At 72.9% G+C, this 54,490-nt stretch carries 55 protein-coding genes and 1 pseudogene (1 of these 56 cut by a window edge); 24 read left to right on the forward strand and 32 right to left on the reverse strand.

The genetic code is table 11. The features are described 5' to 3' along the window. The 11 genes and pseudogenes from AB0K34_RS09130 to AB0K34_RS09180 all read right to left on the reverse strand — a co-directional run. Positions 1-830 (reverse strand): annotated as a pseudogene (locus AB0K34_RS09130) (ABC transporter permease); the annotation flags it as partial. Then, positions 827-1,735, reverse strand: a complete 909-nt coding sequence (locus AB0K34_RS09135) for an ABC transporter ATP-binding protein (protein ID WP_301175006.1) — start codon at positions 1,733-1,735, stop codon at positions 827-829. The pseudogene AB0K34_RS09130 and the gene AB0K34_RS09135, both read right to left, overlap by 4 nt. Continuing rightward, the gene (locus AB0K34_RS09140; protein ID WP_138639666.1) at positions 1,732-2,397 is read right to left on the reverse strand and encodes a TetR/AcrR family transcriptional regulator; all 666 of its coding nucleotides are present in this window, start codon (positions 2,395-2,397) and stop codon (positions 1,732-1,734) included. The genes AB0K34_RS09135 and AB0K34_RS09140 overlap by 4 nt, the downstream gene beginning before the upstream one ends. Before the next feature lie 90 nt (positions 2,398-2,487). Beyond that, entirely contained in the window at positions 2,488-3,564 is a 1,077-nt protein-coding gene (locus tag AB0K34_RS09145) for a trypsin-like peptidase domain-containing protein (protein ID WP_301175007.1), read from the reverse strand. 56 nt (positions 3,565-3,620) lie between these two features. Then, on the reverse strand, positions 3,621-6,785 hold the full coding sequence (locus AB0K34_RS09150) for an FAD-linked oxidase C-terminal domain-containing protein (RefSeq protein ID WP_364546842.1): 3,165 nt from the start codon (positions 6,783-6,785) through the stop codon (positions 3,621-3,623). A gap of 44 nt (positions 6,786-6,829) precedes the next feature. After that, entirely contained in the window at positions 6,830-7,969 is a 1,140-nt protein-coding gene (locus AB0K34_RS09155) for an enolase C-terminal domain-like protein (protein ID WP_364546845.1), read from the reverse strand. Between the two features lie 56 nt (positions 7,970-8,025). Then, positions 8,026-8,397 carry a peptidoglycan-binding protein gene (locus AB0K34_RS09160; protein ID WP_364546848.1) on the reverse strand — a complete coding sequence of 124 codons (372 nt, stop codon included), beginning with the start codon at positions 8,395-8,397 and terminating at the stop codon, positions 8,026-8,028. Between the two features lie 35 nt (positions 8,398-8,432). Next, positions 8,433-8,660 carry a hypothetical protein gene (locus AB0K34_RS09165; RefSeq protein ID WP_138639663.1) on the reverse strand — a complete coding sequence of 76 codons (228 nt, stop codon included), beginning with the start codon at positions 8,658-8,660 and terminating at the stop codon, positions 8,433-8,435. Positions 8,661-8,925: 265 nt separating this feature from the next. Next, complete coding sequence (locus tag AB0K34_RS09170) at positions 8,926-9,279, reverse strand: hypothetical protein (protein WP_364546851.1); 354 nt, start codon at positions 9,277-9,279, stop codon at positions 8,926-8,928. Between the two features lie 9 nt (positions 9,280-9,288). Further along, entirely contained in the window at positions 9,289-10,119 is an 831-nt protein-coding gene (locus tag AB0K34_RS09175) for a hypothetical protein (protein ID WP_364546854.1), read from the reverse strand. Positions 10,120-10,251: 132 nt separating this feature from the next. Then, entirely contained in the window at positions 10,252-10,491 is a 240-nt protein-coding gene (locus AB0K34_RS09180) for a helix-turn-helix domain-containing protein (protein ID WP_179271444.1), read from the reverse strand. A gap of 207 nt (positions 10,492-10,698) precedes the next feature. Between AB0K34_RS09180 and AB0K34_RS09185 the strand changes: the two genes are divergently transcribed. Together AB0K34_RS09185 and AB0K34_RS09190 are read left to right on the forward strand one after the other, a co-directional pair. Then, positions 10,699-11,214, forward strand: coding sequence for a helix-turn-helix transcriptional regulator (locus AB0K34_RS09185; protein ID WP_301175014.1), 516 nt, complete (start codon positions 10,699-10,701; stop codon positions 11,212-11,214). Positions 11,215-11,320: 106 nt separating this feature from the next. Then, positions 11,321-12,043 (forward strand): hypothetical protein, encoded by a 723-nt coding sequence (locus tag AB0K34_RS09190; RefSeq protein WP_364546858.1) that lies wholly within the window; start codon positions 11,321-11,323, stop codon positions 12,041-12,043. An 82-nt stretch (positions 12,044-12,125) separates the two neighbouring features. On the opposite strand, the gene AB0K34_RS09195 is transcribed toward AB0K34_RS09190, so the two are convergent. The 4 genes from AB0K34_RS09195 to dapE all read right to left on the reverse strand — a co-directional run bounded on the left by AB0K34_RS09195 (position 12,126) and on the right by dapE (position 14,769). Then, positions 12,126-12,305, reverse strand: a complete 180-nt coding sequence (locus tag AB0K34_RS09195; RefSeq protein WP_301175016.1) for a hypothetical protein — start codon at positions 12,303-12,305, stop codon at positions 12,126-12,128. A gap of 100 nt (positions 12,306-12,405) precedes the next feature. Beyond that, positions 12,406-12,846 (reverse strand): DUF6098 family protein, encoded by a 441-nt coding sequence (locus AB0K34_RS09200; protein ID WP_301175017.1) that lies wholly within the window; start codon positions 12,844-12,846, stop codon positions 12,406-12,408. A gap of 49 nt (positions 12,847-12,895) precedes the next feature. Next, positions 12,896-13,651 carry a TIGR00730 family Rossman fold protein gene (locus AB0K34_RS09205; RefSeq protein WP_364546862.1) on the reverse strand — a complete coding sequence of 252 codons (756 nt, stop codon included), beginning with the start codon at positions 13,649-13,651 and terminating at the stop codon, positions 12,896-12,898. A gap of 41 nt (positions 13,652-13,692) precedes the next feature. Then, positions 13,693-14,769, reverse strand: coding sequence for a succinyl-diaminopimelate desuccinylase (gene dapE, locus AB0K34_RS09210; protein WP_364546865.1), 1,077 nt, complete (start codon positions 14,767-14,769; stop codon positions 13,693-13,695). Between the two features lie 29 nt (positions 14,770-14,798). On the opposite strand from dapE, the gene AB0K34_RS09215 reads away from it, so the two are divergent. Then, entirely contained in the window at positions 14,799-15,473 is a 675-nt protein-coding gene (locus AB0K34_RS09215) for a 4'-phosphopantetheinyl transferase superfamily protein (protein ID WP_301175032.1), read from the forward strand. A 12-nt stretch (positions 15,474-15,485) separates the two neighbouring features. On the opposite strand, the gene AB0K34_RS09220 is transcribed toward AB0K34_RS09215, so the two are convergent. Further along, positions 15,486-16,322: a 2,3,4,5-tetrahydropyridine-2,6-dicarboxylate N-succinyltransferase gene (locus tag AB0K34_RS09220; RefSeq protein ID WP_176195425.1), complete on the reverse strand. Its 837-nt coding sequence runs from the start codon at positions 16,320-16,322 to the stop codon at positions 15,486-15,488. Positions 16,323-16,366: 44 nt separating this feature from the next. Between AB0K34_RS09220 and AB0K34_RS09225 the strand changes: the two genes are divergently transcribed. Genes AB0K34_RS09225 through AB0K34_RS09235 form a run of 3 tightly spaced genes read left to right on the forward strand, consistent with a single transcriptional unit; the run spans position 16,367 to position 19,765 of the window. Next, positions 16,367-17,284, forward strand: coding sequence for a hypothetical protein (locus tag AB0K34_RS09225; RefSeq protein ID WP_301175020.1), 918 nt, complete (start codon positions 16,367-16,369; stop codon positions 17,282-17,284). Positions 17,285-17,336: 52 nt separating this feature from the next. Beyond that, entirely contained in the window at positions 17,337-18,515 is a 1,179-nt protein-coding gene (locus tag AB0K34_RS09230; RefSeq protein ID WP_364546869.1) for a glycosyltransferase family 4 protein, read from the forward strand. Then, the gene (locus AB0K34_RS09235; RefSeq protein WP_364546872.1) at positions 18,494-19,765 is read left to right on the forward strand and encodes an MFS transporter; all 1,272 of its coding nucleotides are present in this window, start codon (positions 18,494-18,496) and stop codon (positions 19,763-19,765) included. Before AB0K34_RS09230 ends, AB0K34_RS09235 begins: the two co-directional genes overlap by 22 nt. A 42-nt stretch (positions 19,766-19,807) precedes the next feature. Here the strand turns inward: AB0K34_RS09235 and AB0K34_RS09240 are convergent, their stop codons facing one another. From AB0K34_RS09240 to AB0K34_RS09250, 3 genes are read right to left on the reverse strand one after another with little or no spacing between them, the layout of a single operon-like run. Next, positions 19,808-20,653: an ABC transporter permease gene (locus AB0K34_RS09240; RefSeq protein ID WP_138640225.1), complete on the reverse strand. Its 846-nt coding sequence runs from the start codon at positions 20,651-20,653 to the stop codon at positions 19,808-19,810. After that, positions 20,646-21,476: an ABC transporter ATP-binding protein gene (locus AB0K34_RS09245; RefSeq protein WP_364546876.1), complete on the reverse strand. Its 831-nt coding sequence runs from the start codon at positions 21,474-21,476 to the stop codon at positions 20,646-20,648. The genes AB0K34_RS09240 and AB0K34_RS09245 overlap by 8 nt, the downstream gene beginning before the upstream one ends. Next, positions 21,473-22,531 (reverse strand): ABC transporter substrate-binding protein, encoded by a 1,059-nt coding sequence (locus AB0K34_RS09250; protein WP_301175023.1) that lies wholly within the window; start codon positions 22,529-22,531, stop codon positions 21,473-21,475. The genes AB0K34_RS09245 and AB0K34_RS09250 overlap by 4 nt, the downstream gene beginning before the upstream one ends. A gap of 169 nt (positions 22,532-22,700) precedes the next feature. Here AB0K34_RS09250 and AB0K34_RS09255 point away from each other — a divergent pair, with 169 nt between their 5' ends. Next, complete coding sequence (locus AB0K34_RS09255; RefSeq protein ID WP_138640228.1) at positions 22,701-23,603, forward strand: TauD/TfdA family dioxygenase; 903 nt, start codon at positions 22,701-22,703, stop codon at positions 23,601-23,603. Positions 23,604-23,660: 57 nt separating this feature from the next. Here AB0K34_RS09255 and AB0K34_RS09260 read toward each other — a convergent pair whose 3' ends face one another. Together AB0K34_RS09260 and AB0K34_RS09265 are read right to left on the reverse strand one after the other, a co-directional pair. Then, positions 23,661-24,140: a carboxymuconolactone decarboxylase family protein gene (locus AB0K34_RS09260; RefSeq protein ID WP_364546881.1), complete on the reverse strand. Its 480-nt coding sequence runs from the start codon at positions 24,138-24,140 to the stop codon at positions 23,661-23,663. Beyond that, on the reverse strand, positions 24,137-25,216 hold the full coding sequence (locus tag AB0K34_RS09265) for a dihydrodipicolinate reductase (RefSeq protein WP_364546884.1): 1,080 nt from the start codon (positions 25,214-25,216) through the stop codon (positions 24,137-24,139). Before AB0K34_RS09265 ends, AB0K34_RS09260 begins: the two co-directional genes overlap by 4 nt. Positions 25,217-25,389: 173 nt before the next feature. On the opposite strand from AB0K34_RS09265, the gene AB0K34_RS09270 reads away from it, so the two are divergent. The 3 genes from AB0K34_RS09270 to AB0K34_RS09280 all read left to right on the forward strand — a co-directional run bounded on the left by AB0K34_RS09270 (position 25,390) and on the right by AB0K34_RS09280 (position 29,174). Beyond that, positions 25,390-27,021, forward strand: a complete 1,632-nt coding sequence (locus tag AB0K34_RS09270) for a GMC oxidoreductase (RefSeq protein WP_364546887.1) — start codon at positions 25,390-25,392, stop codon at positions 27,019-27,021. 393 nt (positions 27,022-27,414) lie between these two features. Beyond that, positions 27,415-28,308, forward strand: a complete 894-nt coding sequence (locus AB0K34_RS09275; protein ID WP_138640232.1) for a DMT family transporter — start codon at positions 27,415-27,417, stop codon at positions 28,306-28,308. Then, on the forward strand, positions 28,305-29,174 hold the full coding sequence (locus tag AB0K34_RS09280) for a DMT family transporter (protein WP_138640233.1): 870 nt from the start codon (positions 28,305-28,307) through the stop codon (positions 29,172-29,174). The genes AB0K34_RS09275 and AB0K34_RS09280 overlap by 4 nt, the downstream gene beginning before the upstream one ends. Here AB0K34_RS09280 and AB0K34_RS09285 read toward each other — a convergent pair. Then, complete coding sequence (locus AB0K34_RS09285; protein ID WP_364546891.1) at positions 29,152-30,183, reverse strand: hypothetical protein; 1,032 nt, start codon at positions 30,181-30,183, stop codon at positions 29,152-29,154. The genes AB0K34_RS09280 and AB0K34_RS09285 overlap by 23 nt on opposite strands. A 64-nt stretch (positions 30,184-30,247) precedes the next feature. On the opposite strand from AB0K34_RS09285, the gene AB0K34_RS09290 reads away from it, so the two are divergent. Next, positions 30,248-30,958: a polysaccharide deacetylase family protein gene (locus tag AB0K34_RS09290; RefSeq protein ID WP_364546893.1), complete on the forward strand. Its 711-nt coding sequence runs from the start codon at positions 30,248-30,250 to the stop codon at positions 30,956-30,958. Between the two features lie 117 nt (positions 30,959-31,075). Here AB0K34_RS09290 and AB0K34_RS09295 read toward each other — a convergent pair whose 3' ends face one another. Beyond that, on the reverse strand, positions 31,076-31,489 hold the full coding sequence (locus tag AB0K34_RS09295; protein ID WP_364546896.1) for a hypothetical protein: 414 nt from the start codon (positions 31,487-31,489) through the stop codon (positions 31,076-31,078). 461 nt (positions 31,490-31,950) lie between these two features. Continuing rightward, positions 31,951-32,175: a hypothetical protein gene (locus AB0K34_RS09300; RefSeq protein WP_138642277.1), complete on the reverse strand. Its 225-nt coding sequence runs from the start codon at positions 32,173-32,175 to the stop codon at positions 31,951-31,953. A gap of 146 nt (positions 32,176-32,321) precedes the next feature. Between AB0K34_RS09300 and AB0K34_RS09305 the strand changes: the two genes are divergently transcribed. The 5 genes from AB0K34_RS09305 to AB0K34_RS09325 all read left to right on the forward strand — a co-directional run bounded on the left by AB0K34_RS09305 (position 32,322) and on the right by AB0K34_RS09325 (position 36,005). Next, positions 32,322-32,660: a TraR/DksA C4-type zinc finger protein gene (locus tag AB0K34_RS09305; RefSeq protein WP_364546899.1), complete on the forward strand. Its 339-nt coding sequence runs from the start codon at positions 32,322-32,324 to the stop codon at positions 32,658-32,660. Positions 32,661-32,781: 121 nt separating this feature from the next. After that, a complete protein-coding gene (locus AB0K34_RS09310) occupies positions 32,782-33,114 on the forward strand; it encodes a metalloregulator ArsR/SmtB family transcription factor (RefSeq protein ID WP_364546902.1) in 333 nt (110 codons plus the stop codon). Beyond that, a complete protein-coding gene (locus AB0K34_RS09315) occupies positions 33,111-33,575 on the forward strand; it encodes an SRPBCC domain-containing protein (protein WP_364546904.1) in 465 nt (154 codons plus the stop codon). The genes AB0K34_RS09310 and AB0K34_RS09315 overlap by 4 nt, the downstream gene beginning before the upstream one ends. Beyond that, positions 33,572-33,898: a dihydrofolate reductase family protein gene (locus AB0K34_RS09320; protein ID WP_364546907.1), complete on the forward strand. Its 327-nt coding sequence runs from the start codon at positions 33,572-33,574 to the stop codon at positions 33,896-33,898. The genes AB0K34_RS09315 and AB0K34_RS09320 overlap by 4 nt, the downstream gene beginning before the upstream one ends. A gap of 316 nt (positions 33,899-34,214) precedes the next feature. Then, positions 34,215-36,005 (forward strand): hypothetical protein, encoded by a 1,791-nt coding sequence (locus AB0K34_RS09325; protein ID WP_364546909.1) that lies wholly within the window; start codon positions 34,215-34,217, stop codon positions 36,003-36,005. A gap of 21 nt (positions 36,006-36,026) precedes the next feature. Here the strand turns inward: AB0K34_RS09325 and AB0K34_RS09330 are convergent, their stop codons facing one another. Beyond that, a complete protein-coding gene (locus AB0K34_RS09330; RefSeq protein ID WP_364546911.1) occupies positions 36,027-36,989 on the reverse strand; it encodes a helix-turn-helix domain-containing protein in 963 nt (320 codons plus the stop codon). A gap of 103 nt (positions 36,990-37,092) precedes the next feature. Here AB0K34_RS09330 and AB0K34_RS09335 point away from each other — a divergent pair, with 103 nt between their 5' ends. Beyond that, positions 37,093-38,121 carry a saccharopine dehydrogenase NADP-binding domain-containing protein gene (locus tag AB0K34_RS09335; RefSeq protein ID WP_364546914.1) on the forward strand — a complete coding sequence of 343 codons (1,029 nt, stop codon included), beginning with the start codon at positions 37,093-37,095 and terminating at the stop codon, positions 38,119-38,121. On the opposite strand, the gene AB0K34_RS09340 is transcribed toward AB0K34_RS09335, so the two are convergent. Continuing rightward, positions 38,115-38,576 (reverse strand): GNAT family N-acetyltransferase, encoded by a 462-nt coding sequence (locus tag AB0K34_RS09340; protein ID WP_364546917.1) that lies wholly within the window; start codon positions 38,574-38,576, stop codon positions 38,115-38,117. The two genes, AB0K34_RS09335 and AB0K34_RS09340, sit on opposite strands and share 7 nt — an antisense overlap. Positions 38,577-38,628: 52 nt before the next feature. Then, positions 38,629-39,516: a LysR family transcriptional regulator gene (locus AB0K34_RS09345; RefSeq protein ID WP_364546920.1), complete on the reverse strand. Its 888-nt coding sequence runs from the start codon at positions 39,514-39,516 to the stop codon at positions 38,629-38,631. 119 nt (positions 39,517-39,635) lie between these two features. Between AB0K34_RS09345 and AB0K34_RS09350 the strand changes: the two genes are divergently transcribed. The 4 genes from AB0K34_RS09350 to AB0K34_RS09365 all read left to right on the forward strand — a co-directional run bounded on the left by AB0K34_RS09350 (position 39,636) and on the right by AB0K34_RS09365 (position 43,949). Then, positions 39,636-40,142, forward strand: coding sequence for a nuclear transport factor 2 family protein (locus AB0K34_RS09350; RefSeq protein ID WP_364546922.1), 507 nt, complete (start codon positions 39,636-39,638; stop codon positions 40,140-40,142). Between the two features lie 83 nt (positions 40,143-40,225). Next, a complete protein-coding gene (gene htpG, locus AB0K34_RS09355; RefSeq protein WP_364546925.1) occupies positions 40,226-42,106 on the forward strand; it encodes a molecular chaperone HtpG in 1,881 nt (626 codons plus the stop codon). Positions 42,107-42,183: 77 nt separating this feature from the next. Then, positions 42,184-42,846, forward strand: coding sequence for a response regulator transcription factor (locus AB0K34_RS09360; protein ID WP_364546928.1), 663 nt, complete (start codon positions 42,184-42,186; stop codon positions 42,844-42,846). Beyond that, positions 42,843-43,949 (forward strand): ATP-binding protein, encoded by a 1,107-nt coding sequence (locus tag AB0K34_RS09365; protein WP_364546931.1) that lies wholly within the window; start codon positions 42,843-42,845, stop codon positions 43,947-43,949. Before AB0K34_RS09360 ends, AB0K34_RS09365 begins: the two co-directional genes overlap by 4 nt. A 22-nt stretch (positions 43,950-43,971) precedes the next feature. Here AB0K34_RS09365 and AB0K34_RS09370 read toward each other — a convergent pair whose 3' ends face one another. Both AB0K34_RS09370 and AB0K34_RS09375 read right to left on the reverse strand, forming a co-directional pair. After that, on the reverse strand, positions 43,972-46,284 hold the full coding sequence (locus tag AB0K34_RS09370; protein WP_364546934.1) for an ABC transporter permease: 2,313 nt from the start codon (positions 46,282-46,284) through the stop codon (positions 43,972-43,974). After that, positions 46,269-46,982, reverse strand: coding sequence for an ABC transporter ATP-binding protein (locus AB0K34_RS09375; RefSeq protein ID WP_364546936.1), 714 nt, complete (start codon positions 46,980-46,982; stop codon positions 46,269-46,271). The genes AB0K34_RS09370 and AB0K34_RS09375 overlap by 16 nt, the downstream gene beginning before the upstream one ends. Before the next feature lie 69 nt (positions 46,983-47,051). On the opposite strand from AB0K34_RS09375, the gene AB0K34_RS09380 reads away from it, so the two are divergent. Beyond that, a complete protein-coding gene (locus tag AB0K34_RS09380; protein WP_364546939.1) occupies positions 47,052-48,425 on the forward strand; it encodes an FAD-binding oxidoreductase in 1,374 nt (457 codons plus the stop codon). Between the two features lie 16 nt (positions 48,426-48,441). Then, positions 48,442-49,992 carry an acetolactate synthase large subunit gene (locus tag AB0K34_RS09385; RefSeq protein ID WP_364546942.1) on the forward strand — a complete coding sequence of 517 codons (1,551 nt, stop codon included), beginning with the start codon at positions 48,442-48,444 and terminating at the stop codon, positions 49,990-49,992. A 17-nt stretch (positions 49,993-50,009) separates the two neighbouring features. Here AB0K34_RS09385 and AB0K34_RS09390 read toward each other — a convergent pair whose 3' ends face one another. Continuing rightward, positions 50,010-51,152, reverse strand: coding sequence for an acyl-CoA dehydrogenase family protein (locus AB0K34_RS09390; protein WP_364546945.1), 1,143 nt, complete (start codon positions 51,150-51,152; stop codon positions 50,010-50,012). 78 nt (positions 51,153-51,230) lie between these two features. Between AB0K34_RS09390 and AB0K34_RS09395 the strand changes: the two genes are divergently transcribed. Beyond that, positions 51,231-51,932, forward strand: coding sequence for a MerR family transcriptional regulator (locus tag AB0K34_RS09395; RefSeq protein ID WP_364546948.1), 702 nt, complete (start codon positions 51,231-51,233; stop codon positions 51,930-51,932). Positions 51,933-52,010: 78 nt separating this feature from the next. Here AB0K34_RS09395 and AB0K34_RS09400 read toward each other — a convergent pair whose 3' ends face one another. Both AB0K34_RS09400 and AB0K34_RS09405 read right to left on the reverse strand, forming a co-directional pair. Beyond that, positions 52,011-52,961 carry a DUF1259 domain-containing protein gene (locus tag AB0K34_RS09400; RefSeq protein ID WP_364546951.1) on the reverse strand — a complete coding sequence of 317 codons (951 nt, stop codon included), beginning with the start codon at positions 52,959-52,961 and terminating at the stop codon, positions 52,011-52,013. Between the two features lie 135 nt (positions 52,962-53,096). Then, positions 53,097-54,490, reverse strand: partial view of a polyamine aminopropyltransferase gene (locus AB0K34_RS09405; protein ID WP_364546953.1) — the 3' portion only. The gene runs 106 nt beyond the window's last position; 1,394 of the gene's 1,500 nt are visible here — the last part of the coding sequence; its start codon lies off the right edge, out of view — the gene reads right to left on this strand; it ends in the stop codon at positions 53,097-53,099.

Below are 54,490 nucleotides of genomic sequence, written 5' to 3' on the forward strand. Positions count from 1 at the left end.
GGTGAACGGAAGTGGAACTCATCAGCCGGGAGTATGAGCATCCATGAGCCCCTGGGGTGATGCCTCTGGGGCGGGTGTGGCGCGCCGGCGAGCGCGACGGCGAGCGCGAGCGTCCACCAGCGCTCCTCGCCGTAGGCGCGGACGCGGTTGATCCAGCCGAGCGGGGACAGCCAGCCGAGCCAGGTCAGGGAGTTGCCCGCGCCGCCGACGTCGGCGGCCATCCGGACCGCGAACGCGCCGCCGAGCGCGGCGAGCGCCGTCCCGCGGGCGGCGCCCGCGCTCTCGCTGAGCTGCGCGGTGACGCCCGCGACGGCCGCGAAGACGCAGCCGGCGGCGGCCATCTGCAGGCCGAAGGCCAGCGACCCGGCGGCGGGCAGGCCCTGCGCGGTGAGCCCGGCGGCGAGCAGGGCGCCGAGGACGAGGTTCGCCGCCATCGTCACCAGCAGCGCGGCGGCCAGCCCGGCGCCGCGCCCGGTGACGGTGGCGCCGAGCAGCTCGCGGCGGCCCGCCTCCTCCTCGGTGCGGGTGTGCCGGACGACGGTGAGCGCGCTGATCAGTCCGATCATCACCGGGATGAACCCGGACCGCTGCGCGATGATGCTGCCGAGGTCGGTGCCGTACATCGGCCCGTACAGGGCGAGGAACGTCGGGTTGGTCCCGGTGGTGTGCGCGTACTGGAGCCGGTCGGCGGCCTCCGGGTAGAGGGCGTCGGTGGCCCCGACGAAGCCGAGCGGGATGACGGCGATCCAGAGCACCCAGGCGGGCAGCAGGAACCGGTCGCGGCGCAGGATGAGCCGCATCAGCCCCCAGGTCCCGGTCAGCGCGGTCACAGCCCCGCCTCCTGCAACTCGTCCTTGTAGTGCCGCAGGAACAGCTCCTCCAGCGTCGGCGGGCGGCTGACCAGGCTGCGGACGCCGATCTCGGTGAGCGCGCGGAGCGCGGCGTCGAGCTGCGGGGTGTCCACCTCGAACTTGATCATGTTGCCGTCGGCCTGGAGGTCGTGGGCGCCGGGCAGCGGCTGGCCGTCCAGCGGCGCGGCCAGCTCCGCGTGGATCGAGGTGCGGGTCAGGTGCCGCAGCTCGTCCAGGGTGCCGGTCTCCACCGCGGTGCCGTTCCGGATGATCGTCACGCGGTCGCAGAGCGCCTCGACCTCGGACAGGATGTGGCTGGACAGCAGGACGGTCCGCCCGGCGCGCCGCTCCTCGCGGACGCACTCCTGGAAGACCTCCTCCATGAGGGGGTCGAGGCCGGAGGTCGGCTCGTCCAGCAGCAGCAGCTCGGCGTCGGACGCGAGCGCCGCGACGAGGCCGACCTTCTGCCGGTTGCCCTTGGAGTAGGCGCGGCCCTTCTTGCGCGGGTCCAGCTCGAACCGGTCGAGCAGTTCGGCCTTGCGGCGCGGGTCGGTGCCGCCGCGCATCCGGCCGAGCAGGTCGATGACCTCGCCGCCGGACAGGTTCGGCCACAGCGTCACGTCGCCGGGCACGTAGGCGAGACGTCGGTGCAGCTGCGTCGCGTCCCGCCACGGGTCGCCGCCGAGCAGCCGGACGGTGCCGGCGTCGGCGCGCAGCAGGCCGAGCAGGACCCTGATCGTGGTCGACTTCCCCGCGCCGTTCGGACCGAGGAAGCCGTGCACCTCGCCGGGCCGGACGGTCAGGTCGAGACCGTCCAGCGCGCGCGTCCGGCCGAAGCTCTTGACCAGGCCGGATACGGCAATCGGGGGCGTGTTCGCGGTCACCGGTTCTCCTTGTCGGGAGGCTGCCCGCCGGCGGCGAGCATGGATTTCAGGGAGACGCGCGCCTGCTCGACCAGCTCCGGCTCCAGCAGCCGGTCGTCGAAGAGGTCCATCATGGCGAGCGCCATCCGGGGGTAGCCCTCGGCCGTGAGCGTGTTGCCGCCGAGGCTCCGGGAGATGTGTTCGTGCAGGACCATCAGGCCGAACGTCATCGTCGTCATGACGGCGGCGTAGGCGTGCAGGTCGTCGGTCTTGGGCACGGCCAGCCCCGGCCTGCCCTGCGCGAGGACCTCCTCGGTGTAGGCGACGGTGTCGTCGTACAGCGCGACCGCGGCCGGCGATCCGTCGGTCAGGGCCCGGGCGAAGTAGCGCTGGATGGGCAGGGCCGTGCGCATGGCGAGCATCAGGAAGCCGGGGTCGCCGATCCCCCCGCGCAGCGCCTCCTCCTTGATCTCGCGGACGGCCGCGAGCGCGTACTCGTCGCACTCCCGGCGCAGCGCCTCCTTCGTCCCGAAGTGGTGCTGCACCAGGGCCGGCGAGACGCCGGCGGCCTTGGCGATGCCGCGGATCGTCGCGCCCTTCGTGCCGTGCTCGGCGAACTCCAGCAGCGCGGCGTCCCGGATGCGGGCGCGTCCGGTCAGGTCGTCGGCTCGCTCGGCCGTCATCCCCACCCCCTGTACAAATGTTCAGTGGCCTGTACGGATGTACACTGTACTCCCGTACAGGCCACCGTCAAGGGGGCGGCCGCCGGGGGATCACCCGCCGCCGGGCAGCTCTCCGAGCGTCACCTGGACGGTCCTCTTCGACCCGTCCGCCTGCTGGATCTCGACCTTGGCCGTGTCGCCCGGCTTGAGGTTCGCGAGCACCGACGACAGCGCCGTCTGGTCGGGCGTCGCGGTGCCGTTCACCGACAGGATCAGATCGCCGGGCTTGATGCCCGCCTTCGCCGCGCCGCCGCCGCGCTGGACGTCCACCACGGCGACCGCCGTCCGCTCTCCGCTCTGCGGGTCGACGATCGTGCGGACGGTCACGCCGAGCGCGGCCCGCCCCGAGTTCGACACCTTCCCGCTCTGGATCAGCTGCGGGACGATCCGCTTCACCGTGTCGCTCGGCGTCGCGAAGCCGATCCCGGCCGCCGCCGCGCCCACCGACGGGTCCGTCGCGGCGGCCGTGGGGACGCCGATGACCTGCCCGCTCAGCGTGACCAGCGCGCCGCCGCTGTTGCCCGGGTTGATCGCCGCACTGGTCTGGATCGCGTCGGCGATCGTCGAGCCCTGGAAGGCGCCCTCCCCCTTGGTGGACACCGTCCGGTGCAGCGCGGACACGATCCCGTTCGTCACGCTCCCGGCGAGGCCCAGCGGGTTCCCCATGGCGAGGACGATCTGCCCGACCCGCGCCTTGCCCGACTCGCCCCACGACGCCGGCTTGAGGCTCCCGCCCTTGGCCCTGACGACGGCCAGGTCGTCCGCCGCGAACGCGCCGACGAGGTCGGCGTCCAGCGTCGCGCCGCCGCTGGCGGCCGTCACCTGGATCTTCTTCGCCCCGGCGACCACGTGCGCGTTCGTGACGATGTGGCCCTGCCCGTCGTAGACGACGCCGGAGCCCTCCCCCTGATCGGTCTGGATCTTCACCACGGACGGCAGCACCGCGTCCACGACCCGCTCGTACTGCTGCTCCAGCCCCGTCGCCGAATCGGCGACCGGCGCCGACGTCTGCGCCGCCGGCGTGGCGGCGTTGCCGTCGCCGCCGCCGTCCCCTCCGCTGCAGCCGCCGAGCGCCAGCGTCCCCGCCATGGCCAGCGCGCAGGCCCCGGCCTTCACGTTCCTGTCCACGCTCCACCTCCTGAGGGGACACTTCCCGCGCTCCGGAAATCAGCCGCCGGGCAAGGTCACGTTTTCGCCGGGCGTTCGCATCCCGTCCGCAGTGCCAGGCCGATCCCGGCGGCCGTCGCCGCTCCCGCCGCGACGACGGCAGCGGTGCGGGCGAGGCGACGGGACGCGGGCGGAGCCGGTCTGCGCGCGCGCCGCGCCTTCTCCGGCTTGCCGCTGATCGGGGCGTCGCTCTCCCTGGCGAGCTGCATGAGCTGCGCGACGTGCAGCGCGCGCCGCCCGGTCTTGGCGTGCTCGATCTGGGTCTTGCAGGAGAAGCCGTCGGCGACGATGCAGGTGGTGTCGTCCGCGTCGCGGACGGCGGGCAGGAGCGCCTGCTTTCCGCAGTCCATCGAGATGTCGTACTTGCCCTTCTCGAACCCCCACGAGCCGGCGAGGCCGCAGCAGCCGCCCTTGAGGCTCTCGGTCTCCAGCCCCATCTGTTCGAGCAGCGCCTTCTCCGGCTCCACGCCGCCGGTGGCGCGGTGGTGGCAGTGCCCCCACAGCAGCGCCTTGCCGCCGCCGCGCAGCCGCGGCGGGCGGATGTCGTACGCCTGGAAGAACTCCGCGAAGTGGTGGGCGTTCGCCGCCAGCCGCGCCGCGTCGTCGTCGTGCAGGAGGAGCTTGGTCAGCTCGTCCTTGAAGACGGCGAGGCAGCTCGGCTCCATGCCGACGACGGGCGTCCCCGCCCGGACGTACGGGCGCAGGACGTCCAGCACGTTGTGCAGGTAGCGCTCGGCCATGTCGAGGAAGCCGTAGTCGTAGAGCGGCCGGCCGCAGCACACGTGCGTCTCCGGCATGACGACCTTCCAGCCCGCGGCCTCGATCGCCTCGACGCAGGCGACGCCGACGTCGGTGTGGAAGTGGTTGGTGAACGTGTCGGGGAACAGCACGACCGGGCGCCCGTGCGGGTTGGCCGTGCCGCCGCGCTCGCGGAACCACCGCTGGAGCGTCATCGGCGCGAACGTCGGCAGCGGCCTCCTGCGGTCGATGCCCGCGGCGAGCTTCGCGAGCCGGGCCAGGCCGGGGGTGTGCGTGACGGCGTTCACGGCCTCCGGCATCCGGGACGCGAGCCGCGCCGCCTGGTCGATGAACCCGAACGCGTACGCGTACCGCGGGCGCCACCGCCGCGCCGACTTGTAGTGGTGGTACAGGAACTCGGACTTGTAGGTCGGGATGTCGACGTTGACCGGGCAGTCGTTGGTGCAGCCCTTGCAGGCCAGGCACAGGTCGAGCGACTCGGCGACCTCCTTGGACTGCCAGCCGTCCGTGATGACCTCGCCCTGCAGCATCTCGAACAGCAGCCGGGCCCGGCCGCGCGTGGTGTGCTTCTCCTCGCGGGTCACCTGGTAGCTCGGGCACATGGTGTTCTCGGCGCGCGGGACGCGGCACTCGCCGACCCCGATGCAGCGCAGCGCGGCGTGCGCGAAGTCGCCGCCGTCCTGCTCGTAGGCGAACCTCACCTCGGGGCGCGGCGGGTTGTAGCCGGTGCCGAGCCGCAGGTCCTCGTCGAGCCGGTAGGCGTCGACGACCTTGCCGGGGTTCATCTTGCCGTCCGGGTCCCAGATGCGCTTGAACTCCCGCATCGCGCGCATCAGCTCCGGGCCGTACTGGCGTTCGAGCAGTTCGCCGCGCTGCTGGCCGTCCCCGTGCTCGCCGGACAGCGACCCGCCGAACGACACGACGAGGTCGGCGGCGTCCTCCATGAACCGGCGGTAGCGGGCGATGCCCTCGGCGCTGCGCAGGTCGAAGCTCATCCGGGAGTGGATGCAGCCCTGCGCGAAGTGCCCGTACATCGCGCCGTCGATGCCGTGCCTGGCCATCACCCGGCGCAGCGCGCGCACGTACTCCCCCGTCCGGGGCGGCGGGACGGCCGAGTCCTCCCAGCCGGGCCAGTGGTCCTTGCCCGGCGGGAACGCGGTCGAGCCGAGCCCGGCCTCGCGGATCGCCCACAGCTTCCCGCTCGTCCCGCCCTCCTGCCTGCTCCTGGACGTGACGATCCGCCGCGGGTCGCAGCCCTTCTCCCCGGTCAGCCAGTCGGTGAGCCGCCGCGCCTGCGCGACCGACTCCTCCTCGGTGTCGGCGCCGAGCTGGACCAGCAGCCACGCGCCGCCGTCCTTGAGGGGCAGCTCGTCGATGTCGGCGAGGTTCTTGCCCTGGAGCCGCTGGTCTTCGATGAGCTGGTCGTCGAGCGCCTCCAGCCCGATCGGCCGGAACCTCTCGACGATCTCCTGGGTGTGCTCGGCGGCGTCGGCGATGTCGCCGTACTCGACCACGACGAGCGTCCGCTTGAGCAGGGCCGGGGTGAGCAGCAGGACCGCCTGGAGCGCGGTCGCGCAGGTGCCCTCGGTGCCGCACAGGGCGCGGGCGACGTTGAACCCCTTCTCCGGCAGCAGCTCGTCCAGGTTGAACCCCGACACGCGGCGCGGCATCTCCGCCACGGACGGGAACCCCGCGCGGATCGCGTCGGCGTACCGGTCCCGCAGGTCGCGCAGCGCCGCGTAGATCTCGCCCTTGCGGCCGCCCGCCGCGATGATGCGGTCGAGGTCCTTCTCCTCGTCCACGCCGACCCAGAACCGGTCCCCGCCGTAGGTGACGACCTCCAGGGCGTGGACGTTGTCGGACGTGCGCGGCCCCGGCCCGTACAGCTGCGACTGGACGGAGTGGATCCCGCACGAGTTGTTGCCGATGTTGCCGCCGATCACGCACCGCGAGTGCGACGACGGGTCCGGCCCGAACACCAGGTTCTCCTTGCCGGTGTGCCGGTTCAGCTCCTCGTTGATGACCCCGGGCTCGCAGGTGACCCGCCGGTTCTCCACATCGAACTCGCCGATGCGCGTCAGGTACTTGGAATGGTCGATGACGACCGCGTAGTTGACGGTCTCGCCGGACAGGCTCGTCCCGCCGCCCCGGTTCAGCACCGGCGCGCCGTACTCCTTGCAGACGCGGTGCACGGCGACCACGTCCGCCGCCGTCCGCGGGACGACCACGCCGATCGGCACCTGCCGGAAGTTCGACGCGTCGTTGGCGTACATGGCCCGCGACCCGGCGTCGAAGCGGACCTCCCCCTCGACCGCCTTCCGCAGCGCGCGGGCCAGCCGCCCGACCTCGACCATCTGCCGCCCGCGCGGCGGACCGGGCACCGTGGGGGCCGTCCTCGCCGGCACCTCGCGCGTCTCAGCCACGTGCGTCCTCGCCATGTCCCTCGTCCCCCAATCGTCGGTTGCCATCAGGCCGGGCGGGAGCCGTACACGCGGTACGGTTCCGCGTCGTCCCACCTGACCTCCAGGCCCAGTCCGGGACGGCCGGTGTCCGGGCGGAGCGCGCCGTCCACCGGGCCGAGGTTCCCGTCGAAGAGCAGGTGCTCCACGCGGACGTGGTCGTGGAAGTACTCCAGGTGGCGGAGCCGCCGCACCGCGCAGAACGCGTGCGCGGACACCGCGGGCGCGCAGTGCGCGGACAGGTCGATCTGGTGCGCCGCCGCGAGCCCGGCGACCTGGAGGACGCCGGTGACGCCGCCGCAGCGGGTGACGTCGGCCTGCAGGCAGTCCACCGCCGGGCCCGCGAGCAGGTCGGCGAAGTCCTTCAGCACGAACCCGTACTCGCCGGCGGCGATCTTGGTCCGGCCGGGGCCCCGCTCGCGCACCAGCCGCAGCCCGGCGGTGTCGTCGGACGGCACCGGCTCCTCGAACCAGCGGACGTCCCACTCCGCGGCGAGCCGGTGCGCCCAGTACAGCGCCTCCTTGCGGGTCAGCGCGCCGTTGGCGTCGGCGAACAGCTCCGCGCCGGAGCCGATCGCCTCGCGGACGGCGGTGAGCCGGCGCGGGTCGTCCGCCGGGCGCCGGGAGGTCTTCAGCTTCACCCTGGGGATGCCCTGCTCCACCCAGCCCCCGAGCTGGGTGGTGAGGCGGTCCAGGGAGTAGTTCGTGAATCCCCCGCTGCCGTAGACGGGCACCCGGTCATGGAACGCGGGCAGCGCCGTGACCAGCGGGACGCCGAGCAGCCGCGCCTTGAGGTCCCACAGCGCGATGTCGGCGGCGGACACCGCCATGGCGCCCACGCCGGGTCGTCCGGCGTTGCGGATCCCGGCGAACATCCGCTCCCAGGCGGCGGGCGGGTCGAGCGCGCTCGCGTCCCGCACGGCGGGCGCCAGCTTCGACCGGACGAACGCGGCGACCGAGACGTCCCCGTAGGTGTAGCCGATCCCGGTGCACCCGCCGGACCGCGCCTCGACCAGGACGAGGGTCGTCGAGTCCCAGCGGAGGGTGCCGTCCTCCTCCAGCCCGTCGGGGCCGTCCACCGGCACCTCGAACGCGTGGACGGCGACGTCCTCCACCACCGCGCCGGCCGCGCGCCCCTCTGTGTCCACGTGCGTCTACTACCGCGGAAGGGAGGGCCAAAACGGCCGGGGGCGTCGGCCCCGGGTCAGTCCCAGGTCGCCGCCCACGTCCAGGCGTCGACCTCCCCGTCGCCGGCCAGCCCGGCGCGGCGCTGCAGGGACTTGGCGACCTTGCTCGACCGCGGCCCGTACCAGCCGTCGACGCGCAGCGTGTACCCCCTCTTGCACGCCTGCCGCTGCCACTGCTCGACGTCCATGCCGTGCATGATCGGCGTCCCCGGGCCGGCGTACTTCAGCGTCCGGCGCGGGAACGGCGGCATGCCCTTGACCAGCTGGACGATGGTGCGCCGCGGCCGGCGGTGCCTGCCGCCGAACCCCCGCTGCAGCCACGGCGCCCACTGGGCCGGCGCGGCGTACTCCGACGCCGCCGCGGTCGTCCCCATCACGTCCTGATTCATCGGAAACCCACCGTTCGTCTTTCTCACTGCGAAGGTCAGCGCGGCGCGAGGCAGGGCGCCGGCGCCGCGGCCAGCCGGGACATCTCGACGCCGATCACGATCGCGCCGAGCAGCGCCAGCGCGATGACGCACACGATCAGCGCCAGGTCCGTCCACACCCGCGGGCGGCCCGGGAACGGCGGCGGCGCGGCGTCCGCCCCGCGGGACGCGTCGGGCGCCTCCAGCCGGAGCAGGGAGGCGATCTCGGGCTCGTGCAGGGTCATGGCTCACTCCATGGAGGTCGGATCGACCGTGCCGAGGGGGAGAGCACGGTTAGAGGGTTGCGCCCGGTTCAGCCGGCTCGCCGGAGGGCGGCCTCGGAAGGGTCAGGGCCCCGCCCCCGCGACGGGCCCTGGAAAGGCCGGCGGCCACGCCTGGGCGATGGGCGCGGCCGCCGGCGGCGGCGGATCTCCTCCCCCATTCGAGACCCGCCCTCGAAGGTCGTCCCCCTCCCCCCCAGAACCGGGGGACGACGTGGTCAGTGGCGCCTCAGCGCGGGGCCCAGCTGTGCAGCCGGACGACGCGGCGGAGCTGCTCGGCGTGCGCGCCGGAGTTGTCGCGCGGCAGCGCATCCCAGCGTTTGGCCAGGTCGTAGCAGGCTTCGGTCAGCGAGCGGTGTTCGGAGAGAGCGGTCCTGCCCAGCGCTTCGGCGCGGTTCTGCGCCGCGACCGCCTCGTCCCGCTGCGCGGCGATGAGCCGGACGGCCTTCTCCGCCCTGCCGAGCTGCGCGAGCGTCTCGGACGCCTTCCAGTCCAGCCGCCGGCGGCGCCGGGCGGCGAAGGCCAGCGCGGCCAGCGTCAGCGCCGCGACCAGGACGGCGGTCCAGGCGTGTTCTCCACTCACCCCGCCACCTCACATTCCCGCGGCGCTTCTCGTCCGTCCGGTCCGCCGCACCAGGGAGACCACGCCGCCGGCGCGCGGCTGCGCGGTCGGCTGCTCCGGCCGGTCGCCGGGCCCCTGGGCGGACGTGCCGAGGGCGTCGGCGGGCTCCTCGTCCGGGTCGCGCTCCGGCTCGCCGTGCTCCCGCTCGTTGGGCTCGTGGCCGGCGGCCGCGTCGAGCGGCGGCCAGGCCCGGACCGCGAGGACCTCGTCCAGCAGCGGCCAGGCGACGGGGACGCCGTCCTCGTCCAGCAGGGTGAGCTGCCCCCCTTCGACGGAGCCGAGCAGGCCGATGTCGCGGGTGCCGTCGGCGTTGTCCACGCGGACCTGGCGGCCCAGCAGGGGCGCCAGGGCGCGGGGCACGGCAGCCGGCGCCTCGCCTTCCGGGGCGAGGCGGGGCGGCGGGGGCCCGGAGGTGCGCGCGCGCTCGTCCGCGTGCAGGGCGACGACGTGCGCGGCGGCGTACAGCGCGCGCATCGACTCGGCCAGGTGGCCGTACTGCACGGGGGACGCGTCCGGCGGCAGCGCCATGCGGATGCTGCCGATCGCCAGGCCGAGCCCCTCGTCCGCCCCGGCGACCTCGCGGATCTCACCGGGGGACGGGATGGGCGCGGCGCCGTGGGCGATCGTCAGGAGGAACTTCGCCTCGGCGGCCAGGCCCTGGTGGCGGTGCAGGACCTCCATGACCTGGAAGGCGGCCTTGCGGTGGTTCTCGAGTTGGTCGTGGGCCCGTTCTACGGCGGCCTCGTGCTCGGCGACGGACGCGGCCAGGTCGTCGATGGTGCCCTGGCTGAGCCAGTTCATCGGGTCCCCCCGGCCGGGCCGGTGCGGGCATGAGGAGAGGGCGGTGGTGCGGTGCTCATGGTGACGTTCCTTCTTGCGGGGCGGTGTTCAGGGCCCGCGGCACGGTGTCCGGGCTCGCGGCGCCCGAGGGGCTCAGTTCGCCCGGTCCCACTGTTCGGCGGGCTCGACCGGGCAGGCGCCCATGTCCTTGATCGCTTCGAGGTCCTCGTGCGCGAACCGGAACAGGCGCTTGCCGTAGCGGCGATGCGGAATCTCTCCCCGGCTCGCCGCCCGGACGAGCCAGTCACGGGTGAACGACGTGATCTCTGCGGCCTCCTGCGGCGTGTACAGAAGGCGCTCCACGGGAATCTCGCTGCCTGGAGATCTTGACATGCCCGGAAGCGTAACGCATCTCAGTGCGTCGTGCAGCATCAAGACGCGTTTTAACCATCTCATGTGGTGCTCGATGCCTTGCGTTGTGCATGGATCGGATGGCGACCGGCCAAAACGCGTTACGACTCGTCAAAGTCCGTTTTGCTCCGCTACACTTACGCACCGTGTCAGGCCGTCACCCCGCGACACGAGAAGGAGCCTGTTCCCTTGAACGAGTCGGACGGACGCGACGAGGACGTGCCCGGCCACCCGCCGGCGGCCTGGCGGCGGCTGGGGCAGATCGTCCGGCAGCGGCGGATCGAACTCGGCTTCGGCTCCCAGGCGAGCCTCGCCGCCGAGGGCGGCCCCTCGCTGTCCGTGGTGAACAAGATCGAGACCGGCCGCGGCCGGGACTACACCGACCGCGTCATCATCCCCCTGGAGGACCGCCTCGGCTGGCGCCGCGGCAGCTTCCGCGCGATCCTGGACGGCGGCGAGCCCGTCCGCCTGGACGCCGCGACCGCGGCCGCCGCGCCGGCCGCCGAGCATTCCCATGACGGAAACTATCCCGAGGAAGTGGTGGGGGACCCCTTCCTGCGGTTCATCTGGGACGCCCCGGAATCCCTCGCCGACGACGAGGACAAATGGGCCGCCGTGACCGGCGTCCTGCTCAAGCGGCGACGACCGGTGCCCCGACCTCTCGACGAACAGCAGGGTCGTCAGCGGAAAGCCGACAACATATAGTGTCGGTAACTGGGTAGCAGGCGCATCTGCTACCCAGTTTTTCTGTCTGCGCGATCGTGCTGCCCCGGAGGCGCGGAACGACGCGGTTACGCGATCGGGAGACGTCATGGATTCCCCTGATGAACACCGCCTCAAAGAGACCATCGAACGTCTGACCCGCGAGAATGAGAAACTGCGTACTCAGCTTGCCGTGGCGCAGCAGTGGAACCCGCCGCTCGATCTCGAACGGGCGTTCCGGTCCGCCCGGGGGTGGGAGTGCCTCACCGTATCGCTGCTGCCGGAAAAGCCGACGCTCATTCTGATCAGCGGCGGCAAAACCGGAAAGGACGAGGAACTCGACGCGGCCGGCGAAGTGTGGCGGCACCTGCAGACCGCGGCCCCGCCGCGTGGCCGGATCGGGCCGTTCGCGCGGGCCTGGATGCCGAGCCGGCTGCTGGGCTACCTGCGCGAGCAGAGCGGCCGGACCGTCATCGTCATCAACCGCGATCTGCGCCGCGGACAGGTGTCGCGCGCGGCCCGAATGCTCCGGGAGGGTGCCAAAAGACGCCGCCCGGCGACCCGGCTCATGGAACTATCCGCCATTCCGCTGCTGAGCATCTGCACGCTGCTGTACGGCCATGCGGCCAAGAGCACGACCGGATTCTCCGGGGCGGCGCCGGCCGCCACCACCATGCTGCCGGCGGCGGTCGTGTCCGCCTTATCCCCGAACCTCGACCTGCACCCGGTAACGGCACGGAACCGGCCGCCTGCGCACAGCAGTCCGCTCGACCGGCCGCCCCAGTGGCTCCCCGCTCCCCTTCCGCCGCACGACCTGGATTCGACGTACTGACGAAAAGTGCGTTCGAGGGTGCTCGCTTCTTTCGATGCGCCTGTTTCCGCGCGGGGCGGACACCCTCGGTACACCGCCGCGCTTATTCGAAGTCGTCCGGGCTGAGATCCTCCGGCCGCCCGCCGCGGCCCTCGGTGGAATCGGGCCGGAACTCCTCCGGATGCACTTCCCGGCCCACCGGCGCCTCCTGGGCACCGCCCACCTGCGCCTCGGGCCCGCGGGCCGCGTCGCCGGCCCCTCCGTTCGGCGTCCGCTCGCTCATCACCGGTCCCCCTTCCGTGATGTCAGCGCCGCCCTACCCGCCCCGCGGCCCCTCACACCGGCCGCGCCGGTCCGGGTCCGCACGTCCGGCCCAGAGCCGGTCAGCCGCCCTCGCGGTCGAGGGGGCCCCAGTCGGTGTTCGCGTCGCGTTTCAGGAGGCTCTCGGCCTCGTCGAGGACGCGCTTGTCGATCAGCGCGACGGCGGCGGGACGGGCCACGACGGGCTCGTTGTCGGGGCCGCGGCCCGCCTCCTCGCCCTCCAGCACCCACGGCCGGGCGCCGCGGGCGCGGGCCCGCTCCAGATGGGAGTAGTCGTGCAGGCGCCGCGCCACCCACAGGACCGTGGACCGGTCCCCCCACCACTCCTCGACGGCCAGCGGGTTGGCGGACAGGCCCGGCAGTTCCGCGCCGGTCAGCCCGTCCGCGCTGTGCGGGCGGGACTCGTCGGCCTCCGGGTCCGCCGACCAGCGCACGTACAGGGACGGACGGTCCTCCAGCAGCGCGGCCAGCTGCTCCAGCGTCGTGATCACGTCCAGCGCCATGAGGGCGCCCTTCCCCGTACGGGCGCGTCGATTCCCCCGGCCCCGGGGGTCACTCGGCGGCGGTCTGCCCGGCCTCCTCCTGCGCGCGGGCCTCGATGATCGCCTGCTCGGCGCGCGTGTGCCCCTCGACGATGATCCGGACGACCTCCTCCGGGTCGTCGGTGAGGTGGATCAGATCGATGTCCTGGGGGGAGATCTTGCCGCTGGGCAGCATGGACTGCTTCACCCAGTCGAGCAGCCCGCCCCAGAACTGCGTCCCCACCAGCACGATCGGGAAGCGGGTGATCTTCCTGGTCTGGACGAGGGTGATCGCCTCGAACAGCTCGTCCAGGGTGCCGAAGCCGCCCGGCAGCACCACGAACGCCTGCGAGTACTTCACGAACATCGTCTTGCGGACGAAGAAGTAGCGGAACTCGATGCCGATGTCGACGTGGTCGTTGAGCCGCTGCTCGAACGGCAGCTCGATGCCGAGGCCGACCGACAGGCCGCCGCTCTCGTCGCAGCCCTTGTTGGCCGCCTCCATGATCCCCGGGCCGCCCCCGGTGACGACGGCGTAGCCGGCCTCGTGCAGCCGGGCGCCGATGTCGACGGCGAGCTCGTACTCCGCCGAGCCGGGCTTGGTGCGGGCGCTGCCGAACACGCTGACCGCCTTCGGCAGCTCGGCGAGCAGCCCGAAGCCCTCGACGAACTCCGCCTGGATGCGCAGCACGCGCCACGGGTCGGCGTGCACCCAGTCGGCCGGGCCGCGGCCGTCGAGCAGCCGCTGGTCGGTGGTCGTCTTCGGGACCGCCCGCCCGCGCAGCATGGCCGGCCCCTGTCGCCGCGAGGGGGAATCCGCATTCAAAGTCATGGAGCCACGTTAGTGCGACCGGCCAACCACATGCGCATACGTTGCTCGCACTCGGCGATGAGGGGCATCTCGACGTACTCGTCCTTGGTGTGGGCGAGGGTCGGCTCGCCGGGCCCGTAGTTGACGGCGGGGATGCCCAGTTCGGCGAAGCGGGCGACATCCGTCCAGCCCAGTTTCGCCCGGACTTCGGCCCCGGCTGCGGCGACGAACGCGGCGGCGGCCGAGTGCGTCAGCCCAGGCCGGGCGGCGGACGCGGCGTCGGTGACCGTCACCTCGAAGCCCGCGAAGATTTCCCGGAGGTACGCCTCCGCGTCGGCCACGGACTTGTCGGGGGCGAACCGATAATTCACGGTGACGACGCATTCGTCCGGAATTACGTTTCCGGCGACGCCGCCGGAAATGAACACGGCGTTCAGGCCCTCGCGGTATTCGAGGCCGTCCACAACCGGACGCGTCGGCTCATAGGCGCGGAGCACGTCGAGGATCCGCCCGGCCGAGTGAATGGCGTTCGACCCCATCCAGGCCCTGGCGCTGTGCGCCCGCTCCCCCTGCGCCGCGACCTCGACCCGCATCGTGCCCTGGCAGCCGCCCTCGATCTGGCCGCCCGTCGGCTCCATCAGCACCGCGAAGTCGCCCGCGAGCAGCTCCGGACGCGACGCCGCCAGCTTCCGCAGCCCGTTGCGCTCGGCCTCGATCTCCTCGCACTCGTAGAAGACGTAGGTGATGTCGCGGTTCGGCTCGGGGACGGTCGCGGCGAGCCGCAGCGCGACCGCGACGCCGCTCTTCATGTCCGTGGTGCCGCACCCGTAGAGCCGGTCGCCCTCCACCCGCGACGGCAGGTTGCCGTTCAGCGGGACGGTGTCGAGGTGCCCGGCCAGCACGACCCGCTCACCGCGCCCCAGCTCGGTGCGGGCGACGACGTTGTGGCCCACCCGCTCCACCGCCAGGTGCGGGAGCGCCCGCAGCGCCTCCTCGACGGCGTCGGCGAGCGGCCCTTCCGCGCCGCTCACCGACTCGATGTCGACGAGCGCCGCCGTCAGCTCGGCCACGTCCGAGAAGAGATCCAGCCCCATGTTCAAGTCCTATCATCACGTTTGTGGAGATGCTGGAGTGCGCCGTCCGCTGGGCGGCCCCCGTCGACGAGCCCCCCATGCGCGCCCTGCTCGACGACGGCGAACGCGACCGCTACGACCGCTTCCTGCGCCCCGAGGACAAGGCCCGCTTCGTCACCGGCCGCTTCCTCGCCCGCACGGCCCTCGCCGAGGCGACCGGCCTGGCCCCGGAGACCATCCGCTTCACCACCGACTGCCCGCACTGCGGCGCCGGGCACGGCAAGCCCCGCCTGCCGGGCAGCGGCCTCGACTTCTCCCTCTCCCACTCCGGCGACCGCGTCGTCCTCGTCCTCGCGGAGGGCGCCGAGGTGGGCGTGGACGTGGAGCGCGAGAGCGACCGCGACGTCGACCGCCTCGCCAACATGGTCCTCGCGGCCCCCGAGCGCGCCGTCCTGGCGGCGATGGCCGACCGCAAGCGCGGCTTCCACGCCTACTGGTCCCGCAAGGAGGCCCTTCTGAAGGCCACGGGCCACGGCCTGGCCGCCCCCATGACCGACATCCACGTCTCCGCCCCCGACGACCCCCCGGAGGTCCTGGCCTGGCAGGGCGACGCGGCGGTCTCCCCCGTCCGCATGGCCGACCTGACCCCAGGCCCCGGCTACGCCGCCTCCACCGCCGTCCTCACCGACCGCCCCCTCAAGATCACCGAGACTCCGCTCGGCTGAGGGACGGCCGCGTCAGGTGTTGATTCCGTGGTCGCGGAGGATGTCGTTCAGGGACGCCTTGTCGTGGCGCTGGCCTTCCTCCAGGCGCTTGAGGATGAGCACGGCCGGGAGGCCGAAGGTGCCGCCCTTGAACTCCTTGTAGCGGGTGCCGCCCACGGCCACGCACCAGTCGGGGATGCGGCCGCGGCTGATCTCCTCGCCGGTCTCGACGTCGATCACCGGCATGGACGCGGACAGGTTCGTGCCGGAGCCGACGACGGCGCCCTTGCCGACGCGGGCGCCCTCGACGATCATCGAGCGGCTGCCGATCATGGCCTCGTCCTCGATGATCACGGGCTTGGCGTTCGGGGGCTCCAGGACGCCGCCGATGCCGACGCCGCCGGACAGGTGGACGTTCTTGCCGATCTGCGCGCAGGAGCCCACGGTGGCCCAGGTGTCGACCATGGTGCCGGAGTCGACGTAGGCGCCGATGTTGGTGAACGACGGCATGAGCACCACGCCGGGGGCGAGGTAGGCGCCCCAGCGGGCGATGGCGCCGGGGACGACGCGGACGCCGTCCAGGCGGCTCTTCAGCGGGATGCGGTCGTGGTAGCGGAAGTCGCCCACCTGGGCCCGTGCCATGCCGAGGACCTTGAAGCTCAGCAGGATCGCCCGCTTGGCCCGCTCGTCGACGAGCACCTCGTCGGTCGCGGGGTCGATGCGGGCGACGCGGGCCTCGCCCGTGTCGATCTGGTCGACGGCGGCCACGATGGCGGCGCGCGCGTCGGCGTCGTCCGGGGTGAGGTCGGCGCGCCGCTCCCACAGCTCGTCGATGCCGCCGGAGATCGGGCTGGTGAACGTTTCGGTCATGCCTCATGAGCTTACTGGGACCCAACTCCCGGTACCTTCTTCGCGTGGCTGTTTGGGCGAGGTTGAAGGAGCGTCCCGAGGAGGGCGCGGACGGTGGCGGGGGCCGCCGCGGCCTGCGCTGGGCCGTGGGCCTGGCCGTCGGGGTCATGCTGCTGGCCGTCGGCGGGTTCGTGCTGTTCGACCGCGCGCGCCCGTATCTGCACGGGACGGGCTGCGAGGTGCGGACGACGCAGGGCTCGATGCCGCTCGATCTCGAGCAGGCGGCCAACGCGGCGACGATCTCGGCGGTGGCGTTCCGCAAGCGGCTGCCCGAGCGCGCCGTGGTGATCGCGTACGCGACGGCGATCCAGGAGTCGCACATCCGGAACCTGCCGGGCGGCGACCGCGACTCGGTGGGCATGTTCCAGCAGCGCCCCTCGCAGGGCTGGGGCACTCCGGACAAGCTCCGCGACCCCGTCCAGTCCACGAGCAAGTTCTTCGACGCCCTGGTGAAGGTCAAGGACTACCTCGACCGCGACCTGCACGACGCCGCGCAGCTGGTGCAGCGCAGCGCGGACGGCACCGCCTACGCCCAGCACGAGCCGGACGGCAAGCTGCTCGCGGCGGCGTTCACCGGCCGGGAGCCCGCCACGGCGCGCTGCTGGTTCCCGCCCGACAAGAAGACGGAGTCGCGGCGCCCGGCGGCGATCCGGGAGATGCGCCGCGCGTTCGGCAGCCGCCTCAAGGTCGCGGGCCCGAGCCCGCTGACGCAGGGCGCGAAGTCCGCCCCCGACTCGTGGAACGCGGTGAAGGCGGCGACGCCGCGCGAGGGCTGGGCGGTCGCGAGCTGGGCCGTCGCCCACGCGCAGGCGTACGGCCTCACCGAGGTCCGCTACGCGGGCAAGCACTGGAAGTCCGACGCCGGCCACGACGGCTGGACGGAGGACGAGGACGCCCCGAAGGACGCCGTCATCGTCCAGTGACCGGTGGGTCGCCGGTTGGTTGGGGCGCGGCTGTGCGGGAATCCGTGTGCGCATGGAGATACCGCGGATCCTCGTGCTGACCGGGCATTTCCCCCCGGAACCGGGTGGGGTGCAGACGTTCACGTGGGAGCTGGTGCGGCGGCTGCCCGCGGAGCGGCTGGTCGTGGTGGCGCCGGCGCGGGCGGGGGCGGCGGAGTTCGACGCGGGGCTGGGGTTCCCGGTGGTGCGGCGGCACGGGTACCTGCTGTTCCGGGGGCTGCGCCGGATCGTCGCGCGGCACCGGGTGCGGGCGGCGTGGATCACGGCGGCGGCGCCGTTCGGGATGTACGCGCCGCTGGTGCGGGCGGCGGGGGTGCGGTGGCTGGTCGGCTCGGCGCACGGGCAGGAGCTGGGCTGGTTCCGGGCGCCGCCGACGCGGGCGGCGCTGCGGGCGGCGGCGCGGTCGTTCGACGTGCTGACCCACCTGTGCGAGGAGACCCTGCCGGAGCTGGCGGACGCGGTCGGTGACCGGACGCGGCTGGTCCGGCTCGCGGGGGCGGTCGACACGGTGCGGTTCCGGCCCGGTCTGGACGGGGCGGCGGTCCGGCGGCGGCACGGGCTCGGCGACGGCCCGGTGGTGCTCAGCGTGGGGCGGCTCGTCCGGCGCAAGGGCCACGACATGCTGATCCGCGCGTGGCCGGACGTGGTGCGGCGGCGCCCGGACGCGCGGCTCGTCATCGTCGGGGACGGCCCGATGCGGCGGCGGCTCGCGGAGATGGCGGACCGGCACGCGCCGGGGACGATCACGCTGGCGGGCCTCGTCTCGGCGGCGGACCTGCCGCGCTACTACGCCGCCGCCGACGTGTTCACGCTGCCGTGCCGCGACGACCGGCGGGGGTTGCAGACGGAGGGGCTGGGGCTGTCGGTGCTGGAGGCGTCCGCGGCGGGGCTGCCGGTGGTGGTGGGCCGGTCGGGTGGCAGTTGCGCGTCGCTGATCGACGGCCGGACGGGGGTGCTGATCGACGCCACCGGCCCGGACGAGCTGGCCCTGGCCCTGCACCGGCTGCTGGCGTCGCCGGAGCGGGCCGCCGCGATGGGCGCGGCGGGGCGCCGGTGGACGTGCGACACCTGGAGCTGGGACACCGCCGCCGCCCGGCTCGCCGGCCTGCTGTCGGGCCCGTCCCGCCTGGATTCGCCGTCGCGGCCGGAGGCACCGGGGATGGAGCCCGCATGGGACTCAAGGAGCAGCTGAGCCGCCGGGACTTCCGGCGGCTCATCGTCGGGCAGACGGTCTCCTCCTTCGGCGACTGGATGGGCACGCTGGCGCTGATGTACTTCGTCCTGGAGCTGAGCGGCTCCACGACGGCGGTGGGCGGGGTGCTGGTGCTGCGGCTGCTGCCGTCCGCGGTGGGCGCGCCGGTGGCGGCGCGGGTGGTGACGCGGTGGCGGCGGCGCAGCGTGATGCTGTGGTCGGACATGATCCGGACGGGCATGGCGCTGGCGCTGCCGATCGTGCCGTGGCTGGTGTGGGTGTACTTCTGGGCGTTCGTGATCGAGGTGGTGGGGCTGGTGTTCCTGCCGGCCCGGGACGCGGCGATCCCCTTCCTGATCGAGGACGAGGAGGACGAGCACGACACCGGCACGCTGGAGATGGCCAACGGCATCACGATGGCGACGTCCTACGGGATGATCCCGGTGGGCGCGGGGGCGTTCGGGCTGCTGCTGTGGCTGTCGAACCTGGCGGGCTGGGAGGGCCACTGGCGGTACGTGGTGGTGTTCTGGCTGAACGCGGCGACGTACGTGGTGTCGTACTTCGCGATCCGCTCGATCCCCGATCTCGGTCCGGGCCCGGCGGAGCGGCGGCGGATGGAGCACACCGAGCGGGAGGCGCAGGGCGGCTTCTTCCGGTCGCTGCGGCTGCCGGTGGTGCGCGGCGTCATGCCGGGGGTGGCGGTGGTGGCGCTCGGGCTGGGCGCGCTGTTCTCGCTGGGCGTGGTGTTCGTCAAGAACGTCCTGAACGCGGGCCCGGTGGGGTTCGGGGCGCTGGTGGTGCTGTTCGGGGTGGGCGCGATCACGGGCCTGCTGCTGGTCCACCGCAAGGCGGGCAGCCTGATGACGCAGATCAAGCTGGGGACGGCCGCGCAGGGCCTGGTGATCGCGTCGATGGGCGCGCTGGGGTCGATCTGGTGGTCCTACATCGGGGCGGTGGTGTTCGGCGCGGCCGCGACGAGCGCGCTGGTCGGCGGCATCACGTTCCTCCAGGAGCAGCTGAGCGGCGTGGAGCGCAACCTGGCGCTGACCGCGTTCCACGCCGTGCTGCGGTTCGGGCTGGCGCTGGCGGCGCTGGTGTCGGGCGTCGCGGCCGACCTCCTGAAGGAGGCCGGCGCGACACCGCTCGGCCTGGCGCCGGGCCAGTTCGTGCTGACGGCGTCGGGGCTGGTGGTGCTGGCGGGCACCTTCCTGATCCGCGCGCCCGGCGCCGGCCGGATGTCGTTCACCTGACGGGCGCGGGCTCCGGTTCGGCGGCGAGTGAGCCGGGCGGGGTCAGCGCGCGTCGGTGCGCCACCGGGTGAACCGGCGCTCGATCAGCACGAGCAGGTAGTTGAACACGAGCCCGAGCGCCGAGATGGTGAGGATCCCGGCGTACATGTCGGGGATCGCGAAGTTCTGCTGGGCGGAGCCGATCAGGAAGCCGAGGCCCTCCTTGGCGCCGACCATCTCCGCGACGATCATCACGAGCACCGAGATCCCGCCGGCCAGCCGGATGCCGGTGAACACCGACGGCACCGCGGCGGGCAGCACGACCTTCTGGAAGATCCGGGCGGCGGGCAGCCCGAGCGACCGCGCCGACTTGACGAGCGTCGCGTCGACCGTGCGGACCGCGCTGATCGTGTTGAGCAGGATCGGCCACGTGCACGCGTACAGCACGATCGCGATCTTCGAGGTCTCGCCGATGCCGAGGACGAGGATGAAGACCGGCAGCAGCGCGATCGCGGCGGTGTTGCGGAACAGCTCCAGCAGCGGGTTCAGCAGCTCCGCGACCGGCCGGTACCAGCCGATCAGCAGCCCGAGCGGCACCCCGACGGCGATCGACAGCCCGAAGCCCGCGAGGGCGCGGACGAGGCTGGCCTCGGTGTTGCTCCACAGCTGGCCGCTGCGGGCGAGGTCCCACAGCGCCGGGAGGACGTCCGACACCGGCGGCAGGAAGACCGGGTCGACGAGCTGGGCGCGGGGCGCCAGCTCCCAGACGGCGAAGAACGCGATGACGGCGACCGAGCGGCGCAGGGCGGTGCCCGCGAGCGCGGTGGCGCGGCGGCCGGTGCGGCGCGGCGGGGGCGCCGGCGCCTCGGGCCCGGCGGTGAGGACGGGGGCCTCGACGGTGCTAGCCACGGCGGGCCTCCTCGCGCGGCGCCGGGACGGCCGGGGCCTGCGCCGCCCGCACCTCGTCCTTCAGCAGCGACCAGACGCGGTGCCGGTGCGCGGCGAACTCGGGGCTGGAGCGCAGGTCCTCGTGGGCGTCGCGGGGGCCGAGGTCGATGTCGACGACCTCCTTCACCCGGCCGGGCCGCGAGGTCAGCACCGCGACGCGCCCGCCGAGGTAGACGGCCTCGTCGATGCCGTGGGTGATGAACACGACGGTCTTGCCGGTGGCCCTCCAGATGCGCAGCAGCTCGTCCTGGAGGGAGTCGCGGGTCTGGGCGTCGAGCGCGGCGAACGGCTCGTCCATGAGCAGCACCTCCGGGTCGTAGGCGAGGCTGCGGGCGATCGCGACGCGCTGCTTCATGCCGCCGGACAGCTCGTGCGGGTAGCGGTCCTCGAAGCCGGACAGGCCGACGAGGTCGAGGTGGCGGCGGGCGATGCCGGCGCGCTCGCGGCGGCGCAGCCCCTTGGCCTCCAGCCCGAACTCGACGTTGCGCAGCGCCGTCCGCCACGGGAACAGGGCGTACTGCTGGAAGACGACGGCCCGGTCCAGGGCGGGCCCGGTCACCTCGGCGCCGTCGATCGCGACGCGCCCGGCGGTGGGCCGGGCCAGGCCGCCGATCAGGTCGAGCAGGGTGGACTTGCCGCAGCCGGACGGGCCGACCACGACGAGGAACTCGCCCTCGGCGACGTCGAGGTCGACGCCGTCGAGCGCGGTGAACGCGCCGCCGCCGCGGACCGGGAAGGTCTTCCCGACCCCGGAGAGGCTGATCTTGGTCGCGGGCCCGGTCATCGCGGGACGCCTCCGTTCGCGTACGGGTTGAACTCGTTGGTGTAGAGGTCGCGGGGCGGGACGCCGACCTCGCGGATCTGGCCGACGTCCTTCAGCCAGCGGCTCCAGACCGAGAACTCCCGGTCGCTCATCAAGCCGCCGCGCCCGGCGACGCCGAGCGACTTCCAGTACTTGAGGGCGTCGGCGTTCTCGTTGCGGCCGCGCGCGGTGAGGATGCGCGTCTGCCGGGCGATGACCTCCGCGCGCGGCGCCGTCCGGGTCCACTCGATCGCGCGGGCGACCCCGGCGGTGAAGGCCCGCACGGTGTCGGGGTTGCGCTCGATGAAGTCGTCGCGGAACACGTAGGACCCGGCGGTGAACGGGCCGAGGAAGTCGTAGTCGCTGAACACCGCGCGGACGCCGCCGGCGGCGAGGGCCTTGTCCTGGAAGATGCCGCTGAGCGCGGCGACGTCGATCTGCCCCTGGCGCAGCGCCTGCTCCAGGGAGACCGGCGGCACCGCCAGCGCCTCGACCTTCCGGACGTCGGCGGGGGCGACCCCGTTGCGCCGCAGGTAGAGGTCGAGGACGGCCTGGGCGTGGCCGCCGAGGGTGTTCATGCCGACCTTCGTGCCGATGAGGTCGCGCGGCCCGCGGATCGGGCTGCCGTCCAGGACGAAGAAGCCGTTGTAGGTCTTGCGGTCGGTGCCGTAGTAGCCGATGACGGACGTGAGCGGCGCGCCGGACTCCTGCAGCTTGACCGAGGCGCCGTTGAAGGCGCCGCCGAACGCGACCTGGCCGGTGGCGGCGCTCTGCACGTCCTGCGGGCCGCTGATGGTGTTGCCGATCCACTCCAGCTTCACCTCGCCGAGGTAGCCGAGGTCGGCGGCGAGTTCGGGGAGGATCACCTGTCCGGTCCAGCCCTGGTAGCGCAGGGTGCCGGTGCGTTCGGCACCGCCGCCGAGCGCGCGGCCGCAGGACGCGGTGAGCGGCACGGCGGCCGCCGCGACCGCGAGCGCGGACAGGAGCCGTCTTCTCGTGGGGTCGGGGTACGGGCGTGGGGAGGCGATGGAGGACACACCGTGACTATGACCTCTATTTCCTACTAAGTCAATCGGAATAGTTGCTTTTTGCGCGGGGTCGTGTTTCGCTACCGATCGGCGGGTCCGCACGGCACCGCTCCGGAGCACCCCCGGTGCGCCCCCGGACCGCCGCTCCGTTGACCGTCCGTCCCCCAGGAGGTGGGCAATGTCCGAGTTCGACATCCGCAAGATCGGCGGCCGCATCGGCGCCGAGGTCGTCGGCGTCGACGTCCGCGAGCTGACCGGCGCGCTGTTCCGCGAGATCCAGGAGGCCCTGCTGGAGCACAAGGTGCTGGGCTTTCGCGGCCAGGACCTGACCGACGACGACCAGATCGCCTTCGCCGCCCGCTTCGGGCCGCTCACCGGCGCGCACCCGACCGTCCCGGCGGCCGACGGGCACCGCGAGATCCTGCCGGTGGACAGCGAGTCGGGGCGGGCGAACCACTGGCACACCGACGTCACGTTCGTCCAGACGCCGCCGAAGATCAGCACCCTGCGCAGCCTCGTCATCCCGCCCTTCGGCGGGAACACGCTGATCGCCAACACCGGCGCCGCGTACCGGGACCTGCCGGAGGAACTGCGCCTGCTGGCCGACCGGCTCTGGGCCGTGCACACCAACGACTACGACTACGTGAAGCCCCCGAACAGCGGCGCCGACCCGGAGAAGTCGGCCGAGCACCGGAAGGCGTTCGTGTCACGGACGTGGAAGACCGCGCACCCCGTCGTCCGCGTCCACCCCGAATCGGGCGAGCGGAACCTGTTCATCGGCGGGTTCGCGCAGAGCGTCGTCGGGCTGCCGCCGCGCGAGGGCCGCACGCTCCTCGACCTCTTCCAGCGGTACGTGACCCGGCCGGAGAACATCCTGCGCTGGGCGTGGGCCCCCGGCGACCTCATCGTGTTCGACAACCGGATCACGCAGCACTACGCGTCCGACGACTACGGCGACCTGCCGCGGCTGCTGCACCGCGTCACCGCCGCCGGAGACGTCCCGGTCGGGGTGGACGGGCGGGAGAGCTACCGCGTCGAAGGCGACGAGGCCGCGCACTACACGCCGTCCGCCGCCGCTTGAGCCGGACCGTCCGCGAACCAGGGCCCGGGGTAGGGGTGACCCCGGGCCCGCCCGGTCTCAGGGCTTGGGCAGGACGCACATGGCGTCCAGGCCGAGCACGTGGTTGAGGCGGCCGAACGCGAGCCACGAGCCGATGCACATGCTCAGCTCGACGATCTCGCGCTGGTCGTACTGCGCGGTCATGCGCTCCCAGAACTCCTCGTCCAGGCCGTGGTGGTCGAGGACGTAGCGCTCGGCGTACTCGGCGGCGAGGCGCGTCCGGTCGTCGAAGGCGTCGGTGGTGCGCCAGTCGGTGACCGCGTCCGCGAACTCCTCCTCGACCTTCCGGCCGTCGCGCTCGGTCCGCCAGTCGAGGCAGAACAGGCACCCGTTGAGCTGCGCGACGCGCAGCCGGGCCGCCTCGAACTCGCGGAGCCCGAGGGTGGTGTGCTCGTACACCGCGAGCGACAGCCGGGACGCGGCGGGGCCGATGCCGGGCACCAGCTCGCCCCACGCGTACTGGATCGGGTCCTTGCCGTCGGGGACGTCGAGGTTCATGCGCGGGTGCCTCCGAGCCTGCCCGCCGCGGGGCGCAGCGGGACGTCGAGCGCGTCGTAGAGTCCGGGTTCGGCGTCCACCAGCCAGTCGATCGCGCTGACGAGCCGCCCGACCGCGGTGGCGTTGCCGCCGGCGGCGCGGTTGCCGTGCTCGTCGGTGGCCTCGACCGTGACCTCGATGCGCGGGTTGCCCTCGATGATGACGCGGTGGGCGCCGTCGCCGTCCGGCGGCATGGGCCAGTCGGGCGCGCACGACGGGTGGATGCGGGTGACGTGCTCCACGACGATGCGGGGCTCGCCCTCCACGATGCCCTGCACCTCGAACCGGACCGCGCCCTGCGTGCCCTTCTCGAAGTCGCCCATGGACGCGGTGGTGATGGTCTCGTCGAGCGGACGCCGGTCCAGGGTTTCGCGGACCTCGTCCAACTCGACGCCGAGCGCGCGCGCCATCAACCTGACCTGCCCGCCCCACACCATGGTCGGGACGGTCGCCGCCAGCATGGGCGGCTCGTAGTCCATGGGCTGGCCCATGCCGACCAGGTAGCGGACGGAGTCGGGCTGGTCGTAGGTGGAGTAATCGAAGATCTCCTGGCAGCGGACGACGTCGATGACCCCGCCCAGGCCGCTGATCATCAGCGGCAGGACGTCGTTGCCCCAGCCCGGGTCGACGCCGGAGACGAACAGCGAGCCGCCGCCCTCGGCGATGGCGTCCAGCACCGCCTCGCGCATCTCGGCGGGCGCGTTGCGCTGGTCGTAGAGGGCGTACAGCGCGGGCGTGACGACGACGGCGCCGGCGCGGATCGCCCGCAGGATGTCGGCGAGCGCGTCGTCCGGGCGGATGTCGCCGGACGCCGCGTAGACGACGGCCTGCGGCCGGGCGGCGAGGACGGCGTCGATGTCGGTGGTCGCCGCGACGCCGAGCCCGCGGCCGAGGCCGGCGAGGTCGCCCGCGTCCCGTCCGGCCTTGCCCTCGTCGTGGACGATCACGCCGGTGAGTGTCAGCGCCGGATGGGCGTCGACGGCGCGCAGGGCGAGCCGCCCCACGTTGCCGGTGCCCCAGACGATCGCGGAGATCATGGGCGGAATGTAACAAAGCCCGGGTCCGTTGCCAAGCAAGCACTTGGTTAACTGCCTGTGACCTGGCAACACGTGTGCGTGATGGTTCGTAAGTTACTTTTGCGTAGCTAGTGACTTCCCTCGCCGGTCGATATAGAACCTGTTTCAATCTCAGCGACAGTGAGGGAGGTCACATGACCGATTCCATCATGCCCAACGGGAGTCTCGGCGGCGTTTCCCGCCGCGGGTTCCTTGTTGGAACCGGTTCCATTCTGGGGCTGGGGCTGATGGGCGGCACCGCTGCGTCCACCGCCTCGGCGGCCGGCCCGATCGGCGACGGCGCGCACGTCCCGGTCCTGATCATCGGCACCGGCTACGGCGGCTCCGTGGCCGCGCTGCGGCTCGCCCAGGCGGGCGTCGACGTGCACATGGTCGAGATGGGGATGGCCTGGGACACCCCCGGCTCGGACGGCAAGATCTTCGCCAACACCCGGTCCCCCGACTACCGGTCGTTCTGGCTGCGGACGCGCACCAAGCAGCCGCTCAGCAACTTCCTCGGCTTCCCGATCGACAAGGACGTCCCCCGCTACACCGGGATCCTGGACGCCGAGGAGTTCGCCGGCATCACCGTCTACCAGGGACGGGGCGTCGGCGGCGGTTCGCTCGTCAACGGCGGGATGGCGGTGACGCCGAGGCGCTCGCGGTTCAGCGGCGTCCTCCCCTCCGTGGACGCCGACGAGATGTACGGCGTGTACTACCCGCGCGCCAACGCCGGGCTCGGCGTCAACAACATCGACCGTGCCTGGTTCGACAGCACCGACTGCTACCAGTACGCGCGGGTCGGGCGGAAGCACGCCGAGCGCTCGGGGTTCGAGTTCGTCTACGTCCCGAACGTGTACGACTTCAACTACATGAAGCAGGAGGCCGCGGGCGCGGTGCCGAAGTCGGCGCTGGCGGCGGAGATCCTCTACGGCAACAACGCCGGCAAGAAGTCCCTGCAGCAGACCTACCTGGCGCAGGCCAAGGCCACCGGCCGCGTCTCCATCTCACCGCAGCACCGGGTGACGTCGGTGTCGCCCGCGTCCGGCGGCGGCTACACCGTCGCCATCGAGCAGATCGACACGACCGGCGCCGTCACGGGCACCAAGACGGTGAAGGCCGACCGGGTGTTCTTCGCGGCCGGCAGCGTCGGCACCAGCAAGCTGCTGGTCAAGCTGAAGGCGACCGGCGCGCTGCCGGCGCTGAACGGCGAGGTCGGCAAGGGCTGGGGCGACAACGGCAACGTCATGTGCGGCCGCGCCAACCACCTCTGGGACCCGACCGGCAGCCTCCAGTCGTCCATCCCGACCGGCGGGATCGACAACTGGGACGCCGGCGGCGCGTTCGCCGAGGTCGCGCCGCTGCCCACCGGCATCGAGACCTGGGCCTCGTTCTACCTGTCGATCACCAACACCCCGCACCGGGCCGAGTTCTCCTGGAACGCGGCGGCGGGCCGGGTGGACCTGAACTGGCAGACCGGCTGGAAGCAGACCAGCATCGACATGGCCAAGTCGATCTTCGACAAGATCAACAAGAAGGAGGGGACGATCTACCGGACCGACCTCTTCGGCGCCTACAAGATCTGGGGCGACCACCTCACCTACCACCCGCTCGGCGGCGCCGTGCTGAACAAGGCCACCGACAACTACGGCCGGCTGCGCGGCTACTCCGGCCTCTACGCCATCGACGGGTCGCTGATCCCCGGCAACACCAGCGTCAACCCGTTCGTGACCATCACCGCGCTCGCCGAGCGCAACATCGAGAAGATCATCGCCACCGACCTGTGACGACGCGCTAGCGAGATCCGGCCACGGGCGCGTGTGGCCGGACAGTCATCTCCAGGGCCGCTCAGGAGCAGACGGGGTCAGCCCCCGCGCCCCGGCCCCGGCCGCGCAGGCGCCGCTCCACGGCACCCATGGCGGATTCCCCTTCACTTGGACGGGCGGCGGCGTCGGATTGTCGATCGCGTAACCGGGTAACGCCTGATCATCGGGGGTGCGGCCGTCGTGGGCCGGGCTCAGCGGGACCACCGAGGCGAGACGGTCGCGACGAGGGCGGTGAGGGCTCGGATGCGCAGGGTGCTCCGCCGGCGGACCCCCGTCTTACGTACCGTCCAGTCGGTTCGTGGAGGGTGAGAGGCCGGATCCGGACGGGTCGCTCGGGGGAGATCGTGGACGCGGATGAGCATTCTCGGCATGGCCATCGCCGTCGTGGCGGCGGCCTTCATCGGGCTCGGGTTCGTGGCGCAGCAGCACGCGGCGTTCCGGGAACCGCTGGAGGAGATCCTGCATCCGCGGCTGCTGCTGGACCTCGTGCGCAGCCGGCTGTGGCTGACCGGCATCGCCTCGATGATCGTCGGCCAGATCATCTTCGCGTTCGCGCTGAACATCGCCGACGTCGCCGAGGTCACCCCGGTGCTCACCGTCAACCTGATCTTCGCGCTGTTCGCCGCGCACGTCATCTACCGGGAGCGGCTCGGCCGCAACGAGTGGCTGGGGTCGCTGCTGCTGACCGGCGGCGTCGCGCTGTTCCTCGGCATCGGCGTGCCGCACGGCGGGGCCCTGCCGGGCGTGCACTCGCCGCGCTGGCTCGCGGGCGGGGCCGTGCTCGCCCTCGTCGCCCTGTGCGCGTTCGGCGGCCTGCACCGGGACCTGCGCGTCCGCGCGATGCTGCTGGCCTGCGGCGCCGGGCTGCTCTACGGCCTCCAGGACACACTGACCCGCAGCGTCCTCCTCGTCTCCGACGAGGGCTTCGGCCGCATCTTCGTGACCTGGCAGCCCTACGGGCTGGTGTTCATCGGGGCGCTCGGGCTGCTGTTCGCGCAGAGCGCGTTCGACGCGGCGCCGCTGCGGATCTCGCTGCCCGCGACGACGGCGGCGGAGCCGCTCACCGGCATCGCGCTCAGCATCGTGATCTTCGGGGAGCGGGTCCGGCTGGAGGTCTCCGACCTCGCCCTGGAGTCGCTCGGGCTCGCGGCGATGGTCGCGGGCATCGTCGTCCTCGGCCAGTCCCCGTACCTCGGCAAACCCGGCGAACGCGCCGCGGCGCCGCCTGACGGGGTGGAGTGCCAGTGATCCCCGTCGTCCTCGCGCTGCTCGCCGGAGCCTCCAACGCCCTCGCGTCCGTCCTCCAGCGCCGGGTGGCCAAGGCGGCGCCCGAGGCGGACGCCTTCAAGCTCGCGCTCATCCTCGACCTGCTGCGCAGCCCGATGTGGCTCGGCGGCATCGGCGCCCTCATCGCCGCGTTCGTGCTGCAGGCGGCGGCGCTGTCCATCGCGGGGCTGTCGCTCGTCCAGCCGCTGCTGGCCGTCGAACTGCCGTTCACCATGATCCTCATCGCGTTGCTGCCGCCGCGCGGGCTGACCCGCGTGCCGTGGACGGCCGTCGTCCTGCTCAGCGTCGGGCTGGCCGTGCTGCTGTTCGCGCTCTCCCCCGACGAGGGCTACCACCTGCCGAGCGGATCCGCCTGGATCATCGCGACGACCGGCACGGCCGGCTGCGTCGCCGCGCTCATCGCGCTGTCCTGGCTCATCCGCGGGCCGGTCCGCGCCGTCCTGCTCGGCATCACGACCTCGATCGGGTTCGCGCTGACCGCCGCGTTCATGAACACCGCCACGCACGACTTCGAGCGCGGGCTCCGCGCCGTCGTCACGTCCTGGCAGCTCTACGCCATGGCCCTCGCCGGACTCGGCAGCCTCTTCCTGCTGCAGAACGCGCTGCAGAGCGGCACCCTCGTCGCCGTGCAGCCCGCCCTCACCATCTCCGACCCCGTCGCCAGCATCATCCTCGGGGTCTACCTGTTCGGCGAGAACGTCCGCGGCGGACCGTGGGTCCTGCTGGAGGCGGCCGGCATGGCGCTGCTCCTCCTCGGCAGCATCGGCATCGCCCGATCCCCGCTGCTGCACGAGGAGCACGACGTCAGCCGAGCGCCGTCTGGATGACCCGCTCCGCGGGGGCGGCCCGCAGCAGGCCGGCCGCCGTCCGCGCCCGGGTCCGGCGCTCCGCGTCGTCCTTGAGCCGGTCGAGCTCCCCGACCAGCTCGCCGGGCGTGCGCGCGTAGCGGCTCAGCCCGGCGCGCGCCATCGCCGCCGCGCCGTCCCGGCCGTGCCCGGGGATCGGCCGGTAGGAGATCACCGGCAGCCCGCACGCGAACGCCTCCCGGCAGGTCAGCCCGGCCGCGTTGTCGATCAGCGCGTAGGCGCCCGCCATCAGCTCCGGCAGGTCGTCCCGCCAGCCGAGGGCGGGCCCGTAGACGCGTTCGCGCAGCCGCTCGTTCCGGCCGCACAGCACCACCGGCACGTACCGGCCGGACGCGGCGAGGTGCTGCGCCGTCTCCACCACCCGCCCGACGCCCCAGGCGCCCGCCGAGATCAGCACGATCCGGTCGTCCGGCCGGGCCCCGACCTCGTCCCGCAGCAGGCCCGACGCCGCCCGCCTGCGGCGGAACGCGGGGCGCACCACGGGCGCGCACCGGGTCGCCGGGCGGCCCGTCCGCTCCGCCACCGCCTGCGCGGACCCCTCGTCCGGGCACAGGTACCGGTCGTTGCCGGGATGCAGCCACATCCGGTGGACGGCGAAGTCCGTGACCAGCACCAGCGACGGCACCTCCAGCCGCCCGGTCTCCCGCAGCCGCCCGGCCGCCTGCGCCGCGACGTGGAACGTCGACACGACCGCGTCCGGCGGCAGCTCCCGGAGCCGCGCGTCCAGCCGCCGCGCGATCAGCGCCGTCAGCGGGGACGCGGGCGGCGGGCGCCGGGACACGAAGAACGCCCGGTAGATGCCCTCGTACAGCCACGGCGCCGACCGGACCATGCCCTCGTACATGTGCCGGAGGCCCTTCCCGAGCCGCAGCGGGACCAGGTCGAGGACGTCCAGGACGGACGCCTCCACCCCCTGCACCGCCATCCGCCGGGCCAGCTCCGCGGCGACCGCGTCATGCCCGGCCCCCATGCCCGCTGTCAGAATTAAGAGTCGTTTGCCCATTAATTGAACTCCCCCCGGTGAAACTGATCTCATGTCCCGCCGCGTGCCCGCCGCCCTGACCGCCGCCCTGCTGGGTCACGCCCTGCCCGCGGCGACCTGGCTCCCCCCGGTGCGGCGGCTCACGCCCCGCGTCGCCGGCCGCGGCGGCCCCCGCCACGTCGCCCTCACCCTCGACGACGGCCCCGACCCCGGCTCCACGCCCCTCTTCCTGGACGAGCTGGCCCGCCTCGGCTGCCACGCGACGTTCTTCGTCCTCGGCGCGATGCTGCGGCGCGCCCCGTCCCTCGGCCGCCGCATCGTCGCGGACGGGCACGAGATCGCCGTCCACGGCTGGCACCACGACAACACCCTCACGGCCCGCCCCGGCCGCACGTCCGCGGGCATCCGCGACACCGTCCACCTGGTCGAGGACGTCTGCGGCGTCACCCCGTCCTGGTACCGGCCGCCGTACGGCGCCCTGAGCACGGAGGCCCTCTTCGCTGCCCGCCGCAACGGCCTGCGTCCCGTCCTGTGGACGGCCTGGGGCAAGGACTGGACGGCGTCCGCGACCCCCGAGTCCGTCTTGCGCACCCTGGCACCGGGCCTCGAAGGCGGAGCGACTCTCCTCCTGCACGACAGCGACGTCACCTCGGCCCCCGGCGCCTGGAAGGCGACCCTGGCCGCCCTGCCCGAGGTCGTGACCAGATGCCGCGCCACCGCCCTGACCGTCGGCCCCCTGCGCGACCACGGAGTGCGCCCGTAACTCCCCCTGTCACAGGGCTACTACTCCCCCGGCATCCGCCCTCTATGTGAAACCACCAGCCGTTTCATGGCGAGCCCGACGACCCCCGAGGGGCCTGACGGCCGGTTCAGGGGAAGATCACGGCGTTCCGGCCGGGCGACGGCCGTCCGCCGGCGCCCCTCCGCGCGGAGCCGGGTCGAGCAGCATGTGCCGCGGCGGCTTCGCGACGAGCAGAAACGGGACCGCGAGCAGCGCGATCAGCGGAACTGAGGGCCCGTGCTCCTCCCCTAGGACGAGGATCACGGCGGCGAGTGTTCCGATGACCCCGGCGGCCCACACCCCGAACGCGACGCGCCGCGCCCCGCTGGGACGGCGCCCGCCGAGCGCCGCTGCCGTCGCCAGCGCAAGAACGGCCGAGTTGACGAAAGCCGTACCGACCGCGACGAAGAACGGCGCGAAGACCACCGGAACGTCGCCGTCCAGCGCACCGACCAGCCCGACCGCCGCCGAAATAACGGCGAACGTCACGTACCGGAAGAGTTGGATCCACATGAACCTGCGGCGATTCCCCGGATTCCGCTGAACCGCACGCCGCGAAAGAGAGAACACGGCGCCTAGCCGGTCACGACACCGGACGGAGGCCACTGCCTGCCCGGCGCCCCAGCCTGCCGCGGCGACCGCACCGGCGAACACCGCGATCGAGAGCGCCGCGTTACCGAGTGCGGGGAGGTCGGCGCGTGTCCCACAGAGCCCCCATTTCAGTCAAGGCGAGACCACCCCTTGTGAATTGATTGGTCAAACTAGCACTCACCATTTGATGTGTCCACTAAGCCGGGTTCGTTTCCGGCATATCAGTCACCCGAAATAGGGCAATAGTGCCCGAGCCTGTAACCACCGCCACGCCGGTCAACTCGGCCGGATGCGCTGTTCCTTCTGATCGCTCTGGGGACCAGGCGGTCGGCGTGCGGCAGCCCGCCCGGGCGGTGATCGCCCGGGCGGGGTGCGGTGCCGCGTCAGAGCCGCTGCTTGAGCATCTCCTTGCCCTGCTCGGCGCCCTTGCGGCTCTCGCCCTGCGCCCGCCGGAAGAAGTCCGCCAGCTCGACGTCGCCGTCGCGCTCGGCGTCCTCGATGTAGGTGTCCAGCCTGAGGGCGTTGCTCAGGCACTGCTCCACGAACCAAGTGATGTTGTAGTCCTTGTCCTTGGTCCCGGTGACGTGGCCTGTCTCTTGAGCAGCCATGTTTCCTCCCCCAATAGCGCTTCGCTCCGCGCCTACCCCATATGTCCGCCTCTATGTAGACGAGCACCCGTTTCATCCCTCCCGGCCGCCGGGCCCGGTCCGCCGCCGTCCGGAATGGGGCGCGGCGCGGCGGGCGTTGAGGAGTGATGACCACGGCGGAAGAACGGCTGATCGCGGATCGCGACGCGCTCCTGAAGCTCATGGCGTCGCTGCGCGTCGACTGGGACGGCGTCGTCGAGGCGTCGGCGCAGACCGGGGTGGACGACGAGCACGACCCCGAGGGCGCCACCATCGCCTTCGAACGCTCCCGGATCGAGTCGTCCCTGAGCAGGGCAGAGGCACAGCTGGCCGACATCGAGAGCGCGCTTGACCGGCTCCGCGACGGTACTTACGGCGCCTGCGAGCGCTGCGGCGGCCCGATCGGAGCGGACCGCCTGGCCGCCCGCCCCGCCGCCCGCACCTGCATCACCTGCGCCGCCGCCTGACTCGGACGGCGCGGGGCGTTCGAGCCGCCGGAGCGGTGGATGATCGCCCCTGGCAGCCGCCCTGATGCGCCTCGATAGTTAGCTCTTGCGCTAACTGTAGACGCTGGTAATACTTAGCCGTATGGCACAGTATTCGGCGGAGTTGGACGGGGTGTTCGTGGCGCTCGCCGATCCGACGCGGCGGGCCGTGGTGCGGCGGCTCGGGGGTGGGCCGGTGAGCGTCGGGGATCTCGCGCGTGAGTTTCCGATGACGCTGCCGTCGTTCATGAAGCACGTGCGGACGCTCGAAGCGAGCGGGCTCATCCGGACGGCCAAGGCCGGGCGGGTGCGCACGTGCACGCTCAACCGGGAGCGGCTCGTCCTGCTGGACGAGTGGCTCGCGGAGCAGCGCCGGATCTGGGAGGAGCGCACCGACCGCCTCGAACAGTTCGTCACTGATGTGGAGGAGCAATGAACCCTGACCTTGATCTTGCGTTGGAGCGGGTCATCCGGGCGCCGCGCGCGGTCGTGTGGAGCGCATGGACGGATCCGGCGCGGCTTGAGCAGTGGTGGGTTCCTGCTCCCAGCCGGTGCCGGGTGGAGCGGCTCGAGCTGCGGGCCGGCGGGGCGTTCGTCACCCGGTTGAGCGACGGGGGCGAGTTCGGGCCGCACCTCGATGCCTGCTTCCTCGACGTCGAGGAGCGGCGGCGGATCGTGTTCACGAACGCGATCGACAGCACGTGGCGGCCCGCGCGGCCGGCGCCGGTCGCGATGACGGCGGCGATCACGCTGGACGACCATCCGGACGGGACGGATTACCGGATGCTCGTCCGGCACGGGGACCCCGACGCCCGGGCGCGGCACGACAAGCTCGGCTTCGCCGACGGGTGGGGGACGGTCGCCGGGCAGCTCGCCGCGCTGGTGGAGGGGTCGTGAAGGTCACCGTCACCGAGTTCGTCACGCTCGACGGGGTCTACCAGGGGCCTGGGTCGCCGGACGAGGACACCAGCGGCGGGTTCGCCCGTGGCGGGTGGCTCGTCCCGCACATGGACGGGACGTTCGTCCGGCGCGCGTCCGATTGGCTCGATCTCGCGGACGGTCTGCTCCTCGGGCGGCGCACCTACGAGGCGTTCGCGCGGGACTGGCCGCGGATCACCGACCCGGACGACCCGTTCGCCGAGCGGATGAACGCGCTGCCGAAGTACGTCGTGTCGAACACGCTGGCCGAGGGGAGCTGGGGGCCGGGCGGCGGCTGCTGAGTGGTTCCGGGGATCCGGCCGGGCTGCGGCTCGTCCGGCATGAGGCGACGGCCAAGGGCTGCTGCTGCTCGAATACGAGGCGGCCGGGCGGGCGCTGCGGGCCGAGTACGAGGGCGTCGGCGCGCTCGTCTGAGGCGGGGGCAAGTGGTGCGCTTCCTTCGGGCAAACGCCCTCAGAGCAGGGTCAATGCGGTGGAGATTCTGCGATTCGGCAGAGCCAATGATCGTTGTCCGGGGCTGGCCGGGCGGCGCGGCGGCGGGAAAGCCCGGGTCCCGGGCGGTCACGCTCCGTCACCGAACGCCCGGGAGGGACCCGCATGACGCAGACCATGGGCCGCCAGGCCGTCGAGTACACCGAGCGCGCCTGGCAGGACGGCGCCAGGCCCGGCCAGCAGGTGTGGGGGGCGCCGCCGCCGTTCGCGCCCGATCCGAGTGACTTCGTCCTGGACGGGCGCGGGGTGCCGCCGGACCGGCGGGACACGGTGCTGCGCCGCCTCGCCGCCTACCTCGCGGACCGCCGCGACCGGATGCTCGGCTACCAGGTCACCGAGGACATGGACGCCTACCAGCGGGACATCGGGCAGTTCCTCACCAGCCACATCAACAACATCGGCGACCCGTTCCAGGAGAGCGGCTACAAGGTCAACTCCAAGGTCGTCGAGCAGGCGGTGCTGTCGTACCTCGCGCGGCTGTGGCACGGCAAGCCCTACGACCCGCGGGACAAGGACTCGTGCTGGGGATACGTCCTGAGCATGGGCTCCACCGAGGGCAACATGTACGCCCTGTGGAACGCCCGCGACTACCTCTCCGGCAAGCGGCTGCTCGGTGAGGGCGAGGGCGCCGGCAAGGAGACCGCGGTGCGGTACACCACGCCGTCCGAGGCGCCGGAGAACCCGAACGCGTACTCGCCGGTGATCTTCTATTCGGAGGACACGCACTACTCGTTCGCCAAGGCCGTCCGGGTGCTGGACCTGCCGACGTTCAGCGAGATGGGGCGCGCGGAGTATCCGGACGACTGTCCGCTCGGCGGCCCCTGGCCGGACGAGGTGCCGTCCGCGCTGCCGTCCGATGGGAAGCCCGACGAGCAGTTCCCGTCGTTCGGGCCCGGGTCGGTGGACGTCGACAAGCTGGCGCAGCTCGTCCGGTTCTTCGCGTCCAAGGGGCATCCGTGCATCGTCAGCCTGAACTTCGGGAGCACGTTCAAGGGCGCCTACGACGACGTGCGGGCCGTCTGCGACAAGCTGCTGCCGATCTTCGCCGAGTACGGGCTGCTGAAGCGCCGGGTGCCCTACGGGGAGGACGACCATGACGTCCGGCGCGGGTTCTGGATCCACGTGGACGGCGCCCTGGGCGCCGCGTACGTGCCGTTCCTGGCCAAGGCCGCGCACGATCCGCGCTACGAGTACGTGCCGGAGGTGCCCGTCCCCGAGTTCGACTTCGGGCTGACGTCCACGGCCCCCGGCACGAACGAGGCGGTGGACATGGTGTCGTCCATCGTGGTCAGCGGGCACAAGTGGATGGGCGCGCCGTGGCCGTGCGGGGCGCTGATGACCAAGACCAAGTACCAGATGCAGCCGCAGGACAATCCGGAGTACATCGGCTCGCTGGACACCACGTTCGCCGGATCCCGCAACGGCCTGTCCCCCATCGTGCTGTGGGACCACATCGCCCAGCACCCCGACGACCGGCAGATCGCGCTCAGCATGCACGCGCAGCGGTTGGCGTCCTACCTGGTCGAGAAGCTCAGGCGGCTGGAGCACCGGCTGGAGCACCAGTTCGGGCCCGGCGGCCTCTGGATCGCCCGCACGCCGCTGGCGATCACGGTGCGGTTCCGCCGCCCGAACCCGGCGCTGGTGGCCAAGTGGTCGCTGTCGACCGTCACCATGCGGATGCGGCCCACCGATCGGGACCCGCGCCATCTCGCGCACATCTTCCTGATGTCGTCGGTGACGGAGGCGAAGATCGACGCGTTCGTGGCGGACCTGCACGCGCCCGACGCGTTCGACCTGAACGCCTCCCTGCCGATGGAGCTGGCCATGCCGACGGTGACGTTCGACGGTGAGAGCCTCAGCGGCGAGACCCCGTACGCGGAGCGCGGCTTCGCCTGACGGCCGGGAGCGGAGGGGGCCTCACGTCGCGGGCGTGAGGCCCCCGGTCCGTGCGCGGAAGGTGCGGCGGTAGGTGTCCGGCGGGACGCCCACGGTGCGGTTGAAGTTGCGGCGCAGGGTGGTTGCGGTGCCCATGCCGGTGGACGCGGCGATGGCGTCGATGCCGTCGTCGGTGGTCTCCAGCAACTCCTGGGCGTGCCGGATCCGCTGGGTGAGCAGCCATTGCAGCGGCGTGGTACCGGTGACGGCGCGGAAGTGGCGGGTCAGGTGGCGTGCGCTCATCCGCGCCTGGCGGGCCAGGTCCTCGACGGTGAGCGGCTGGTCGAGGCGTTCGAGCGCCCAGGGGAACAAGGCGGCGAGCGGGTGGTCGTCCAGGGCGGGCACCGGGGTGGTGACGAACTGGGCCTGGCCGCCGTCGCGGTGCGGCGGGACGACCAGGCGGCGGGCGACCGTGTTCGCGATCGCGGAGCCGTGGTCGAGGCGGACGAGGTGCAGGCACAGGTCCATCGCGGCGGCCTTGCCCGCCGAGGTGAGCACGGTGCCGTTGTCGACGTAGAGGACGTCCGGGTCCACGTCCACCCGGGGGTGGCGGGCGGCGAGGTCGGCGGTGTGCGCCCAGTGGGTGGTCGCGCGCCTGCCGTCCAGCAGTCCGGCGGCGGCCAGCACGAACGCGCCCGTGCAGAGCGAGGCGACGCGCGCGCCCGCCTCGTGGGCCGCGCGCACCGCGTCGACGAGGTCGGCGGGCGGCTCGACGTCGGTGTCCGCCCAACCCGGGACGATCACGGTGTCGGCGTGCCGGAGCCGGTCGAGGCCGTGGTCGGGCTCCAGCCGGAACCGTCCGACCCGGACGGCGCCGGAGCCGCAGACGGTCAGGTCGTACCAGGGGACGGTGACGCCGGCGGGGGCGGCGGCGAACACCTCGTGCGCCAGCGACAGCTCGAAGTGCAGCATGCCGTCGGTGACGGCCAGCGCGACCGATCTCATGTCCGGAATTGTATGGGTCATGGCGTTCCAGACACTCACGGTCGGATGACCGTCCTCGCCAGGATGGTTCCGACAGACCGGGACGAGGACGAAGGAGACCCCCATGGGATCGGGGCAGCTGGTGGCGGTGTACGGCGCTTACGGGCACACCGGGCGGTTCGTGGTGGCGGAGCTGCGGGAGCGCGGGTTCGTCCCGGTCCTGTCCGGCCGCGACGCGGGCAAGCTGGAGAAGGCGGCGGCCGAGACCGGGCTGGAGGCGCGTCCCGCGTCGGTGGACGACCCGGCCGCGCTCGACCGCGCGCTCGCCGGCGTGGCGGCCGTGGTCAACTGCGCCGGCCCGTTCGCCGTGACGGCCGCCCCGGTGATCGAGGCGGCCCTGCGCGCCGGGATCCCGTACGTGGACGTCGCGGCCGAGATCGAGGCCAACGCCGACGCGTTCGCCCGGTTCGCCGACCGCGCCCGCGATGCCGGAGGCGTGGTCGTCCCCGCGATGGCCTTCTACGGCGGCCTCGGCGACCTGCTCGCCACCGCCGCCATGGGCGACTGGACGGCGGCCGACGAGGCGCACGTCGCCTACGGGCTGAGCGGCTGGCATCCGACCGCCGGGACGCGCGCGGCGGGCGCGGTCTCGCACGCGCGGCGGGACGGCCGGCGCGTCCGCTACGCGAACGGGCGGCTGGAGTACCGCCGCGACGACCCGCCCGCGCTGGAGTGGGCGTTCCCCGCGCCGATGGGGCCCCGGGACGTCATCGGGGAGTTCACGATGGCCGACGTCGTGACCGTCCCCAGCCACCTGGCGATCCCCGAGGTGACCACCTACATGACGGTCGAGGCGGCGCGGGACATGGCGAACCCCGACACCCCGGCGCCCGTCGCGGCCGACGAGAACGGGCGGTCGGCGCAGACGTTCCTCGTCGACGTGGTCGTGCGCTCCGGCGGCCGTGAGCGGCGCGCCGTGGCGACGGGCCGCGACATCTACGCCGTCACCGCGCCGCTCGCGGTGGAGGCGGTCGCGCGGGTCCTCACCGGGCGGACCCGGACCACCGGCGTCGCCTCCGCCGGGGAGATGTTCGACGCCGCCGACTTCCTCCGCGCGCTCGCCCCGCACATCTCCCTTGAGCTGGATCAGTAGCCGAGCGCTTTGGTCATGAAGACGCTGTTCGGGTCGGGGCGGTAGTCGGCGAAGGGCTCGCAGTAGGCGAAGCCGAACTTCTCGTAGAGCCTGCGCGCGGGGAGGAAGAACTCGTCCGCGCCGGTCTCCAGGCTCAGCCGGGTGAAGCCCCTCCGCTCGGCCTCGGCGATGATGTGCGCGAGCAGCCCGGACGCGATGCCGCTCCGCTTGCGCGCCGCGGACGTGCGCATCGACTTCAGTTCGGCGTGGGAGACGTCCAGGCTCTTGAGCGCGCCGCAGCCCACGACGGCGTCGCCGTCCAGCGCCGTCCAGAAGGTGACGTCGGGCTTGCGCAGCGCTTCGAGGTCGAGGGCGTGGACGCTCTCCAGCGGCGTGACGGCCCGCATCTCGCGGAGATGCTCGGCCAGGAACTCCGCGACCTGCGGCCCGGTCAGGTCGTCAACGACGATTCTCATCTCGCGTTCTCCTCGCCGTCGGAGATGTCGTACCGGGCCATTCTTGCGTGCGTCAGTCAAGGAGGTCCTGGGCGGCCTCGGCGAAGGCGCGGACGCGGGCGGTCTCGCCGCCGGTCCGCCACAGCAGGCCCCAGTCGATGGGCGGGGCGTCGTCGAAGGGGACGTAGGCGACGTCGGGGCGGGCGTGGTAGCGCCTGACGTGCGCGCCGACCGGGAAGACGCCCGCGCCCGCGCCGATGAGGGTGAGCATCTCGCCGAACGTCGCGACCGCCGGGCCGGGCGCGATCGGACGCCCGGACGGCGTGGCGGCCGGGCTGCGGTCATGGCGGAGGGACGCGGACACGGTGTCGGGGTACCGCAGGACGGCGACCCGGGCCAGGTCCTCCAGGGAGACCGACGTCCGGCGCGCGAACGGGTGCCCGGCGGGGACGGCGAGCATCCGCGCCTCCGACACCAGCACGGGACCGGCGGCGATGCCGGGCTCGTCGACGGGGAGGCACCCGAGGCCGATGTCGATCTCACCGTCGCGCAGCCAGGGCACGAGGTCGCCGGGCCGCGCTTCGCGGAGCCGGACGTCGGTGCCGGGCAGGCGGCGGCGGAAGAGCTCGGCGGCCCCGGCCAGCAGTTGCCCGCCCGCGGCGTCGGTGAAGGCCGCATGGAGCAGACCGGTCAGCCCGCGCCCGGTCTCCATGACCTCCTCGAACGCGGCGGTGACCCGCTTCCAGGCGGGGCGCAGGTCGTCGTACAGCCGCCGTCCCGCCGGGGTCAGCTCGACGCGGCGGCTCGTGCGGTCGAACAGCGCCACCCCGGCGCGGCGCTCCAGCTTGGCGATCGTCTGGCTGATCCGGGAGGTGGAGACGCGCAGCCGTCCGGCCGTCCGGCCGAAGTGCAGCTCCTCGGCGAGGGTGAGGAAGGACTCGATCTCGTGCCGCTCCAGCATGCGGCCCCTCCTCATCGTTAATTCACGCTTCACGATCGTTGCACAGGGCCGCGTTGATCGGCCGTCCGGCCCCGCGAAGAGTGGAGGGGTTCCTTCCTCTGACGTGCACGGGAGCAGACATGTACGTGATCGACCAGCAGGCGATGGCGGCCGCGGACGGCGACACCGACGCCGCGGTGCGGGAGCTGCGGGACCGGACCGAGATCGTGGACGCGCTCCACCGGTTCGCCCTCGGCCAGGACCTCAAGGACGCCGCGCTGTTCGCCTCCGCCTTCGCCGCCGACGCCGAACTCGACTTCCGTCCGGCGGCGGCCCGCTGGGGCGGGCAGCCGCCGTTGATGGTGGGACGGGACACGATCGTCACCACCATCCTCGACTCGTTCACCGGCCGGGTGGACACCACCCACCAGGTCGCCAACCCGCGCATCGCCGTAGACGGCGACACCGCGCGGCTCACCGCCCTGGTGGAGGCGCAGCACCTGCTCAGCGCGGACCACTCCACGTTCGCCCTCCTGAAGAACCCCTACGACGTCGAACTGGTCCGGGACGGGCGGCGCTGGGTCGTGCGACGGATGCGCATCGACAACACCTGGTACCGCGGCGACCCCGCCGCGATCTTCGGGTGACGCTCCGGCGGAATGGTTGACCGGGTCGGGCGGCATTCCTATTCTGATGGGTTGTCCGAAAGGCGTTGACCAGGAGGGAAACGGTGACTCTGCCGGCGGAGGAGACGTTCGGCTTCCAGGCCGAGGCGGCCCAGATCCTCGATCTGATGGCCAATTCGCTCTACAGCGACAAGGAGATATTCCTCCGCGAGCTGATCTCCAATGCGTCCGACGCGATCGACCGGTTCCGTATCGAGCGGTACGCACACCCGGAGACCGCCGAGACGGAACCGGACGGGCCGGAAGCGGACGGCGAGCCGCGGATCCGGGTCTCCTTCGACAAGGACGCCCGCACGATCACCGTCGCCGACGACGGCATCGGGATGAGCCGGCAGGAGGTCATCGACAACATCGGCACGATCGCCCGGTCCGGCACCGCGGAGTTCCTCCGCGCGCGCAGCGGCGACGGGCGCGGCGACACGGCGCTGATCGGGCAGTTCGGCGTCGGCTTCTACGCCGCGTTCATCGTCGCGGACCGGGTGACGCTGACGACCCGCCGCGCCGGGCTGCCGGCGGCGGAGGGCGTGCGCTGGTCGTCGGAGGGCAAGGGCGGGTACACGCTGGAGCCCGTGGAGCGCGCCGAGCGCGGCACGACGATCGTCCTGCACCTGCGCGAGGGCGAGGACGAGCTGCTCAGCGAGTACCGGCTGCGTTCCATCATCAAGCGGTACTCCGACCACATCGGCCGCCCGATCCTGCTGGGCGACGACGACACCCCCGTCAACCAGGCCACGGCCCTGTGGGCGCGTCCGAAAAGCGAGCTGAAGCAGCAGGACTACAACGACTTCTACCGGCAGCTCACGAACGATTTCGCCGACCCGCTCGCGTACGTCCACGCGAAGGTCGAGGGGCGGTTCGAGTACACGCTGCTGCTGTTCGTCCCGTCGCAGGCCCCGTACGACCTGTGGCTCGCGCAGGCGATCCAGGGCGTGCGGCTCCACGTGCAGCGCGTCTTCATCCTGGAGGACACCGACCGGCTGATGCCGCGGTACCTGCGGTTCGTGCGCGGCGTCATCGACTCCGCCGACCTGCCGCTGAACGTCTCCCGGGAGATCCTCCAGGGCGGCCAGGCCATGGACCACATCCGGTCGAGCGCGGTCAAGCGGGTGCTCCGGCTGCTCAAGGACATGGCCGACGGCGAGCCCGAGAAGTACGCGGCCTTCTGGAAGGAGTTCGGCGCCACCCTGAAGGAGGGGATCCCCGAGGACCCCGCCCACCGGGACGACATCGCGGCGCTCCTGCGGTTCACCACCACCGGCGGCGACGGCGTCTCGCTCGCCGACTACACGTCCCGCATGAAGGACGGCCAGGACAAGATCTACTACCTGCTGGCCCCCGGCATGTCGGACGCGGCGTCCAGCCCGCACCTGGAGGCGTTCCGGGAGAAGGGCATCGAGGTGCTGCTGCTGGACGACGCCGTGGACACCTTCGTGGTCACCGCCCTGCCGGAGTTCGACGGGAAGCGGCTGCAGTCGGTCGCGCAGGGCGCGCCCGACTTCGGCGGCCTGGAGGACGAGGCCGACAAGGAGGCCGCCGAGCAGGCCGGAGCCGACTACGCCGACCTCCTCGGCAAGCTCAAGGAGCACCTGGACGGCAGGGCCGTCGACGTGCGCGTGACCAGCCGTCTCACCACCTCCCCCGCCTGCATCGTCGGGGACGGGCCGGAGAACGACTTCACCCTCGCGCAGCGGATGCGCGGGTCGGGCCTGCCGAGCCGGCCGGTCCTGGAGATCAACCCGCGGCATCCGCTGGTCGAGCGGCTCAACGGCGGGCAGGACGACCCGCGCCTGGCCGACTGGGCGCACCTCCTGTTCGACCAGGCCGTCCTCACCTGCGGCGCCCGCATCGACGAGCCGGGTGCGTTCGTCGGCCGCCTCAACGACCTCCTCGTGTCCCTGACGACGGAGGCGCCTGAGACGACCTAGCCGTCCGAGCCGCCCGAACCGCCCGAGCCGTCCGGACGTTAACCGCGGCCTTATCGGGGGTCTGCGGGAATGGGACGATGCGGATTCTCGTGGCCGAGGACGAGCGGTTCCTGGCCGATCTGGTCGCCGAGGGGCTGCGGAAGCGGGCGATGGCCGTCGACGTCGCCTACGACGGGGACGGGGCCCTGGAGCGGCTCGCGGTCAACGACTACGACGTGCTCGTCCTCGACCGCGACCTGCCGCGCGTCCACGGCGACGAGATCTGCCGTGAGCTGGCGCAGCGGGGCGCGGCCGTCCGCATCCTGATGCTGACGGCGTCGGGCGCGGTGCACGAGCGGGTCGACGGGCTGAACCTCGGGGCCGACGACTACCTCGCCAAGCCGTTCGCGTTCGACGAGCTGGCGGCGCGGGTCAAGGCGCTGGCGCGGCGGAACGCCCCGCCGCTGCCGCCGGTGCTGGAGCACGCCGGGATCACCCTGGACACGGCGCGGCGGGAGGTGTTCCGGGACGGGCGCCCGGTGCCGCTGTCCCGCAAGGAGTACGCGGTGCTGGAGGTGCTGATGCAGGCGCGCGGCACGGTCGTCAGCACGGAGGCGCTGCTGGAGCGGGCCTGGGACGAGCACACCGACCCGTTCACGACGGTGGTGAAGGTGACGATGAGCAAGCTGCGCGCCAAGCTCGGCGCACCGCCCGTCATCGTGACCGTGCCGGGAAGCGGGTACCGGCTGTGCGGCCGATGACCGTCCGGGCGCGGATGACGCTCCTGTACGGCGGGCTCTTCACCGTCATCACGCTGGGCGTGCTGGGCGCGGTGCTGTGGATCCAGACGAGGATCGTGAACGACCGGGTGCAGGACGTCCCGTTCCCGGCCGATCCGATCGCGTCCGGAGAGGTGCGCGGGCCGGTCGACGGCCGGAAGCGGGTCATCGGGCAGGAGCAGTTCCAGGAGAGCCTGGTCGGGTCGCAGCAGCTCGTCATCCTGACCGCCATCGCGGTGATCGTGGTGCTGGCGTTCGCGGTGTCGTGGTGGCTCACCGGGCGGCTGCTGCGGCCGCTGCACCGCATCACCGGCACCGCGCGCCGGCTGTCGCTGTCCACCCTGCACGAGCGGATCGCGCTGGACGGCCCGCGCGACGAGCTGAGGCAGCTCGCCGACACCTTCGACGCGATGCTCGACCGGCTGGAGCGGGCGGCCGACAGCCAGCGCCGGTTCGTCGCCAACGTCTCGCACGAGCTGCGCACGCCGCTCGCCGTCCAGCGGACCGCGATCGAGGTGGGGCTGGCCGACCCGTCGCCGGAGCGGCTCGCCGTGGTGCGGGCGGAGATGCTGCGCAACACGGGGCGGTCGGAGCGGCTGATCGAGGGGCTGCTCGTCCTGGCGCAGGGCGAGCGCGGGCTCGACCGGCGCGACCCGGTCGATCTGGCGGCGGTCGCCGGGCAGGTCGCCGGGGAGAACCTCGCGTCCGCAGAGCGCGCCGGGGTCACCGTCACCACCGACACGCGGCCCGTCACCGTCGCCGGGGACGAGGTGCTGCTCGCCCGCATGGTCGCCAACCTGGTGCAGAACGCGATCCGCCACAACCATCGCGGCGGGACCGTCCGGGTGGAGCTGCGCGACGGGGAGCTGACCGTCGCGAACACCGGGCCGCACGTCCCGCCGGACGAGGTGGACGGGCTGTTCGAGCCGTTCCGGCGGCTGGCCGGCGAGCGGACGGGCACCGACGGCGGCGCCGGGCTCGGGCTGTCGATCGTCGCCGCCATCGTCCAGGCCCACGGCGGGACGGTGACGGCCACGGCCAACCCGGACGGCGGGCTGACCGTGGCCGTCGCCTTCGCCTCCTGAGCCCCTCCGGACCGCCTCCTGATCACTCGCTGCGGAGCACGGTGGCGGTGCGGGTCGCGGCGGCCCGCCCGGCGGGCGCCCACGCGCCGAGGACGGCGACGAGCACCCCGGCGCAGGCCGGCGGCAGCAGCAGCGTCCAGCCGTAGACGTGGATCCACGCCGCCGCCATCCCGCTACTGAGCATCTCTCCGGTGAGCATGACGACACCGTGATGCGCCAGGACGCCCAGCGGGGCCCCGAGCGCGCCCGCGACGACCCCCAGCGCGGCCATGGACGTCACCATCATGAAGACGACCTGGCGCGGCGCCATTCCCACGGCCTTCAGGACGCCCAGATCCCGGCTCCGCTCCCGGGCGTTCAGCAGCACGCTGTTGAGGACGCCCAGCGCCGCCGCCGTACAGATGATCAGCGAGAACAGCACGAACAGGCCGTCGAAGACCGCGCGGCCGCCGAGGTCGGGCTCGGTGGGCTCGGCGAACAGGCCGCTGGAGGCCCCGGCCGTGTTGATGCGCTCGGCGTAGGCGGCCGGGTCCGTCCCCGGCGTCACGATCACCCCGTACGGGCGCGGTTCGGGCCCCTCCCGGACGTCCGGGAGGCTCGCGGCGTCGAGCATCAGCCGGGTGGTGTCGGAGTGCGCGAAGGAGCCGACGATGCGCACGGCGGCCTTCGTCCCGTCCGCCTGGAGGGTGAGGGTGTCGCCCACGTCCAGGTCGTGGAGCCGCAGGAACGCCTCCGTCACCACCAGCTCGCCGCGTCCCGTGAACCAGCGCCCGCGGACGAGACTGTCGCCGAGGAACGGGCGGTAGTCGCCGCTGTAGGTCTCGGCGACCAGCCCCGACGGGAGCCCGGCGCCCCTCACGGGCTGCGGACGGAACGACATCACGTGGGCGGTGCCGGGCTGCGCCTTCAGCAGCGCCGTCACCTGCGCCTCGGACAGGTTCGCCGATCCCTGGCGGTGCGGGTCGACGCCCACGTTGACGGACGTGTGCCCCTCGGTGTCCGCCGTGAGGATCATCGAGACCGTCTGGTGGAGGCCGAAGCCCATGGTCACCGCCGTCACGCCGAGGCACAGGCCCGCGAGGGTGAGCGCCGACCTGGCGGGCCGGGCGACGGGCAGGCTCAGCCCGAGGCCGACCGGGACGGGCAGCCGGGCGCGGGCCAGCCACCGCTGCGCCTGCCGGCCCCGTCCGCCGCGCGACACGGTCCCGGCGCTGATCGCCTGGGCCGCCGGGAGCCGACCGGCCCGCAGCGCCGGGACCAGCGCGGCCAGGGCGACGAGCGCGAGGACGCAGCCGCCCGCCAGGACGTCCAGCAGGAGGCCGGCGCCGCCCGCGGACGGCAGCTCGAACCCGGCGGCCAGGTCGCCCGCGACCCGCGCGGCGAGCAGGTGCCCGGCCGCGAGGCCCGCCGCGCAGCCGAGCAGCGCGGGCGGCGCGATCATCCCGAGGTACACGCCGACCACCTGCGCCGGGGTGAAGCCGATCGCCTTCAGCACGCCGATGCGCCGGAAGCCCGCGACGACCGCGCCGCTGACCACGTTGCCGATGATGAACACCGCGACGGCCATGGCGAGCGCCCCGAAGACCGTGATGAACGGGATCAGCTCGTTGAAGTCCTCCTCGAACGCCTTCTCGGTCTCCAGGTAGGACGCGTGGTCCCGCATCGTCAGCCCGGCCGTCGCCGTGGCCAGGCTCTGCCGGAGCTCGGACGCGTCGCCCGCGCGGTCGAACCGGTAGAGCATCTGCAGGCCGTCCGGGCGGAGGGCGCTGATCTGGGCGGGCGTCACCCAGCCGTCCGCCCCGCCCGTCACCGACCTGGCGAAGCCCACGATCTTGAGCGGCGGCAGCCCCGGCGACGCGACGGTGCCGCCGAGCCTCACGGGGCCTCCCGGCCCGCCCCGCAGCACGATCTCGCCGGGGGCGCGGACCCACCGTCCCGAGGTGATCGTCAGCTTGTCCACCGGACCGCCGGGGTCGGCGCGGCCCGCGACGAGGAGGCCGTCGCCGCCGACGCGCCGCGGGCCCGTCCCCGGCCCCGGCGGCAGCACGGCCGTCCGGAACGGGCCGGCCGCGGCGGCGACCCCGGACGCCCGCGCGGTCGCCGCGACCCGGTCGGCGGTCACCGCTCCGGCGTCGAAGGTCACGGCCGCGTGCGCGCCGCGCGCCTGCGCGAACGCGTCGGCGAACAGCGAGTTCGACGCGCTGAGCAGGCCGAGCCCGAACACGAGCGTCGCCGTGGACAGCGCGACGACGACCGCGATGCTGACCGCCTGCACCCGGCGGCGCCGCACCCCCGCCCGGGACGCCGCCCACACGGCGCTCAGCGGGCGGCCCACGGCTCGCTCCTCTCCAGCGCGGCCTCGCGGACGATCCGGCCGTCCCGGAACTCCACCAGCCGGGTCGCGCAGCGGGTCGCGAGGGCCTCGTCGTGGGTGACCAGCAGCAGCGTCTGGCCGCGCCGGTTGAGGTCGAGGAGCAGGCCCGCGACCTGCTCGCCGGTGCCGCTGTCGAGGGCGCCGGTCGGCTCGTCCGCGAGCAGCAGCGCGGGACGGTTCATCAGCGCGCGCGCCACGCCGACGCGCTGCCGCTCCCCGCCGCTCAGCACCGCCGGGTAGGCGTCCCGGCGGGCGGCGATGCCGAGCTCGTCCAGCAGTTCCACCGCCCGCGCCCGCGCCTTGCGGCCGGGGACGCCCGCGAGCCGCCCGGCCAGCGCGACGTTCTCCAGCACGGGCAGGTCGTCGAGCAGGTTGAAGAACTGGAAGACCATCCCGATCCGGCGGCGCCGGTACCGCGCCAGCGCGGCCTCGCCCATCCCGGTGAGGTCCTCGCCGTTCACCTCCACCGTCCCGGACGTCGGGCGGTCCAGGCCCGCGACCATGTTGAGCAGCGTCGACTTCCCGCTGCCGGACGGCCCCATCACCGCGACGGACTCGCCCGCGCCGATCTCCAGGTCCACCCCGTCCAGCGCGGCGACCCCGCCGAATGCCTTGCGCACGGAGCCGAGCCGTACGACCGTTTCGTCAAGTGCGTTCACGCGGCAAACCTGGCAGCCGCGAGGTTTCCGCGAGGTGAGCGCCGGAACCTTTCCCGGTGGGAGGGAAGCATGGCGGATGTCCGGACGGCGCTGAGCGAGGCGGTCGGCGACGAGCATGTCCTGTCGGGCGAGGCGGTGCCCCTGGACTACGGGCGGGACGAGTCGCTGGGCGTCGCCCCGGTGCCGCCCGACTGGCTGGTGCGGCCGGCGGACGCCGCGCAGGTCGCGGCGGTGCTGCGGGTCGCCACCGCGCACCGGCTCCCGGTCACGGCGCGCGGCTCCGGGACGGGCCTGTCGGGCGCCGCCGTGCCGCGTCCCGGCGGGCTGGTCGTGTCGTTCGAGCGGATGAACCGCATCCTGGAGATCGACACCGGCGGGCAGGTCGCGGTGGTGCAGCCCGGCGTCACCCTCGCCGAACTCGACGAGGCGACCGCCGCCGAGGGCCTCGTCTACCCGATCTTCCCCGGCGAGGGCGGCGCCAGCATCGGCGGGACGGTCGCGACGAACGCGGGCGGCATGCACGCGGTGAAGGAGGGCGTGACCCGGCACCACGTCCTCGGCCTGGAGGCGGTGCTCCCCACCGGCGAGGTGATCCGGACGGGCGGCCGGTACGTGAAGACGTCCACCGGCTACGACCTGACGCAGCTCATCGTGGGGTCGGAGGGCACCCTGGCCCTCGTCACGGAGGTGACGCTGCGGCTGCGGCCCCGGCTGCCGCACCGCGCCGGGGTGCTCGCGCCGTTCCCCGGCACCGAGTCGGTCACCGCGGCCGTGCCCCGGCTGACCGGCGGCGGCCTCGACCCGCTCGTGCTGGAGTACGTGGACCTCATCGCGATGGCGGCGATCACGCAGAACGCCGGGCTGGACCTCGGGGTGCCGGAGAGCGTCCGCGCCGCCGTCGGCGCCTACCTGCTGGTCGTGCTGGAGAACCGGTCGGCGGAGCGGCTGGACGAGGACGTCCAGACGCTCGGGGAGGAGCTGGCCGAACTGGGCGCCGCCGACGCCTACGTCCTGCGCGGCGAGCCCCTCAAGAAGCTGGTCACGGCCCGCGAGAAGGCGTTCTGGGCGGCGCGGAACGCAGGCGCCAACGCGATCGTGGACGCCGTCGTGCCGCGCGCCGCGCTCGCCCGCTTCTTCGAGGCCGTCCCCGCCATCGCCGGGCGGCACGGCGCACTGATCGGCGGCTGCGGGCACGCGGGCGACGGCAACGTCCACCTGTCGGTGTTCCAGCCGGACGAGGAGGCGCTGACGCAGGTCATGGACGAGCTGCTCGCGGCAGCCGCCGACCTCGGTGGGACGATCAGCGGGGAGCACGGCATCGGCCGCGAGAAGATCCGCCACTTCCGCGCCCTGGAGGATCCGGCGAAGGTGGACCTCATGCGGCGGATCAAGAGATCCTTCGATCCGGACGGGATACTCAATCCGGGTGTCCTGTTCGGCTGACTCTTAGGAGGGGCGTATGAACGGCGCGCAGGCCATGGTGGGCACACTGGCGGACGCCGGTGTCGGCGTCTGGTTCGCGAATCCGGGCACGTCCGAGCTGCACCTCGTCGCGGCGCTGGACGCCGAGCCGCGCGCCCGGGGCGTGCTGTGCCTGTTCGAGGGCGTCGCGACGGGCGCCGCCGACGGGTACGGGCGGATGGCCGCCGACCCGGCCGCCGTGCTGCTGCACCTCGGGCCGGGGCTCGGCAACGGGCTCGCCAACCTGCACAACGCGCGGCGCGCCGGAACGCCGATCGTCAACATCATCGGCGACCACGCCACCGGCCACCAGCAGTACGACGCGCCGCTCCAGTCCGACATCGCGGCCGTGGCCGGGTCGGTGTCGGCCTGGCTGGGGCGGCCGGTGAGCGCGGCGGAGGCCGGGAAGGCCGCGGCCGAGGCGGTCACGGCGGCGCGCGCGGGCGGTGTTGCCACGCTGATCGTGCCGTCCGACGTCGCCTGGTCGGACGGCGGCGCCACGGCGGCGGCGTCCCCCGCCCCTCCCCCGGAGCCGGTGCCGGGCGGCACGGTGGACCGGGCGGCGGCCGCGCTGACCGGCGGCGAGCCGTGCGTCCTGCTGATCGGCGGGGACGCGGCCCGGCGCGACGGGCTGGAGGCCGCCGGGCGCATCGCGGCGGCGACCGGGGCGCGGGTGCTGTGCGAGACCTTCCCGGCGCGGCTGGAGCGCGGCGCCGGGGTCACGGCGGTGGAGCGGCTCGCCTACCTCGGCGAGATGGCGGCGGCGCAGCTGGCGGGCGTCCGGCACATCGTGCTCGCGGGGGCGCGCCGTCCCGTGACGTTCTTCGCCTACCCGGACCTTCCCGGCGACCTGGTGCCGGACGGCTGCCAGGTGCACGACCTCGGCGCCGACGCGACCGGGGCGCTCACCGGGCTCGCCGACGCGATCGCGAAGGAGGCGCGCCCGGCCGTGCAGGTCGCGGCGCGGCCGGAGCTGCCGTCCGGGGCGCTGACCGGGGAGACCGCCGCCGCCGTCATCGGCGCGCTGCTGCCCGAGGGCGCGATCGTGTCGGACGAGGCGAACACGTCCGGGCTGTGGCTGCCCGGCGCGACGGCGGGCGCGCCGCCGCACGACTGGCTGTCGCTGACCGGCGGCGCGATCGGGCAGGGCCTGCCGGTCGCGACCGGCGCCGCGATCGCCTGCCCGGACCGCCCGGTCGTCTGCCTGGAGGCCGACGGCAGCGCCATGTACACGCTGTCGGCGCTGTGGACGCAGGCCAGGGAGGGCCTCGACGTCACGACCGTCGTGTTCAACAACGGCGCCTACGCGATCCTGTCGATGGAGACGACGCGGGTCGGCGCCGTCCCGGCCCCGCCGGAGGAGGGCACCATCACCCGCGACATGGTCGACCTGTCGCGGCCCGCGCTCGACTTCGTCGCGCTGGCGTCCGGGATGGGCGTCCCGGCGTCGCGCGCGCACACGGCCGAGGAGTTCGCGGCCCAGTTCGGCAAGGCGCTCGCCGAACCGGGCCCGCACCTCATCGAAGCGGTGGTGCCCCCGCTGGGCTGAGCCGGGCCGGCCGCCGGTCAGACGCCGAGGCCGCGCCCGATGATCTCCTTCATGATCTCGGTGGTGCCGCCGAAGATCGTCTGGATGCGGACGTCCTGGTACGCCTTCGCGATCGGGTACTCGGTCATGTAGCCGTACCCGCCGTGGAGCTGGACGCAGCGGTCGACGACCCGCTTGAGCAGCTCGGTGTTCCACCACTTGAGCATGGCGGCCTCGTCGGCGGTCAGCTCGCCCTTGCTCTCCTTGAGGATGCACTCGTCGGTGAAGGAGCGGGCGATCGTCAGCTCCGTCTTCATCTCGGCGAGCGTGAAGCGGTTGTGCTGGAACTTGCCGATCGGGCGGCCGAACGCCTCGCGGGTCTTGCAGTACTCGAGGGTCTGCTCGAAGGCGTCCTCGGCGGCGGCCATCGCGGTCGCGCCGATGGACAGCCGCTCCCGGGCGAGGTTGGTCATCAGGTAGATGAAGCCCATGCCCTCCTCGCCGAGGAGGTTCGCCTTCGGGACGCGGACGTTGTCGAAGAACAGCTCGGCGGTGTCCTGCGCGTGCATGCCGACCTTGTCGAGGTTGCGGCCGCGCTCGAAGCCCGCCATGCCGCGCTCGACGACGAGGAGGCTGACGCCCTTCGCCCCGGCGGCCGGGTCGGTCTTCGCGACGACGATGACGAGGTCGGCGAGGATGCCGTTGGAGATGAACGTCTTCGACCCGTTGAGGACGTAGTCGTCGCCGTCCTTGACGGCGGTGGTCTTGATGCCCTGCAGGTCGGACCCGGCGGCGGGCTCGGTCATCGCGATCGCGGTGATGATCTCACCGGAGCAGTAGCCGGGGAACCACCGCTGCCGCTGCTCGTCCGTGCAGAGCTGGCGCAGGTAGCCGCCGTTGATGTCGTTGTGGACGGCGAAGCCCGGCCCGTGGATGCCGGCCTTCGCCAGCTCCTCGTTGAAGATGACGTAGTACCGGTAGTCGTCGTTGCCGCCGCCCCCGTACTCCTCCGGCATGTCGATGCCGAGCAGGCCCGCGCGGCCGGCCGCCAGCCACACCTCGCGCGAGACGATCCCGTCCTTCTCCCACTGCTCGTGGTGCGGCGCCGCCTCCTTGGCGATGAAGGAGCGCACCATGTCGCGGAAGGCCTCGTGCTCCTCGGTGTAGATGTCCCGTCCCATCCGGCGGTCTCCCTCAAGTAAGCGCGTGCTGATACATGATTAATGTAACACTGGTGCTGTCACATAGAGGGAGGCGGGATGGAGCTCACCGTCGACGAGCTGGCCTCGCGTGCCGGGGTCACCGTCCGCACCGTCCGGTTCTACGCCGGGCGCGGCCTGCTCCCCCCGCCCCGCCTGCGCGGACGCACCGGCCTCTACGGCCCCGACCACCTCGCACGGCTCGAACTCGTCCGGGAGCTCCAGTCGCTCGGGCTCACCCTCGCCTCCATCGAGAAGCACCTCAAGAAGATCCCCCTGGACGCCCCCGCCGAAGACCTCGCGCTCCAGCGCGCGCTGCTGTCGCCCTGGGCGCCGGAACGTCCGGAGGACCTCGACCGCCACGAGCTCGACCGGCGGGCCGGGCGCCATCTCGACGACGCGACGATCAAGCGGCTGGCGGCGCTCGGCGTCGTCGAGCAGGTGTCGGAGGACGTCGTCCGGGTCGTCAGCCCCGCGCTGCTCGGGATCAGCGCCGAGCTGGCCGCGCTGCCGATGCCGCTGGACACCCTGATCGCGTCCCATGAGGCCGTCGACCGGCACACGACCGCGCTGGCCGCCGAGCTCCAGCAGGTCTTCCAGGACACCGTCGTCCGGCCCTACCGGGAGGGCGGGCGGGCGCCGCAGGAGCGCGAGCAGCTCATGGAGATGGCGGGGAAGCTCAAGCCGCTGATGATCCAGTCGTTGGTGACGTCGTTCCAGCGGGCCGTGGACAAGGCCATCCGCCAGTCCGTCCCGGACTGACCCGCCCGGCGCGACGAAGCCGGCCCGCGGCCTGGACGGCTGCGGGCCGGCCTGCCCGTCGTCCCCGACGATCCGGGATCAGGCGCGCTGGGCGGCGGTGTGGTCGAGCCCCTCGCGGACCTGGCGAGCGAGGGTGATCGGGTCGCCGACCTTGAACATGTGGGAGAAGAACAGCTGCGGCTGCTCCGCGGTCTCCTGGTTGTAGAGGCATCCGACCTCCCAGCGGTGGCGGCGCATGGTCCTCATGACCGGCTGCACCTCCCCGGAGGTCATCGAGAAGTCGGGCACCACGGCCGCCATCCCCTTGCCGACCGGCTGGAACTGCACGCTGGTGGACACGCCCAGGTCCGGGTCGATGCGGATGCCGCCGAGGCGGATCTTGTCGGTGCGCCGCACCGTCACGGTGACGATCCCGTTCTCGCCGACCATGGCGTCCCCGCCCAGGATCTTGCCCAGCCGCTTCGCCGGAAGCGGGGTCCGGGGGTGCTTCGGCAGGGTCTGCGGCAGCGGGGTGGACGTGTTGCGGCGGATGACGTCGTGGATGGCCCCGGCCAGCTTGAGCGGGTCGCCCACCGCCCGGAAGTGCAGGAACCAGACCATCGGCTCGAGGTCGTAGAGGTGCTGGTGCTGGGCCTGGAAGATGATGCCGTGGGCGAGATAGCCGTCGATGACCCGCTGGATCTCCTGCGGGCGCAGCGCCAGATCGCCGTTCATGATCGCCTTGTTCCGGCCGATCGACTGGAAGTACACCTCGTGCTGGATCTGGAAGCCGTTCTCGAACCGCACCCGCGGCTTGCCGCCGGTGACCTTCAGGTCCGAGCGATCGATGTCGATCTCGAGGACACCGCTCTTGCTCACGGTCCCCTCGGCCTGCATGATCCTCTCGATCTTCTTGACCGGGAGCCGCCCGGTCCCCGGCGCGGCGCCGGCCGGTACGCCCGCCGCGGTCAGTCCCACGATGAGCGGGACGAACGCCAGGATGCCGCACCACGCCCTGCGCCGCGCGCCACCTGTCAGGAAACCTGTCACTGAATCCTCCTTCGGGTCTCGCTTCGCCCCCTTCCCGGAGCCCGACCGCAGAAAGGCCGGAGAGTAGTCAAGTGTTTACGGGAAGTAGTCAAGCTCCGACGTGGCGGACCATGCCGCCCATCGGAGCCGGCCTGCTCAGGAGTTCTTCCACTCCTCGCCCTCGTACTCGACGAGGCGCGGGTGGACGAGCGTGTTGACCTCGACGTCGCGGCCGCGGCGGTCCTTCGGGAACACCGTCGCCGCCTGGAGCACGGAGCCGTCGAGGAAGCGCAGGCCGCCGGGGACGTCCGGCGCGAGCCGCAGCGCGGGCGGCTCCCTCCCGGCGGACGCGAGCACGAAGCCCCAGTCGCCGAAGCTCGGCACGTCCACGTGGTACGGGTTCACCGCGAACCCGGCCGCCGCGATCGACTTCTCGATGCTCCAGAACGACTTCGGCGCGAAGTACGGCGACCCCGACTGGACGACCATCCGCCCGCCCGGCGCGAGGGCCCGCTTCACCATCCCGTAGAACTCGACCGAGTACAGCTTGGCCGTGGACACGTCGTCGGGGTCGGGCATGTCCACGATGACCGCGTCGAACTGCTCGCGCAGGCCGCGCAGCCACGAGAACGCGTCGGCGGCGACCGTCCGCACGCGCGGGTCCTCGAACGAGCGGTGGTTCAGCGACACGATCGGCCGGTAGGTGCGCGCGAGGTGCAGCATCTCCGGGTCGAGCTCGACCAGCGTCGCGCTGCGGACGTCCTTGTAGCGCAGCACCTCGCGCAGCGCCAGCCCGTCCCCGCCGCCGAGGACCAGCACCCTGCCGTGCGGCCCCGACATCACCGGGTGGACGAGCGACTCGTGGTACCGGTACTCGTCCACCGACGAGAACTGCAGGTCGCCGTTGAGGAACAGCCGCAGGTCGGACGGGCCCAGCCCGGCCTGCCGGGTGATCACGATCTCCTGGTACTTCGTGCGCTTGGAGACCGCGATCGGGTCGCTGTACAGCGCCTGCCGCGCCGACACCTCGAAACCGTCCGCGAGGGCGTACGTCCCGCCGAGGACGGCGAGGACCGCGACCATGCCGAGCGCCAGCGCGCCCCGCGCGACGCGTCCGATGTCGCGGCGGAACAGCCACAGCACGACCGCCATCCCGGCGACCGCGTTCACGACCCCGACCAGCAGCGCGCCCTTGATGTGGCCGAACGCCGGCAGCAGCAGGAACGGGAACGCGAGCCCGCCGACCAGCGCGCCCACGTAGTCGGCGGCGAACAGGTCCGCGACCGCCGACCCCGCGTCCTGCCTGCGGATCCGCTGCAGCAGCGTCATCAGCAGCGGGATCTCCGCGCCGATCAGCGCGCCGACCGCGAACGCCACCACCACCAGCGCCGGGACGTACAGGTCGAGCCACGCGAACGCCGCGTACAGCGCGAGCACCGACACCCCGCCGATCAGCGCGAGCGCGCCCTCCACGACCGCGAACGCGACGACCGCGCGGCCCTGCAGCGGCTTCGCCGCGAGCGACCCGACGCCCATCGCGAACACCATCA

The sequence above is a fragment of the Actinomadura sp. NPDC049382 genome (assembly GCF_040677125.1).
GTDB classification, from domain to species: Bacteria; Actinomycetota; Actinomycetes; order Streptosporangiales; family Streptosporangiaceae; genus Spirillospora; species Spirillospora geliboluensis.

What these genes read in the sequence shown, in the direction of transcription:
- AB0K34_RS09325 (WP_364546909.1), top strand. Translation starts at nt 34,215, where the DNA reads ATGACGCAGACCATGGGCCGCCAGGCCGTCGAGTACACCGAGCGCGCC.
- AB0K34_RS09275 (WP_138640232.1), top strand. Translation starts at nt 27,415, where the DNA reads ATGAGCATTCTCGGCATGGCCATCGCCGTCGTGGCGGCGGCCTTCATC.
- AB0K34_RS09380 (WP_364546939.1), top strand. Translation starts at nt 47,052, where the DNA reads ATGGCGGATGTCCGGACGGCGCTGAGCGAGGCGGTCGGCGACGAGCAT.
- AB0K34_RS09140 (WP_138639666.1), bottom strand. Translation starts at nt 2,397, where the DNA reads ATGACGGCCGAGCGAGCCGACGACCTGACCGGACGCGCCCGCATCCGG.
- AB0K34_RS09160 (WP_364546848.1), bottom strand. Translation starts at nt 8,397, where the DNA reads ATGAATCAGGACGTGATGGGGACGACCGCGGCGGCGTCGGAGTACGCC.
- AB0K34_RS09300 (WP_138642277.1), bottom strand. Translation starts at nt 32,175, where the DNA reads ATGGCTGCTCAAGAGACAGGCCACGTCACCGGGACCAAGGACAAGGAC.
- AB0K34_RS09165 (WP_138639663.1), bottom strand. Translation starts at nt 8,660, where the DNA reads ATGACCCTGCACGAGCCCGAGATCGCCTCCCTGCTCCGGCTGGAGGCG.
- AB0K34_RS09385 (WP_364546942.1), top strand. Translation starts at nt 48,442, where the DNA reads ATGAACGGCGCGCAGGCCATGGTGGGCACACTGGCGGACGCCGGTGTC.
- dapE (WP_364546865.1), bottom strand. Translation starts at nt 14,769, where the DNA reads ATGGGGCTGGATCTCTTCTCGGACGTGGCCGAGCTGACGGCGGCGCTC.
- AB0K34_RS09215 (WP_301175032.1), top strand. Translation starts at nt 14,799, where the DNA reads ATGCTGGAGTGCGCCGTCCGCTGGGCGGCCCCCGTCGACGAGCCCCCC.
- AB0K34_RS09360 (WP_364546928.1), top strand. Translation starts at nt 42,184, where the DNA reads ATGCGGATTCTCGTGGCCGAGGACGAGCGGTTCCTGGCCGATCTGGTC.
- AB0K34_RS09205 (WP_364546862.1), bottom strand. Translation starts at nt 13,651, where the DNA reads ATGCTGCGCGGGCGGGCGGTCCCGAAGACGACCACCGACCAGCGGCTG.
- AB0K34_RS09270 (WP_364546887.1), top strand. Translation starts at nt 25,390, where the DNA reads ATGACCGATTCCATCATGCCCAACGGGAGTCTCGGCGGCGTTTCCCGC.
- AB0K34_RS09315 (WP_364546904.1), top strand. Translation starts at nt 33,111, where the DNA reads ATGAACCCTGACCTTGATCTTGCGTTGGAGCGGGTCATCCGGGCGCCG.
- AB0K34_RS09180 (WP_179271444.1), bottom strand. Translation starts at nt 10,491, where the DNA reads ATGTCAAGATCTCCAGGCAGCGAGATTCCCGTGGAGCGCCTTCTGTAC.
- AB0K34_RS09330 (WP_364546911.1), bottom strand. Translation starts at nt 36,989, where the DNA reads ATGAGATCGGTCGCGCTGGCCGTCACCGACGGCATGCTGCACTTCGAG.
- AB0K34_RS09310 (WP_364546902.1), top strand. Translation starts at nt 32,782, where the DNA reads ATGGCACAGTATTCGGCGGAGTTGGACGGGGTGTTCGTGGCGCTCGCC.
- AB0K34_RS09345 (WP_364546920.1), bottom strand. Translation starts at nt 39,516, where the DNA reads ATGCTGGAGCGGCACGAGATCGAGTCCTTCCTCACCCTCGCCGAGGAG.
- AB0K34_RS09200 (WP_301175017.1), bottom strand. Translation starts at nt 12,846, where the DNA reads ATGGCGCTGGACGTGATCACGACGCTGGAGCAGCTGGCCGCGCTGCTG.
- AB0K34_RS09190 (WP_364546858.1), top strand. Translation starts at nt 11,321, where the DNA reads ATGGATTCCCCTGATGAACACCGCCTCAAAGAGACCATCGAACGTCTG.
- AB0K34_RS09390 (WP_364546945.1), bottom strand. Translation starts at nt 51,152, where the DNA reads ATGGGACGGGACATCTACACCGAGGAGCACGAGGCCTTCCGCGACATG.
- AB0K34_RS09295 (WP_364546896.1), bottom strand. Translation starts at nt 31,489, where the DNA reads ATGTGGATCCAACTCTTCCGGTACGTGACGTTCGCCGTTATTTCGGCG.
- AB0K34_RS09290 (WP_364546893.1), top strand. Translation starts at nt 30,248, where the DNA reads ATGTCCCGCCGCGTGCCCGCCGCCCTGACCGCCGCCCTGCTGGGTCAC.
- AB0K34_RS09340 (WP_364546917.1), bottom strand. Translation starts at nt 38,576, where the DNA reads ATGAGAATCGTCGTTGACGACCTGACCGGGCCGCAGGTCGCGGAGTTC.
- AB0K34_RS09235 (WP_364546872.1), top strand. Translation starts at nt 18,494, where the DNA reads ATGGGACTCAAGGAGCAGCTGAGCCGCCGGGACTTCCGGCGGCTCATC.
- AB0K34_RS09265 (WP_364546884.1), bottom strand. Translation starts at nt 25,216, where the DNA reads ATGATCTCCGCGATCGTCTGGGGCACCGGCAACGTGGGGCGGCTCGCC.
- AB0K34_RS09365 (WP_364546931.1), top strand. Translation starts at nt 42,843, where the DNA reads ATGACCGTCCGGGCGCGGATGACGCTCCTGTACGGCGGGCTCTTCACC.
- AB0K34_RS09245 (WP_364546876.1), bottom strand. Translation starts at nt 21,476, where the DNA reads ATGACCGGGCCCGCGACCAAGATCAGCCTCTCCGGGGTCGGGAAGACC.
- AB0K34_RS09260 (WP_364546881.1), bottom strand. Translation starts at nt 24,140, where the DNA reads ATGAACCTCGACGTCCCCGACGGCAAGGACCCGATCCAGTACGCGTGG.
- AB0K34_RS09220 (WP_176195425.1), bottom strand. Translation starts at nt 16,322, where the DNA reads ATGACCGAAACGTTCACCAGCCCGATCTCCGGCGGCATCGACGAGCTG.
- AB0K34_RS09305 (WP_364546899.1), top strand. Translation starts at nt 32,322, where the DNA reads ATGACCACGGCGGAAGAACGGCTGATCGCGGATCGCGACGCGCTCCTG.
- AB0K34_RS09350 (WP_364546922.1), top strand. Translation starts at nt 39,636, where the DNA reads ATGTACGTGATCGACCAGCAGGCGATGGCGGCCGCGGACGGCGACACC.
- AB0K34_RS09335 (WP_364546914.1), top strand. Translation starts at nt 37,093, where the DNA reads ATGGGATCGGGGCAGCTGGTGGCGGTGTACGGCGCTTACGGGCACACC.
- AB0K34_RS09195 (WP_301175016.1), bottom strand. Translation starts at nt 12,305, where the DNA reads ATGAGCGAGCGGACGCCGAACGGAGGGGCCGGCGACGCGGCCCGCGGG.
- AB0K34_RS09175 (WP_364546854.1), bottom strand. Translation starts at nt 10,119, where the DNA reads ATGAACTGGCTCAGCCAGGGCACCATCGACGACCTGGCCGCGTCCGTC.
- AB0K34_RS09255 (WP_138640228.1), top strand. Translation starts at nt 22,701, where the DNA reads ATGTCCGAGTTCGACATCCGCAAGATCGGCGGCCGCATCGGCGCCGAG.
- AB0K34_RS09395 (WP_364546948.1), top strand. Translation starts at nt 51,231, where the DNA reads ATGGAGCTCACCGTCGACGAGCTGGCCTCGCGTGCCGGGGTCACCGTC.
- AB0K34_RS09285 (WP_364546891.1), bottom strand. Translation starts at nt 30,183, where the DNA reads ATGGGGGCCGGGCATGACGCGGTCGCCGCGGAGCTGGCCCGGCGGATG.
- AB0K34_RS09230 (WP_364546869.1), top strand. Translation starts at nt 17,337, where the DNA reads ATGGAGATACCGCGGATCCTCGTGCTGACCGGGCATTTCCCCCCGGAA.